This is a genomic window from Streptomyces sp. NPDC056948 (assembly GCF_042674225.1).
Taxonomy (GTDB): domain Bacteria; phylum Actinomycetota; class Actinomycetes; order Streptomycetales; family Streptomycetaceae; genus Streptomyces; species Streptomyces purpurascens.
This window is the reverse complement of record NZ_JBHUQX010000014.1, coordinates 1-45,846: the sequence shown is the minus strand read 5'-3', so window position 1 is coordinate 45,846 and position 45,846 is coordinate 1. Positions and strand designations below refer to the sequence as shown.

The window sequence follows — 45,846 nt, the reverse complement described above, 5'->3', positions numbered from 1 at the left end:
ACCCCGGTGCGCGCCGGGTCACCGACATCTGGGATTCCTTTCTATGCGCACCAAGACCTTCGCCGCGGCCGCTCTGCTCGCCGCCGCCTCTCTGACCCTGACCGCCTGCGGCAGCGGCGGCGACAGCGACAAGCCCGTCGCCGTGGTGTCGGAGGAGGCCGGCACCGAGAAGGCCGCCACCGTCCTCGACAAGCCGTTCGAGAAGCCGGACCTGGTCCTCACCGACACGCAGGGCAAGAAGTACGACCTCCGCAAGGAGACCGAGGGCAAGCCCACGCTGGTCTACTTCGGCTACACCCACTGCCCCGACGTGTGCCCGTCGACCATGAGCAACATCGCCGTGGCCAAGAAGCAGTTGCCCAAGGCCGAGCAGGACGATCTGCGCGTGGTGTTCGTCACCACCGACCCGGACCGCGACAACCCGGCCGAGCTCGGCAAGTGGCTCAAGGGCATCGACCCCCGGTTCATCGGCCTCACCGGCGACTTCGCGACCATTCAGGCCGGCGCCCGCACCCTCGGCATCTCCATCGACGCGCCGAGGAAGGACAAGAACGGCAAGGTCATCTCCGAGCACGGCACCCAGGTCATCGCGTTCTCGCCGAAGACCGACGGCGGCTATGTGCTCTACGGCGAGGACGCCACCGTCGACGACTACACCAAGGACCTCCCCGAGATCGTCAAGGGAGCGAACCCGTGAGGCGTCGACTCGGCCCGGCGGCCGTCGTCCTGGCCGGGGCGCTGGCCCTGGCGGGCTGCGGCGGCTCGGACTCCGGCAGTGGCTCCGCGGACGGGAAGGCGGAACTCTCCGTCGGCGCCGCGTACATGCCGCAGCCGGTCTCCGACGAGATGGCGGCCGGCTTCTTCACCGTCACCAACAAGGGCGGTGCCCCCGACGAGCTGACCTCGGTCACGAGCGATGTCGCCGGTCAGGTCACCGTGCACGAGACCGCCGGCGGAGCCATGCAGGAGGTCAAGGGCCTGAAGGTCCCCGCCCACGGTGAACTGGTGCTGAAGAGCGGCGGCGACCACCTGATGTTCGAGCAGTTGAAGCGCAAGCCGACGGAAGGCCAGACGGTCTCCGTCGAGCTGCGCTTCGCCCACTCCGGACCCGTCAAGGTCGAGATGCCCGTGAAGTCGGCGACATACAACCCGAAGACCGGACACTGAGGGAGGGACCCCTGTGACGCAGACCATCGCCCCCCGCGTCCGGACCCTGGTGCTGCTGCTCCTGGGCGCGGCCTGCGCACTCCTCGCCGGAGCGGGTCCGGCCTCCGCGCACGCCGCGGTGACCGGCAGCGATCCCGGGCAGGGGGCGGTGGTCCAAGAGGCCCCGGCCCGGATCTCGCTCACCTTCTCCGAGCAGGTCGCGCTGTCCGACGACTCGCTGCGCGTGCTCGACCCCGACGGCAAGCGCGTCGACACGGCCGAGCCGTCCAACGTGAGCGGGACGACGTATGCCGTGCCGCTGAAGCCGGGCCTGCCCGACGGCACGTACACGGTGGCCTACCAGGTCGTCTCCGCGGACAGCCATCCCGTCGCCGGCGCCTACACCTTCTCCATCGGGGCCCCCTCCAAGACATCCGCGACGGTCTCCCAGCAGGCGACCGACGACGGGGTCGTCGGGTGGCTGTACGGCTTCGGGCGGTATATGTCGTACGCCGGGTTCATCGTGATGGCCGGCGGCGCCGCCTTCGTCCTCGCCTGCTGGCGACGCGGCTCCGGGGTACGGCCGGTGCAGCGGTTCGTCGTCTCCGGGTGGCTCGCGCTCACCGGCGCGACCCTCGCCCTGCTCCTTCTGCGCGGCGCCTACACCGGCTCCGGGAAGGTCTCCGACATCTTCGACCTGTCCCTGCTCGGACAGGTGCTCGAGACCAAGACCGGCGCGGCCCTGGTGTCCCGGCTGCTGCTGCTCGCCGCGGCGGCACTGTTCATCTCCGTGCTGTTCGGGGCGTACGACAAGCGTGAGGACGCCCAGGAAAAGCGTGACCTGACCTTCGGTCTCGCCGTCGGCGGCGTCGTCGTGGCGGCCGGGCTCGCCGCGAGCTGGGCGATGTCGGAGCACGCCTCGGTCGGGCTCCAGGCGGGCATCTCCATGCCGGTCGACGTCGTCCACCTGCTGGCGGTCGCCGCGTGGCTCGGAGGACTGGGCGCGCTCCTGGTCGCCCTGTACCGGGCACCCGCCGACGCGCCCGTCGACGCGACGGCCGTACACCGCTTCTCCCGTCTCGCCTTCGGCAGCGTGCTCGCGCTGATCGCGACCGGGACGTACCAGTCCTGGCGCCAGCTCGGCTCCTGGTCGGCCTTCACCGACACCCGGTACGGGCAGCTCCTCCTGGCCAAGATCGCCCTCGTGGTCGTCCTGGTCGGCGTCGCGTGGATCTCACGGCGCTGGACGGGGCGGCTGGTGGAGGCCGTGCCGGCATCGGCGGAGCGGGAAATGGCGCGAGTCGGTGCGGGGGCCGAGGCCTCCGGCGACACGGAAGCCGACGCCTCCGCCGATGCCCGGACCAGCACGGACACCGACAACGACACCGACGCCGACACCGACACCGACACCGACGCGCAGCCTGATTCCGAGCCCGCCGACGCCGAGCGCGCCGCGCAGCTCGCCCGGCAGCGGGCCGCTCGGGACACCGCCCGGCAGAAGCAGCTGCGGGACGCCGATCCGAACCGCTTCGGACTGCGCCGCTCCGTGCTGGCCGAGGCCGGCATCGCGGTCGTCCTGCTCGCCGTCACCACCGTGCTGACGCAGACCGAGCCGGGCCGTACGGAGCAGGAGGCCAAGGCGGCCGCCTCGTCCTCCGCATCCGCCTCCGCCGACGCCGGAGCATCCGGGGCGCTGACCCTGAACATGCCGTTCGACACCGGCGGCGAGGACGGCAAGGGCATCGTCACGATCGACCTCGACCCCGCGCGCGTGGGCGACAACGAGATGCACGTCTACGTGGAGCGGCCCAACGGCCGGGCCTTCGACATCCCCGAGGTGAAGGTCGACTTCACCCTGAAAGCCAAGGACATCGGGCCCCTGCCCGTCGTCCCCGACCACATCGCTACCGGACACTGGTCGGCGAACGGAGTGCAGATCCCCATGGCGGGCGACTGGCAGGTCGACGTGACCGTGCGGACCTCCGACATCGACGAGGTGACCGTTTCCAAGAACGCGCAGATCGGCTGAACGACCATGGTTGACCAGTCCATTCCGGAGGCCCGTACTCCCGGCACCGCCCCGGGGGAGACCGACGCGCCCTCCCCCGGGGAGGGCATCTCACGGCGCCGGATGCTCGGCACCGCCGGTGCCACCGGGCTCGTGCTCGGTACGGCGGGCGCGGCCGGGGGCTATGCCGCCGCGCCCTCCGAGGCCGCCACGCCGCTCACCTCTCTCGGCACCGACCGGGCGATGTTTCACGGGAAACATCAGCCCGGCATCACCGACGCCCTCCAGGCCCGCGGCCACGTCGTCGCCTTCGACCTGGCGGCGGGCGCCGGCCGCAAGGAGGCCGCCGCCCTGCTGCGCCGCTGGTCGGAGACGGCCCGGCGGCTGATGGCGGGCGAGCCGAGCGGGCACGACGACACTGACGTGGCCCGGGACGCGGGGCCCTCGTCACTGACGATCACCTTCGGCTTCGGCCACAGCTGCTTCGCCAGGACGGGCCTGGAGAAGCAGCGCCCGGCCTCCCTCGACCCACTGCCCGAGTTCTCCTCCGACCACCTCGACAAGAACCGCAGCAACGGCGACCTCTGGGTGCAGATCGGATCCAACGACTCCCTGGTCGCCTTCCACGCCCTGCGCGCCATCCAGAAGGACACCGGCTCGGCGGCCCGGGTCCGCTGGCAGATGAACGGCTTCAACCGCTCGCCGGGCGCCACCGCCCACCCCATGACGGCCCGCAACCTGATGGGCCAGATCGACGGCACCCGCAATCCGAAGCCGGCCGAGTCCGACTTCGGCCAGCGGATCTTCGTGCCGGAGAAGGGCGAACCGGCCTGGATGGCGAACGGCTCCTACGCCGTCGTACGCCGTATCCGCATGCTCCTCGACGACTGGGAGAAGCTCTCCGGCAAGGCGCAGGAGGACGTGATCGGGCGCCGCAAGTCCGACGGGGCGGCACTGTCCGGGGGCACCGAGACGACCGCGATGGACCTGGAGAAGACGGACGCCAAGGGCAACCTGGTCGTCCCGATCAACGCCCACGCCCGGATCACCCGGCCCGACCAGAACGGCGGCGCGGCGATGCTCCGACGGCCGTTCTCCTTCCACGACGGCATCGACACCGACGGGGTGCCCGACGCCGGGCTGCTCTTCATCTGCTGGCAGGCCGATCCGCTGCGCGGCTTCGTGCCCGTCCAGCGCAAGCTCGACCGCGGCGACGCCCTGTCGCAGTTCATCCGGCACGAGTCGAGCGGGCTGTTCGCGGTGCCGGGCGGGGCCGCGGAGGGCGAGTACGTGGGGCAGAAGTTGCTGGAGGGGTGAGAGTTCGTCTCTGCGTGGGCTTGTGGGGGATGTCGATTCCGCGGGCCCATTAGGGTGAGGTCATGCCAGCGAGCTATGCGTATCTCGGCCCTGAGGGCACCTTCACCGAAGTCGCCCTGCGCACGCTTCCCGAGGCCGCCACCCGGGAACTCACCCCGTACGTTTCCGTCCAGTCCGCGCTCGACGCGGTACGAACCGGCGAGGCCGAGGCCGCGTTCGTGCCGATCGAGAACTCCGTCGAGGGCGGCATCACCACCACCCTCGACGAGCTGGTCGCCGGCGCCCCGCTGATGATCTACCGCGAGGTGCTGCTGTCGATCACCTTCGCGCTGCTCGTCCGCCCGGGCACCGAGCTGTCGGACATCAAGACGGTCTCCGCCCACCCGGCCGCCCAGCCGCAGGTGCGCAACTGGCTGAAGAAGAACCTGCCGGACGCGCACTGGGAGTCGGCCGCCTCGAACGCGGACGCCGCCCGGCTGGTCCAGGAGGGCCAGTACGACGCCGCCTTCGCCGGAGAGTTCGCCGCCGCCCGCTACGGCCTCGAGGCCCTGGAGACCGGGATCCACGACGCGGAGAACGCCCAGACGCGGTTCGTGCTGGTCGGCCGGCCCGCCCGGCCCGCGGCACCGACCGGCGCGGACAAGACGTCGGTCGTGCTGTGGCAGCGCGACGACCACCCCGGTGGTCTGCGCGACCTGCTGGGAGAGTTCGCCACGCGTGGCATCAACCTGATGCTGCTCCAGTCCCGGCCCACGGGTGCGGGCATCGGCAACTACTGCTTCTGCATCGATGCCGAGGGCCATATCTCCGACCGCCGGATGGCCGACGCCCTGAAAGGCCTGAAGCGGATCTGCCTCCAGGTGCGCTACCTCGGCTCCTATCCGCGCGCTGACATCCGGCCCGGGGATGTCCAGCCGCCGCGGCTGGGGACGTCGGACGACGAGTTCGTGGAGGCGGCGGACTGGGTGGCGCGGTGCCAGGACGGCCGGTTCTAGGCAGCTTCCAGACCTCTTCCAGACCGGTTCCAGGCTGTCGTACCTGCTGATTGTCGTTATCCACAGAAGTTATCCACAGGTTGGCTTCTCGACCTGGGGACAAGTCGACAACGAAGCGTGAGTCAGTCGACAAATCGCCCTACAGGCCCCTGATGCGTCCATCGACGGGCAGGTCGCCCTTCGTCCACCGTTTTCCTTTGTGTAACTCTTCGGGGTGACCTGATTCCACTCGAAAGTGAGGATAGAGCGGGTTTGCACCGGGAATTCTCAGGGGTGAGAGGGCCTTCCGGAGTGATCAATTCCGAAGTCCACAGATCTTCCACACAGCCTGTGGATAACTCTTCGACGGGTGTGGACCCCTGTGGACAACCGGAGCCCAAGTCCCGTCTCTCGCAAGGGATTCGAGTCAATGCGGCGCCGCAGGGATGCCTCGTTCCGGGGAGAGACGGGCTGTTTATTGACACTCCGCGCAATTCCCCCATAACGGTACGTAATGTGCAGCCGGAATAGTGAGTCGTGGGAGGTCATCGCGCACCGGTAGCCTTGGGCGCGTGATTGACCTTCGCCTGCTCCGTGAGGACCCCGACCGTGTGCGCGCGTCCCAGCGCGCCCGTGGAGAGGACGTCGCGCTCGTCGACGCCCTCCTGTCTGCCGACGAGCGGCGCAGGTCGTCCGGCGTCCGCTTCGACGAGCTGCGCGCCGAGCAGAAGGCGCTCGGCAAGCTCATCCCCAAGGCGGCCGGAGACGAGAAGGCCGAGCTGCTGAAGAAGGCGGGCCAGCTCTCCGCCGACGTCAAGGCGGCCGACGCGGACCGCGACGCGGCCGACACCGAGACCCAGGAGCTGCTCCAGAGGCTCGGCAACCTCGTCCACCCGGACGTGCCGGTGGGCGGCGAGGAGGACTTCGTCACGCTGGAGACGCACGGCACGATCCGCGACTTCGGCGCCGAGGGCTTCGAGCCCAAGGACCACCTGGAGCTCGGCCAGATCCTCGGCGCGATCGACGTCGAGCGCGGCGCCAAGGTCTCCGGCTCGCGCTTCTACTTCCTGACGGGCGTGGGCGCGCTCCTGGAGCTCGCCCTGGTGAACGCGGCGATGGCCCAGGCCACCGCGGCCGGCTTCACCCCGATGCTCACCCCGGCCCTGGTCCGCCCCCAGTCCATGGCGGGCACGGGCTTCCTCGGCCAGGCCGCCCAGGACGTCTACCACCTCGCCGACGACGACCTCTACCTGGTCGGCACGTCCGAGGTGGCGCTGGCCGCGTACCACATGGACGAGATCCTCGACGCCGACCGCCTCCCCCTGCGTTACGCGGGCTTCTCGCCCTGCTTCCGCCGCGAGGCCGGTTCGCACGGCAAGGACACCCGGGGCATCTTCCGCGTGCACCAGTTCGACAAGGTCGAGATGTTCTCCTACGTCGCTCCGGAGGACTCGCAGGCCGAGCACCAGCGGCTGCTGGAGTGGGAGAAGCAGTGGCTGACCTCCCTGGAGCTGCCGTACCGCGTCATCGACGTGGCCAGCGCCGACCTCGGCTCCTCGGCCGCCCGCAAGTTCGACTGCGAGGCGTGGATCCCGACCCAGGGCAAGTACCGCGAGCTGACCTCGACCTCGGACTGCACCGAGTTCCAGTCCCGTCGGCTGTCGATCCGCGTCCGTGACGGCAAGCAGGTCAAGCCGCTGGCCACGCTCAACGGCACCCTGTGCGCCGTACCGCGCACGATCGTGGCGATCCTGGAGAACCACCAGCAGGCCGACGGCTCGGTGCGCGTGCCCGAGGTGCTGCGTCCGTACCTGGGCGGCCGGGAGGTCCTGGAGCCGGTGTCCAAGTGACCACCGGTTTCCCGTACAAGCTGATCGCCACCGACCTCGACGGGACGCTGCTGCGCTCCGACGAGTCGGTATCTGAGCGCACCCGTGACGCGCTCGCCGCGGCCACCGCGGCGGGTGCCGCGCACATCGTCGTCACCGGCCGCGCGACCCCGTGGACCCGGCACATCCTCGACGACCTCGGCTACGAGGGGCTGGCCGTCTGCGGCCAGGGCGCGCAGGTGTACGACGCCGGCGCCCGCCGTCTGCTGACGTCGGTGACGCTGGACCGGCAGCTCGCCGGGGTGGCGCTGGCCAAGATCGAGGCGGAGGTCGGCCCGCTGTACCTGGCCGCGAGCCGCGACGGTCTGGACGGAGAGGTCCTGGTGGGCCCCGGCTATGCGGTCCAGGGCACCCTCCCCGCGACCCCCTTCACGGACGCGTCGGACCTGTGGACCGCGCCCCTGAACAAGATGTACATCCAGCACCCGACGCTGTCGGACGACGAGCTGTGCGAGGTGGCCACGCGTGCCGCCGGCGGTTTCGTCACCGTCGTCATGGCGGGCAAGGGCATCGTCGAACTCCTGCCCCTGGGCCTGTCCAAGGCGACCGGCCTGTCCCTGGCGGCCCGTCGGCTCAAGGTGAAGGCGGCCGACACGATCGCCTTCGGCGACATGCCCAACGACATACCGATGTTCGCCTGGTCCTCCTACGGTGTCGCCATGGCGGACGCCCACGAGGAGCTGAAGGCGGTGGCCGACGAGGTGACGTCCTCGAACGAGGAGGACGGCATCGCGGTGGTGCTGGAGCGGTTGCTGGGCTGAACCTTCGGGTTCTGTGCGTTCGGGTGTTGCGCGCGGCGGAGGATGCACGGATCGAACGTGCGCGGGCTTTTGAAAGCCCGACCACGACTCGCTTCTGATCAAACTCAGAGCAAACCGGTGCCTTACCACTCGGCCAATCCTCCGGGTGGGCGGCCCACGCGATATGCGATTCGCGTGCTCGAAGCGGCCGCCCCGGGCAGCTCCCCGTATGGGGCGAGCTCTACGGAGTCAGGTAGCGACTACTCCGGAGCCCGCCGCGGGCTGCCCTGAAGGGAGCTGGACGTACTGCCGTGCATGGACATCGTCCCGCTCCTCTCCCAGAACTCGGCGCCGGACTTCGTCGCCCGGCGGGGTGAACACAACCACTCTGCCCGCCGGGCGAATTGGACGCCACTGATTAAATCGCCCGGCGTCAGCGCCTGCGCCACCTGCGCCGCCGGACCTTGCTGAAGAACCAGCCCGCGGGTGGCTCGTCGGAGCGCCAGGGCTGCGGCTCCGGCTTCTCACGGCGCCAGCGCTCGGCGAGCATCCGGGCCCGGGCGGACGGCTCGGAGGTCTCGGCGGAGCGTATGAAGTCGTCATCCAGAACGAGGTCGTCCCAAGCATCGTCTCCGGACCCGGACCCGGACCCTGACCTGGCCCCGGGCTCGGACCCGGCCTGACCGCCGTCCTCGTACTGCGCCCTCTCGCCCGCCATCCCCGTCTCCTCCCGGCCGTCCAACTCCCGTGTGGTTCAACTGCATCCCGTTTGCCCAGTGTGCCCTGACAGGGGTGAAGCCCCCGTCAAGGCACGGGCCCGTCACTCCTCGCCGGCGAGCGTCAGCGTGCGCAGCTTCTGACCGGCGTACCAGGTGGCCAGGACCGTGACGGCCACCAGCAGCACCGTCGCCGTGGTCAGGCCGACGTCCGAGGTCACCAGGTCACCGCCGGACACCTTCTGAGCCACGGCCAGCGACCACTGCTGGACGCTGAGCGTGCGGGCGCCCGGCACCAGGGAGCCGAACAGGGCCTCCCAGACCAGCGCGTAGACGAGACCGAACACCACCGCGTGCCGGGAGACGGTGCCGAGCAGCAGGAACAGGGCCGCGTACGCGATGGACGCGACCAGCGCCGCCACCGTGTAGGCCACGGCGATCTGCTGGCCGTTGCCGTTCAGGATGAAACCGGCGATGAGCGTCGGCACCGCGGAGAACACCATCGTCACGGCGACGGCGACGATCAGTTTGGTGAAGATGATGGTCGGCCGTTTGATCGGCTTGGACAGCAGGTACACCACCGAGCCGTCGTCGATCTCCGGCCCGATCGCGCCGGTTCCGGCGATGACGCCGATGAGCGGCACCATCGTGGCGAGGGCGAGCCCGCCCAGCAGGTCCGAGGCGGTCTGGTCGTCCGCCCCGGTGAGACCGCGCACCGCCACGGCGATGACGATCAACAGCAGGGGCAGGGCACCGAGGATGAGGGCGCGGCGCCGGCCGAGCAGGGCCCGGTAGGTGAGCCGGGCGACTGTGGGGTCATACATCAGGGCCTCCTACGCCGCGACCAGGTACGAGAAGACGGACTCGAGGGACTCGTCGGACGGCGAGACCGTGAGCAGGCGGATGCCGTGCTCGCGTGCCACACGCGGCAGCAGGGCCGTGAAGCGGCCGAAGTCGACGGCCTGGATGCGCAGCGCGCCCTCGGCGTGGTCGACCTCGATCCCGGACGTCGACGGGTCGGCGATCAGCGCGGCCGCGAGGGCGCGGTCGTCGCTGGAACGCACCAGGTAGCGGTGCGGCCGGTCGGTCATCAGGCGCCGGATCTTGCGGAAGTCACCGCTGGCGGCGTGCCGGCCGGCGACGACGACCTCGATGTGCCAGGCGAGTTGCTCGACCTCTTCGAGGATGTGGGACGAGAACAGCACCGTGCGGCCCTCGTCGCCCATGCGGCGCAGCAGGTCCATGAGCTGCATGCGCTGGCGCGGGTCCATGCCGTTGAAGGGTTCGTCCAGCAGGAGCAGGGACGGGTCGTGGACCAGGGCGGAGGCCATCTTCACGCGCTGGCGCATGCCCTTGGAGTACGTCTGGATCTTGCGGTCCTGCGCGTACTCCATCTCGACCGTGGCCAGCGCCCTCTGGGCCGCCTTGGCGCCCAGGCCGTGCAGCTCGGCGTTGGCCAGGACGAACTCCTGTCCGGTGAGGAAGTCGTACATCGCCTCGCGCTCGGGGACGACGCCGATGTGCTTGTAGATCTGCTCGTTGCGCCACACGGCCTGGCCGTCGAGGGTGACCGTGCCGGTGGAGGGGGCCAGGAAGCCGCCCATCATGTTGATGAGGGTGGACTTTCCGGCGCCGTTGGGGCCGAGGAGGCCCGTGACGCCGGGGCCGATGGTCATGGTGATGTCGTTGACGGCGACCACGTTGCCGAACCAGCGGGAGACATGGTCGATGGAGAGCGTGGTCACAGTCCCACCTTCTTGTAGCGGCGCATCATGAGGCCGTAGCTCGCCGCGATCAGGCCCAGGGCGACGAGGACGAAGACGACGCCCTCGGCATTGCTCGGGCCCACCCCGCCGGGGAAGGCGGAGGTCGCGCCCAGGAACGCGGACTGCACACCGTCGACGAGCGTGATCGGCGAGAACAGCCCGATCAACGGCACGGCGTCGCTGCTGCCCTGGACATCGGCGATGGCCTGCAGAGTGGAGACCGCGCCGTAGGTGATGGTCAGCACGGCGATCACGGCCGCGATGCCGAAGCCGCGGCGCGGGGTGAAGGACGCGATGACCAGGCCGATACCGGCGAACAGCAGTGAGAGCAGTGCCACGGAGACGAGTCCCTGTGCGAATCCCTTGGTCTGGTCGGCGAAGTCGAGCTCGGCCAGCAGCGCGCCCACGTAGAGCACGAGCAGGGGAGCGGCCGTGAGGACGAACAGGGCCGAGGCCAGCGCCGCGAACTTGGCGCGGACGTAGTCGGCGGTCTCGATGGGCCGCGAGAAGTACAGCGGCACGGTCTTGAAGCGCAGGTCGCGCGAGACGGACTGGGGTGCCTGCGAGGCGACGTACAGGCTGATGACCGCCTGCATGACGATCGCGTAGCGCGTGTAGTCCACGGGCAGGGCGTTGGCCTTGGTGGCGACCGCGACGGCGACCATGATGGCCGCGGGCACGCACATCACCACGAACAGCAGCATCGGCAGCACCTTGGACTTCACCGAGCGGCCGAGGCCGTAGGAGCCGCGCAGGGACTGCGAGTACAGGGAGCGGCGGGCGTAGGCCCGGCCCAGGCGGGGGCCGTCGTAGCTGCGGTAGCCGATGTTGTGGATGCGGGTCTGGTCACCCGGTGCCGGGGCGGATGTCCCCGTGGAGTACTCAACCGCCATGGCCGACCGCCTCCTTCCGCTGCTCGTGCTCGTCGCTGCTCGTGAAGACCTCGGAGATGTGGTGCCGTCGCTGCTCCATGCGCACCAGGCCGAGTCCGAGGTCGGCGATCACGTCCCGGACCAGGTCGTACGTCTCCTCGCCCTGGGCCGTGAGCAGCAGGACGTGGCCGGCGCCCGGCAGGCCGCTGCCGTCCTCGACGCTCACCCCGCGCGCGTGCAGCGCGTCGCGCACCGCGCGGGTGCCGTCCGGGTGCTCGTCGGTGTCGGTGACCTCGATCGCGAGGGTCGTCGTGGTCTGGGTGAAGTCCGTGGTGGAGCTGGAGCGCAGGAGCTTGCCGCCGTCGATGACGACGACGTGGTCGCAGGTGCGCTCCAGTTCGCCCAGCAGGTGCGAGGTGACCAGGACCGAGATGCCGAAGTCGGTGTGGATCCGGCGGATCAGGCCGAGCATCTCGTCGCGGCCGACCGGGTCGAGGCCGTTGGTCGGCTCGTCCAGGAAGACCAGCTGCGGGTCGTGCACCAGGGCCTGGGCGAGCTTGACGCGCTGTTTCATGCCGGTCGAGTAGCCACCGATGGGGCGGTAGCGCTCCTCGTACAGCCCGACGTGGCGCAGCGTGTCGGCCGTGCGCTCGCGCGCCGCGGTGGGCGGCAGGCCGGACATGCGCGCCATGTGGACGACGAACTCGGTGGCCGAGACGTCCGGCGGCAGGCAGTCGTGCTCGGGCATGTAGCCGACCCGCTCCCGGATGTCGGCGCCTTTGGTGGCGACATCGAGGCCGAGCACGTCGGCGCGGCCCTCGGTGGCGGGGGACAGGCCCAGCAGGATCTTGATCAGTGTGGACTTGCCGGCTCCGTTGGCTCCGACGAGTCCGGTCACACCGGGCCCGACGTCCACGGAGAGCCGGTCAAGCGCGGTCACCCTCGGGAACCGCTTGCTCAGGCTTTCGGTCGCGATCACAGTCACCCCTCGAAGGTAGGGCCCGTGAGCGTGGCGGGCGTCACTCCGTGGAGCTGTATTCGGGTCAGCCCTGAGTATTACGGGCCCCTAGGGGAGCTGGTTCTCGAGAGTTACCACGCCGGGTGGTGGGCCGGAGCAGCGCCCTATTGACGAACTCTCTAACAACTGCCAGATTCGCCGGATGACGTTGCTCACGGGCGCGCGGGAGCGCTGGGTACGGACCGGCGAAGTCGAGCTGTGCGTGGCCGAGATGGGCGATCCTCGTCGCCCGACGGTCGTCCTCGTGCACGGCTACCCCGACAGCAAGGAAGTGTGGTCCGAGGTCGCCGCGCGGCTCGCCGGGCGGTTCCATGTGGTGGCGTACGACGTCCGCGGCCACGGCCGGTCGACGGCGCCGCGGCCGCTGCGGGGCGGGTTCACGCTGGAGAAGCTGACGGACGACTTCCTGGCCGTCGCGGACGCGGTCAGTCCGGACCGGCCCGTGCACCTGGTCGGGCACGACTGGGGCTCGGTGCAGGCCTGGGAGTTCACCACCGTCCGGCGCACCGAGGGCCGTATCGCCTCCTTCACCTCGATGTCCGGGCCGTCCCTGGACCACTTCGGCCACTGGATCAACCGGCGCGTGAAGCGGCCCACCCCGCGCCGCGTCGGCCAGCTCCTCGGGCAGGGCGCGAAGTCCTGGTACGTGTACCTGCTGCACACGCCCGTGCTGCCCGAGCTGGCCTGGCGCGGACCGCTCGGCAAGCGCTGGCCCAAGGTCCTGGAGCGGGTCGAGAAGGTGCCGCGCGACGGCTACCCGACCTCGTCCCTGCCGTCGGACGCGGCGCACGGTGCCTGGCTGTACCGGGACAACGTGCGGCCCCGGCTGCGCAGGCCGCGCCCGGACGCGCACGCCCACGCGCCCGTGCAGCTCATCACGCCCCTGGAGGACCGGTTCCTGTCGGAGCGGCTCCATGACGAGCTGGAGCAGTGGGTTCCGCGGCTGACCCGCAGGACGCTCCCGGCGGGGCACTGGATCCCGCGCACCCGTCCGGATCACCTCGCTTCGTGGATCGGGGATTTCGTGACGTCCGTCGAGGACGGCCGGTCCCCGGCGGCGGCGAGCGGGAAGCACGCCGAGCGGTTCTCCGGGCAGCTCGTGCTCATCACCGGGGCGGGCAGCGGCATCGGGCGGGCGACGGCGCTGGCGTTCGCGGAGGCGGGCGCGCGCGTGGTGGCCGTCGACCGGGACGCGGAGGCCGCGGCCCGCACCGCCGAGTCGTCCCGTCTCATGGGCGCCTCGGCGGCCTGGGCGGAGACGGCCGACGTCTCCGACGAGCAGGCCATGGAGAAGCTCGCCGAGAAGGTCACCCTCGAGTACGGCGTGGTGGACGTCCTGGTCAACAACGCCGGGATCGGACTGTCCGGGTCCTTCTTCGACACCACGCCGGAGGACTGGAAGAAGGTCCTCGACGTCAACCTGTGGGGCGTGATCCACGGCTGCCGACTCTTCGGCCGGCGGATGGCCGAGCGCGGGCAGGGCGGCCACATCGTCAACGTGGCCTCCGCGGCGGCGTACCTGCCGTCCCGGGCCCTGCCCGCCTACAGCACCTCCAAGGCGGCCGTGCTGATGCTCAGCGAGTGCCTGCGGGCCGAGCTCGCCGGGCAGGGGATCGGCGTGACGGCGGTCTGTCCGGGCATCGTCAACACGGCCATCACGTCGACGGCGCACTTCGCCGGGGTCGACGCGCAGGAGGAGGCGGGACTCCAGCGGCGCGCCGCCCGTCTGTACGGGCTGCGGAACTACCCGCCGGAGAAGGTGGCCGCCGCGATCCTGCGGGCGGTGGTGCGTGACGAGGCGGTGGTTCCGGTCACGCCCGAGGCACGGGGTGCGCGGGTGCTGTCGCGGTGGGCGCCGGGGGTGTTGCGGGGGATCGCGCGGGTGAAGCCGCCGATGTGAAAGGCTGCGCGGCGGGCCCAAGGCCCCTGTTTTGAGGGCCTGTTGTCCACAGAACCGTCAATTCCCCTGTGGATAACCATACTTGGCTGTGGATCAAACCTCGGAAGCAATACTCGATCGCGTGATTCCCGTCTCTCCCGCACCCTGGTGGGATGGACGAAAGACGCACCGTCAAGGTGTCGAAGTATCTCTCGAAGCATCTGCGCCACCAGCCGGAGCGGATCGGGCTGGCGCTGGACGAGGGCGGCTGGGTGGAGATCGACACGCTGATCACCGCGGCCGCCGCGCACGGATTCCGGTTCACCCGCGAAGAACTGGACCATGTCGTCACCACCAACGACAAGCGCCGTTTCGCTGTCGAGGGCACCCGGATCCGCGCCAGTCAGGGCCACAGTGTGGAGGTCGAGCTCGGGCTGCCGGCGGCGACCCCGCCCGCGCACCTCTACCACGGCACCGTCGCCCGCCATCTGGACGCGATCCGTGTCGAGGGGCTCAGGCCGATGAACCGGCATGACGTGCATCTCTCACCCGACCGCGAGACGGCGACCCGCGTAGGTGCCCGCCGTGGCCGGCCGATCGTACTGACGGTGGACACGGCCGCCATGCACCGCGACGGCCATGTCTTCCGCGTGAGCGCGAACGGTGTGTGGCTGACCGAGGCCGTACCGCCGCGGTATCTCGGCTTTCCCGCACCTCACTGACCTGCTGTGCACGACCGGCCGCCGGCGGTGTGTTTCACGTGAAACACGGGCGACCCGCAGGGCTCCTTTAGGCTCGTTGCCATGAGTCTGCATCTGAGTACCGTGATCCTCCCGTACCGCCGCTGGAACGAAGGCGGCCGTACGGCCTGGACGCGGGCCGAGCAGCTCGGCTTCCGCACCGCGTACACCTACGACCATTTGTCCTGGCGCAGCTTCCGGGACGGCCCGTGGTTCGGTGCCGTGCCGACCCTCACCGCCGCCGCGGCCATCACCGACCGGCTTCGGCTCGGCACGCTGGTGACCTCGCCGAACTTCCGGCACCCGGTGACCCTCGCCAAGGAGCTGATCTCCCTGGACGACATCTCCGGCGGGCGGGTCACGCTGGGCATCGGCGCGGGCGGCTCCGGCTTCGACGCCACCGCACTCGGCCAGGACCCATGGACCCCGCGCGAGCGCGCCGACCGGTTCGCCGAGTTCGTACCGCTGCTCGACCGGCTGCTCACCGAGGACACGGTGTCGTACGAGGGCGACTTCTACTCGGCTCACGAGGCCCGGAACATCCCCGGCTGTGTGCAGCGCCCCAGGCTGCCCTTCGCGGTCGCCGCGACCGGTCCGCGCGGGATGCGGCTCGCCGCTCGGTACGGCCAGGCCTGGGTGACCACCGGCGACCCCAAGCTGTACGAGAACGGCACCCCTGAACAGTCGATCCAGGCCCTGCGCGGGCAGGCCGAGAAGCTGGCCGACACCTGCGCCGAGGTCGGCCGGGACATGACGGGCCTCGACCGGGTCCTGCTCAGCGGGTTCACGCCGGACCGCACCGGCCCGCTCCAGTCGCTGGACGCCTTCGTCGACTTCGCCGGCCGGCACGCGGAGCTGGGCTTCACGGAGCTCGTGATCCACTGGCCCATCCCGGACTCGCCCTTCGCGGCGGACGAGAAGGTCTTCGAGCAGATCGCCATGGAGGCGCCGGCGCAGCTCCGCTGAGGCCCTCTGAGGGCGGATTTCTCGGGAAAGCCCAGGTGAGAGCGGCATCCACTCACCTGTGCGGAGCCCCGCACGCCCGTGCGGGCATCTGCGGGACAATGACCCGGTGACCTCAGCGACCCGACAGCCCGATACCGCGGCCGAGACCCTCCCGCCGCGGCTGATCGCCACCGACCTCGACGGCACCCTGCTGCGCGACGACAAGTCGGTGTCCCCCCGCACGGTGGCCGCGCTCGCCGCCGCCGAGGAGGCGGGCATCGAGGTCTTCTTCGTCACCGGCCGCCCGGCCCGCTGGATGGACGTCGTCAGCGACCACGTGCACGGCCACGGACTGGCGATCTGCGGCAACGGCGCCGCCGTGGTCGACCTGCACGGCGGCCCCGGCACCCACAAGTTCGTGAAGGTACGGGAGCTGGAGCGGGAGAACGCGCTGGACGCCGTACGGCTGCTGCGCGACGCGGCACCGGGCACGGTGTACGCGGTGGAGCAGACCTACGGCTTCTACCAGGAACCGGCGTACCCGAAGCTGCACATGGAGATCCCCGACTGCCTCGGCCCGGCGGAGGAACTGCTGGGCCCGGACCACCGGGCGGCCGCGGAGCCGGTGCTGAAGATCCTGGCCTACCACCCGGAGATCGACCCCGACGCCTTCCTGACCCTGGCCCGGCTCGCGATCGGCGACCGCGCCAATGTGACCCGCTCCAGCCCCAGCTCCCTGCTCGAGATCAGCGGTCCCGGGGTGTCCAAGGCCAGCACGCTCGCCCTGTGCTGCGCCGAGCGCGGCATCTCGCACGAGGAGGTCGTCGCCTTCGGTGACATGCCGAACGACGTCGAGATGCTGACCTGGGCCGGCCGGTCGTACGCGATGGGCAACGCCCACCCGGACGTGATCGCCGCGGCCTCGGGACGGACGGTCGCGAACAACGAGGACGGGGTCGCGGTCGTGATCGAGCAGTTGGTGGCCGAGCGGGTGTAGGTGTCGCCCGCTCCTTCAAGGTGTCGCCCACTTTCTCAGAAGCGGGCGAGCCGCTCCGTCAGAGCGACACCCCGCGCGCCTCCAGCCATGACACCGGGTTCACCGCCGAGCCCATCTCCGGCGTCACTCGGGTCTCGAAGTGCAGGTGCGGTCCGGTGGAGTTGCCCGTGGTGCCCGACTGGCCGATCCACTGGCCGGGACTGACGTGCTCCCCCTGGTCGACCGCGACGGAAGCGAGATGGGCGTACTGCGTGTAGTAGCCGCCCGCGTGCTTGAGCACGATCTCGATGCCGAAGGGGCCGCCGCAGGACACCCTCACCACCCGGCCCGTCCCCACGGACCGCACCGGTGTGCCGATCGGCACCGCGAAGTCCTGCCCGGTGTGCCGGCTCGACCACCGCGCCCCGCCGCTGCCGTAGGACGCGGACAGCTCGTACGTCTCCACGGGCGCGACCCACGCACTCGTGAACCCCGTCTCCGGCTGGTCGAGCCGGACGGCCCCACGGCACGCCCCGGCGGCGACCGAGGCGTCCGCCTGCCCCTGGAGCTGCGAACGGGCCTCTTCGAGCTTCTGCTCGATGCCCGCCTTCAGGCCGGCCAGTTGGACGTTCCGCTTCTCCAGCACCTGCCACTCGGCCGCGGCCTTGGCCTCGTCCGCGGTGAGCCGCGCCTCGGCCCGGCGGCTCTTGGAGATCGCGTTGTTCACGGCGAGATTCGTCTGCGAGAAGGCGTGCTGACCTCGCATCAGATCGTCGGGACTGTCGGCGAGGATCATCTGCGCGGCCACCGGCAGACCACCACTGCCCCGGTACTGCGCGCGGGCGATCCGGCCCAGGTCCTCGTTCAGGCCCGCGATGTGCCGCCGCTGAGTGTCCAGGAGAGCCTCCGCCCGCAGCGCCTTGGCCCGTTGCTCATCGGCCACCTTGCGACCGGCCTCGTACTGCTGCGTCGCCACCGCGGCGTCCTCGTACAACCGCGCCACCTCGGCGCTGATGCCCGTGTCCCCGCCGCTCCCGGGCTCCTTGTCCGCCGCCGTCGGCCGGGCCGCGAGGGCCGCCAACGCGCACAGCAGGACCGGAACCAGCAGGCGATAGCGGCGATATGAGCGCATGTCAGCGATCCTCGCCCAGCCCTGCGGGCCCGGTCCTGTTCACGTCGTACGGCTGGGGGACCGGCTGCTCCGAATGGATCAGTGCGGACCCGACCCGGTGGGGTGCTTCAGGCCGCTACCGCGCTCCCGCCAGCTCCTCCGACGCCGCCTCCCGCTCCGCCATCTCCCGCAACGGCCCGTCCACCGCCACCAGCTCCGGATACGACCCGCGCTGCACCACCCGTCCCTGATCCAGCACGAGCACCTCGTCGACCGCCTCCAGACCCGCCAGCCGGTGGGTGATGAGCAGGGTCGTACGGCCCTCGGTGGCGGCCAGCAGATCGGCGGTGAGCGCGTCGGCGGTCGGCAGGTCGAGGTGCTCGGCGGGCTCGTCGAGCACCAGGACGGGGAAGTCGGCGAGCAGCGCGCGGGCCAGCGCCAGCCGCTGCCGCTGCCCTCCGGACAGCCTCGCCCCGTGCTCGCCGACGAGCGTGTCGAGCCCGTCGGGCAGGCCGCCGGCCCAGTCCAGCAGCCGGGCCCGGCCGAGCGCGGCACGCAGCTCGTCCTCGGTGGCGTCCTTCTTGGCGAGCAGCAGGTTCTCGCGCAGCGAGCTGTCGAAGAGGTGCGCGTCCTGCGCGCACAGCCCGACGAGCTTCCGTACGTCGTCACTGTGCAGCGCGTACGCGTCCACGCCCGCCAGCGTGTAGGCACCCGCCCGCGCGTCCAGGAACCGCAGCAGCAGCTGCGCCAGCGTCGTCTTGCCGGAGCCGGACGGTCCGACCACGGCGACCCGGCGGCCCTCCTCGAGGGTCAGGTCGAGCCCGGCGAGCGCGTCCCGGTCCTGCCCCTCGTACCGCGCGGTCAGCCCCTTGACGGCGACCGGGAACGGCGACGCGGGCGCCTGCCGGGGCCGCTCCGGCTCCCCCACGGGCTCCGGGGCGTCCAGCACCTCGTACACCCGCTCGGCGCTCCGGCGCACCCGCTGCCGGTACTGCACGGCGAGCGGCAGCCCGAGCACGGCCTCGAAGGCGGCCAGCGGGGTGAGGACGACAACGGCCATGGTCACGCCGTCCAGCCGCCCGGCCGCGACCGCCTGAGCGCCGACCAGGGCGGCGGCCGTGACGGTCAGGCCGGAGATCAGAGCGGTGAGCCCGTCGCCGAGCGCCGTGGCGGTGGCGGCGCGCGAGGCGATCCGGGTGAGCGTCCCGTCGGCCTCGCGTGCCCGGGCGGTCCGCGCGGGCAGGGCACCGGCGACGGTCAGCTCCGCGGTGCCGGTGAGCAGATCGGCCACCCGCGTCGCCAGTACGCCGCGAGCGGGGGCCAGCCGGTGCTCGGCCCGCCGCGCCACGGCACCGGTGATCAGCGGCACACCCACGCCCGCCGCCAGCAGCCCGGCCGCGAGCACGGCTCCGGCCTCGGGCAGCAGCCACGCCGTGAAGCCCACGGACGCGGCCGACACGACGACGGCCGCCCCTGCCGGCAGCAGCCACCGCAGCCAGTAGTCCTGCAGCGCGTCCACGTCCGCGACGAGGCGGGAGAGCAGATCACCCCGGCGGGCCCGGCGCAGCCCGGCAGGCGCCAGCCGCTCCAGCCTGCGGAACACCGCGACCCTGGTGTCCGCCAGCATCCGCAGCACGGCGTCGTGCGAGACCAGCCGCTCGGCGTACCGGAACACGGCCCGCCCGATCCCGAAGGCCCGCGTCGCCGTCACGGCCATCATCAGATAGAGCACGGGCGGCTGCTGCGAGGCCCGCGAGATCAGCCACCCGGAGGTGGCCATGAGCCCCACGGCACTCCCGAGCGCGAGACTGCCGAGCAGCAGCGCGAGTCCCAGCCGCCCACGCCGGGCGCCGGACATGGCGCGAACGCGTGTGAGGACACCGCCCGAAGGGGATTCCCCATCGGGCTCGGTCGGATCGACCGGGGCGGCCAGCTCGCCCTCGACGGAACCCGGCTTGTGGGCCGAGGCCGGCGCGACCGGCGCAGCGGTCGTCTCGGGCTCGACCAGGCGCACCACCCGGTCCGCCACCCCCAGCAACGCCGGCCGGTGCACGACCAGCAGCACCGTCCGCCCGGCCGCCAGCCGCCGTACCGCGGCCACGACCTCGGCCTCGGTGGCCCCGTCCAGGGCGGCCGTCGGCTCGTCGAGCAGCAGCACGGGCCGGTCCGCGAGAAACGCCCGGGCCAGCGCGAGCCGCTGCCGCTGCCCGGCGGACAGCCCTGCCCCGTCCTCGCCGAGCTCGGTCTCCGCGCCCTCCGGCAGGGCGTCCACGAACTCCAGTGCCCCGGCGTCCCGCAGCGCCCGCCGTACGGCATCGTCATCCGCGTCGGGCCGTGCAAGCCGTACGTTCTCGGCGATCGTCCCGGCATACAGATGCGGCCGCTGCGGCACCCACGCGATCCGGGAGCGCCACTGCTCCAGGTCGGCATCGGCCAGGTCGACTCTCCCGGCCCGCACACGCCCCTCGGCCGGCCGCACGAAGCCCAGCAGCACACTGAGCAGCGTCGACTTTCCGGCCCCGCTCGGCCCGACGAGCGCGACCGTCTCCCCGGGCTCGACCGTGAAGGACACGTCCGCCACGGCGTCCGCCGAGCGCCCCGGGTAGCGGACCGTCACGCCCTCGAACGCCAGCGCACCCGCGGGCACGGCCTCGACCCCGGACGCCGGCACTGGCGTCTCCAGGACCTCGAAGATCTCCTCGGCCGCGGCGAGGCCCTCCGCCGCCGCGTGGTACTGCGCCCCGACCTGCCGCAACGGCAGATACGCCTCCGGGGCCAGGATCAGGATGACCAGGCCGATGTACAGGTCCATCTCGCCGTGCACCAGCCGCATGCCGATCGTCACGGCAACCAGCGCCACGGAGATCGTCGCGAGCAGCTCCAGCGCGAAGGAGGAGATGAAGGCGATCCGCAGCGTCCGCATGGTCGCCAGCCGGTACTCGCCGGTGATCCGCCGGATCGACTCGGCCTGCGCCTTGGCACGGCCGAAGACCTTCAGCGTCGGCAGCCCGGCGACGACGTCCAGGAAGTGCCCGGACAGCCGGGACAGCAGCCGCCACTGACGGTCCATCCGGGACTGGGTGGCCCAGCCGATCAGGACCATGAAGACCGGGATGAGCGGCAGCGTGCCCACGATGATGGCCGCGGAGACCCAGTCCTCGGTGACGATCCGCGCCAGCACCGCCACCGGCACGACCACCGCGAGACCCAACTGCGGCAGATACCGCGAGAAGTAGTCGTCGAGGGCGTCGACTCCCCGGGTGGCCAGGGCGACCAGCGAACCGGTCCGCTGCCCGCTCAGCCACCCGGGCCCCAACCGCACGGAACGCTCCAGCAGCCGCCCCCGCAGCTCGGACTTCACCGCAGCGCTCGCCCGGTGGGCGGCCAGCTCCGTCAGCCAGCCGACCAGCGCCCGGCCGGCCGCGACGGCGGCCAACCGCAGCAGGGGAGTGCCGAGTTCTGCCACAGCCATGCGGTGCTGGAAGGCGCCGACCACCACCTCGGCGATGAGCATCGCCTGCGCGATGACCAACCCCGCCCCGACGGCACCCAGGGCGACGACCGCCACCAGGAAGACCCGGGTGGCACGGGCGTACCGGAGCAGACGCGGATCGATTGGTTTCACGTGAAACACACCTCAGTGCGCGGTCTCGGCGATGTGCTGCGTACCGATCCGCTTGCGGAACACCCAGTACGTCCAGCCCTGGTAGAGCAGGACGATCGGGGTGGCGATCCCGGCACACCAGGTCATGATCTTCAGCGTGTACGGGCTGGACGAGGCGTTGGTGACCGTCAGGCTCCAGTCCGGGTTCAGCGTCGACGGCATGACGTTCGGGAACAGCGTCAGGAAGAGCATCGCGACCGTGGCCACGATGGTGAGCCCCGACAGGGCGAACGCCCAGCCCTCACGCCCGGCCCGTGCCGCGACCAGCGCCACGAGGAGAGACGCGACGGCCACGACCACCGCGACGAGCGACGCCCCGTCACCGCGGTCTGCCTGCGTCCACAGCAGGAAGGCGAGGGCCAGCAGGGCGGTGACCAGCCCGACGCGCAGCGCCAGCTTCCGTGCCCGCTCCCGGATCTCCCCGACGGTCTTGAGGCCGACGAACACCGTCCCGTGGAAGGTGAACAGCGCCAGCGTGACCAGACCGCCGAGCAGCGCGTACGGGTTGAGCAGATCCAGGACGCCTCCGGCGTAGTTGAAGTCCTGGTCGATCTTCACGCCCCGCACGATGTTGCCGAAGGCCACACCCCACAGGAACGCGGGGAGCAGCGAGGTCCAGAAGATCGCCGTCTCCCAGTTGCGCTGCCAGTTCTCCTCGGGCCGCTTGACGCGGTACTCGAAAGCCACACCCCGGACGATCAGGCAGACCAGGATGAGCAGCAGGGGCAGGTAGAAGCCGGAGAAGAGCGTCGCGTACCACTCGGGGAAGGCGGCGAAGGTGGCACCGCCCGCCGAGAGCAGCCAGACCTCGTTGCCGTCCCAGACGGGTCCGATGGTGTTGATCAGCACCCGCTTCTCGGGCCGGTTGCGGGCGAGCAGCTTCGTGAGCACTCCGACCCCGAAGTCGAAGCCCTCCAGGAAGAAGTAGCCGGTCCACAGGACGGCGATCAGGACGAACCAGACGTCGTGCAGTTCCATGACTGTGCAGCTCCCTCGGCCTAGTACGAGAAGGCCATCGGCTTGTCGGCGTCACGGGAGTCGCCGCCGATCTTCGTGGGCGGGTTGAGGTCGGCCTCGGTGAGCTCGGGCGGGCCCGCCTTCACGTACTTGACCAGCAGCTTGACCTCGATGACGGCGAGGATCGCGTACAGCGTGGTGAAGACGACCATCGAGGTGATGACCTCGGCCTGGGAGACACCGGGGGAGACCGCGTCACGCGTCTGGAACAGGCCGTAGACGACCCACGGCTGGCGGCCCATCTCGGTGAAGATCCAGCCCCAGGAGCTGGCGATCAGCGGGAAGCCCAGGGTGAGGATCGCCATGCGCCAGTACCACTTGGTGAGGGTCGGGCCGAGCGCCTTCTTCGGCAGGAGCACGAGATGCGGCACCTCGTCCTCGCCCACCCTCAAGTGCTGTGGCAGCAGGAACTTCTTCCGGGTCAGCCACAGTCCGGCCAGGCCGATGGCGAACGACGTCATACCGAAGCCGATCATCCAGCGGAAGCCCCAGTAGGCGACCGGGATGTTGGGCCGGTAGTCGCCGGGGCCGTACTTCTCCTGCTCGGCCTTGTTGACGTCGTTGATGCCGGGGACGTACGAGGTGAAGTCGTCCTTGGCGAGGAAGGACAGCAGGCCGGGGATCTCGATGGCGACCTTGTTGTGCCCCTTGTCGACGTCACCGACGGCGAAGATCGAGAAGGGCGCGGGCTTCTCGCCGTCCCAGAGTGCCTCGGCCGCCGCCATCTTCATCGGCTGCTGCTCGTACATGATCTTGCCGAGGACATCGCCGCTGATCGCGGTGAGCATGCCGCCGATGACGACGGTGACCAGGCCCAGCCGCAGCGAGGTCTTCATCACGGGGACGTGCCTCTTGCGGACCAGGTGGAAGGCGGCGATGCCAACCATGAAGGCGCCGCCGGTCAGGAAGGCCGCGGTGAGCGTGTGGAAGACCTGGGCGAGCGTGGTGTTCTGGGTCAGCACCAGCCAGAAGTCGGTGAGCTCGGCGCGCCCCTTCGCCTCGTTGATCCGGTAACCGACCGGGTGCTGCATCCAGGAGTTGGCCGCGAGGATGAAGTACGCCGACAGGATCGTGCCGATCGAGACCATCCAGATGCAGGCGAGGTGGATCTTCTTGGGCAGCTTGTCCCAGCCGAAGATCCACAGGCCGATGAAGGTGGACTCGAAGAAGAAGGCGATCAGCGCCTCGAAGGCGAGTGGCGCACCGAAGACGTCACCGACGAAGCGTGAGTAGTCGGACCAGTTCATGCCGAACTGGAACTCCTGCACGATGCCGGTGACCACGCCCATCGCGATGTTGATCAGGAAGAGCTTGCCCCAGAACTTCGTCGCCCGGAGGTACTTCTCCTTCTCCGTCCGCACCCAGGCGGTCTGCAGTCCGGCCGTGAGGGCGGCCAGCGAGATCGTCAGGGGGACGAACAGAAAGTGGTAGACGGTGGTGATGCCGAACTGCCATCGCGCCAGGGTCTCCGGCGCCAAAGCCAGGTCCACGTCGCCGCTCCTTACACTACGCTTGTGAAAGCGTTCACATTCACAAGCCATTATGCAGCACGGACTTTCGAGCCCCAAAGGGGGCCCCTGTCCCGGTCAACCTCAGGGCCAACCCCTAGGCGTTAACTTCAACATATTGTTGAATCTGTGGCATGCAGACACCACTACAGATACGGATCTCCTGGCCCGCGGGGCACCTCACCGCGACCCTTGACGACACCCCGACCACCCAGGCCCTCGCCCAGGCACTGCCCCTTGTCTCCACCGCCCGCACCTGGGGCGCGGAGGTCTACTTCGACACAGGAGTGTCTGTTTCACGTGAAACAGACGCCCGACAGGTCATGGAGCCGGGCACAGTCGCCTTCTGGACCGACGGCGACGCCCTCGCCCTCCCCTACGGGCCCACGCCGATCTCACAGGGCGAGGAGTGCCGCCTCGCCAGCCCGTGCAATGTCCTGGGCCGCATCGACGGCGACCCCGGCCTGCTCGCGACCGTGCGGGGCGGCGACCCCGTCCGCGTTGAACTCGTGGACGCCTGACCTGGCCTGACCTGACCTAGGGCCTGGCTCGCGGAGCACTACAGCTCCTTGCGAAACCCTTCCGTCACCTTCAGGAAGATGTCGTTCGCCTCGGTTTCCCCGACCGTGACCCGCACACCCTCACCCGGGAACGGCCGGACCACCACGCCCGCCTGCTCACACGCCTGCGCGAACGCGACCGTGCGCTCCCCCAGCCGCAGCCACACGAAGTTGGCCTGGGTCTCGGGCACCGTCCAGCCCTGGGCGCGCAGCCCGTCGACCACGCGCGTGCGCTCACACACCAGCGAGCCGACCCGACCGAACAGTTCGTCCTCGGCACGCATCGAGGCGATCGCCGCCTCCTGCGCGAGCTGGCTCACGCCGAACGGCACCGCCGTCTTGCGCAGCGCCAACGCCACCGGCTCGTGCGCGATGGCGAACCCGACGCGCAGTCCGGCCAGGCCGTACGCCTTGGAGAAGGTCCGCAGGACGCAGACATTGGGCCGGTCGCGGTAGAGCTCGACACCGTCCGGCACCTCGGGGTCGCGGATGAACTCGCGGTAGGCCTCGTCGAGCACCACCAGTACGTCTCCCGGCACCCGGTCGAGGAAGCGCTCCAGCTCCGCCCGCCGCACGACCGTGCCGGTCGGGTTGTTGGGGTTGCAGACGAAGATCAGCCGGGTCCGGTCGGTGATCGCGTCGGCCATCGCGTCGAGATCGTGCACATCACCGGAGGTCAGCGGCACCTGGACCGACCGGGCGCCGCTGATCTGCGTGATGATCGGGTACGCCTCGAAGGACCGCCAGGCGTAGATCACCTCGTCACCGGGGCCGGAGGTGGCCTGGATGAGCTGCTGGGCGACTCCGACCGACCCGGTGCCGGTGGCCAGGTGGGAGAGGGGCACGCCGAACCGCTCGGACAGCTCGTTCATCAGCCCCGTACAGGCCATGTCCGGGTAGCGGTTGAAGTTGCCGGCCGCCGCTGTCACGGTCTCCATCACGCCCGGCAGCGGCGGGTACGGGTTCTCGTTGGAGGACAGCTTGTAGGCCACCGGCCCGCCTGCCGCGGCGGGCTTGCCCGGCTTGTAGGTGGGGATTCCCTCCAGCTCGCCGCGCAGCTTGGGGCTCGTCTCGCTCACCGCAGTCCTCCTCGCGAAGACCGGCGGCCCATGACCGCCGCCGACATCCAATACTCCTCACCTTATGAGGATTCAGCGCCGCTGCGTACACCCACGGCCAAGCGGTGAACGCCGGCTTCCCACGTCCCTCCGGCATCAGGGGCATCGCCGCACGAAGGCGTATGAATCCGGGGGCGCGCCGCACATATATCTACGCGCCGGTGGTGCACGCCGTGGCGCGCATCCCCCGTGCAGGTGAGTTGAGACCTCTTCGCAACCTCACCCACTTGGCAGGCTCGTGCGGGCCGACAAGTCACGTACTGGCATGGGAGCGCTTAACTCCCTTGGTTTCCAAAGTAATTGAGGTTAAATGATCATGCAGAAACGTGCCTGTCAACGTGTGCATATGCGTCCGCACTACCCCACCTCATGAGCCCTACTATCGGCTCGCCATGACAGCAGCAGGGAAGCACCAGGTGAGCCGCGCGGAAACCTCACGTCGAGGCAGTCGGCCGAGTCGGGCGGGTATCAGAGACGTGGCCGCCGCCGCCGGAGTCTCCATCACGACCGTCTCCGACGCCCTCAACGGCAAGGGCCGGCTTCCGGACGCCACCCGGCGCCATGTCCGCGAGGTGGCCGACCGGCTGGGCTACCGGCCCTCGGCCGCCGCCCGGACACTCCGTACCGGCAAGTCGGGACTCATCGGCCTGACCGTGACGACGTACGGGGATGAACCTTTCACCTTCACCGAATTCGCGTACTTCGCCGAGATGGCGCGGGCCGCCACCTCCGCCGCGCTCGCCCGCGGCTACGCCCTCGTCATCCTGCCCGCGACCTCCCGCCACGATGTGTGGTCGAACGTCGCCCTGGACGGCACAGTCGTCATCGATCCCTCCGACCAGGACCCGGTCGTCAGCGAACTCGTCCGGCAGGGTCTGCCGGTCGTCTCCGACGGCCGCCCGGCCGGCTCCCTGCCGGTCACGGCCTGGGTCGACAACGACCACGAGGCCGCCGTCCTCGGCATCCTCGACCACCTGGCCGACGCCGGCGCCCGCCGCATCGGCCTGCTGACCGGCACGACGACGGACACGTACACCCACCTGTCGACCACCGCGTACCTGCGCTGGTGCGAGCGCGTCGGCCAGGATCCGGTGTACGAGGCCTATCCGGCGCACGATCCGTGCGCGGGCGCCGTCGCCGCCGACCGGCTCCTCGCCCGCCCCGACCGGCCGGACGCGGTCTACGGGCTGTTCGACCCGAACGGCACCGACCTGCTCGCCGCCGCCCGCCGCTACGGCCTGCGCGTACCGGACGACCTGCTGCTGGTCTGCTGCAGCGAGTCCACCGTGTACGCCAACACCGAGCCCCCCATCACCACGCTCTCCCTGAAGCCGCGCCGCATCGGCACGGCGGTGGTGCAGCTCCTCATCGACGCCATCGAGGGAGTGGAATCCGACCGCCCGGTGGAGCAGGTGATACCGACGGAGCTGATCGTGCGCACGTCGTCCCAGCGACGCCCGCCGCGCACGACGGTCAGCCCGCCGCGATCCCCCGAGGGGGCGTAGGTCCGGTACCCGGGAACCCCCGGGTCCGGTACCTCGGAACCGGGTCAGGGGAAAGTCTCGTCGCTGGGGAGAAACAGGGCCGGTCCCCCGGAGAGAAGGGATCGTTCTCGCGAAGAGAAGGAGAGCGAGGACGGTCACACGGTGGTCAAAGCCCGGCCCAATCGGGGCGAAAGCCGCGGTGAACTGGACTCTTGCTCTGATTCACCACCCCTGGGTCATCACATGGCGCGATCCGCATTCCTATGATGGGCCCACGACACCGGCGGGCCGCTACGACCAGGCAGTCCGATGCGGTGCAGATGCGGCTTGATGGTGGAGGGGTCGATGACTCAGGGGGCCGGTCAGGGACCCGAGGTGGAGCGCACGGCTACGTTGCGCGACTTCCGGGTGCCCGCGTACGTCCACGAGACCGGTCCGTACGTCCAGAGCGCGAGCCCCGGCGAGGTCGCTCCGCCGCCCGAGGAGACGTATCCCGAGGGATACACGCCGACCCAGCGCGACCTTCCCGTGGTCAACCGGGGTGACACTGTCCAGGTGACCGTCGACCCCGAAACCGCCGCGGCCCCGCCCCCGAACACCGGACAGGGCCCGCTGTACGTCGTGGGCGACGTGCACGGCTATCTCGACCAGCTGGTGGCCGCTCTGCAGGAGAAGGGCCTCCTCGACGCCGACGGCAACTGGTGCGCGGGCACCGCCCGGCTGTGGTTCCTCGGCGACTTCACCGACCGCGGACCGGACGGCATCGGCGTCATCGACCTGGTGATGCGGCTCTCCGCCGAGGCCGCGGCGGCCGGCGGCTACTGCAAGGCGCTCATGGGCAACCACGAGCTGCTGCTGCTCGGCGCCAAGCGGTTCGGCGACACCCCCGTCAACTCCGGCGCGGGCACCGCCACCTTCCAGGCGGCCTGGCTGCTCAACGGCGGACAGAAGACCGACATGGACCGCCTCCAGGACCACCACCTGCAGTGGATGGCCCGTCTCGACGCCGTCGAGGAGGTCGACGGCCATCTGCTCGTCCACTCCGACACCACCGCCTACCTCGACTACGGCCGCTCGATCGAAGAGGTCAACGACACCGTCCGCGAGACGATCACGCGCAATGACGCGGACGAGGTCTGGGACCTGTTCCGCAAGTTCACCAAGCGGTTCTCCTTCCGGGACGAGGGCGGCGCGGACGCCGTGCGCTCCCTGCTCGATACGTACGGGGGCACCCGCATCGTTCACGGGCACAGCCCGATTCCGTATCTGCTCGGCGAGGTCGGCTCCGAGGAGGACGAGGACAGCAGCGACCCGGTGATCGAGGGACCGCACGTCTATGCCGACGGACTCGCCATCGCGATGGACGGCGGCGTGACCATGGCCGGAAAGCTGCTGGTCCAGCAACTGCCGTTGGGTACGTGAACGTTCACCGGGCAGGCGTTTCCCGTCACAGGACCGGACGGGTGAAGGGCCAATTTCGGTAAACCCCCTGTCACCGCCTACCTCCACGGCTCTACCATCGGCTTATCCGTAGCAGGCTCCCCTCCGTTTCTGCCCGACGGCTCGTCAGCATGCCGAGCCCCAAGCCCTACGGAGCATCGGGGGATGCACATGAACAGCGTTCCGCAGCACCTGCTGAGCGAGGACCGCCAGGAATACGAGCGGATCCTCGATGAGGTGCTGCGCTCCGCACCACACCGTCCGGAACTGACCGCTGTCGGACAGCGGCTGAACTCGGAACAACTGCGCACCATGGCGCTGAACGCCACCGCACTCATCACGGCGGCCGCGTCGACCGAATACCAGCACTACGTCAAGGTCCGTGAGGAACTGCGCCAGCCGGCGTCGTCCAACCCCCCGGCCGTGCGCGAGTCCGGCTCTTCCGAGCCGGGCACGGGCCCGGCGGGGCTGGCCGCCGCCATGGGAGAGGTCGCCGAGACCGCCGGCGCGGGCGCCGTCGCCATCGTCGCCGTCCTCGCACCCGTCCTGGCCGGAACCGCAGCCGCGATCTTCCTGCTCGTCGGCTACATCCTGCAGATGCTCGACCCCGAGCAGGCGTTCGCCCGGACCATGCTCACCACGGGCTGGGTGTTCGGCGCCGTGACCGCGGTAGCGATCCTCGTCGCCGCGGTGGGACTGCTGCTCACCGCCCTGCGCAACAAGCCGACGGCCGAAGGCGGTCCGTACGGCGAACTGCAAGGGGAGGTGGCCCTGGCCAGGGATGCCTGGCACGAGGCCCTGCTGGAGCGGGGCATCCTGCCTTTCCTTCGAGAGGCACTCGTCAGCCCGGACGCGGCCGCCGCGCTGCACCACACCTCCTCGTCCACGCCGATCAGCCGCATCCCGCACCTCGGCTACGACCGCCCGGGTTTCACCAGCCCGGACGAAGGCCACCGCGGCTCGCGGCCGAGCTACAGCAGCCCGGACTACACCAGCCCGGACTACGGAGGACCGGAACACCAGCCGGAATAGCCGGGCCCGCCAGGGACCAGGGGCCAGGGACCATGTGTCCCCAGCCCTCGGCCCCCGCGGCCTGTGCGCGGCCGGATCAGTCAGCGATCGGCAGGTACACCCGGTTCCCGCTCGCCGCGAACTCCTTCGACTTCTGGGCCATGCCCTCCTCGATCTCGGTCCGTGTGCCGCCGTGTTCACGGCGGATGTCCTGCGAGATCTTCATGCTGCAGAACTTGGGACCGCACATCGAGCAGAAGTGAGCCGTCTTGGCGGGCTCCGCCGGCAGGGTCTCGTCGTGGAACTCCCGTGCCGTGTCCGGGTCGAGGGCCAGGTTGAACTGGTCCTCCCACCGGAACTCGAAGCGGGCGTCGGACAGCGCGTCGTCCCATTCCTGGGCACCGGGGTGTCCCTTGGCGATGTCGGCCGCATGGGCGGCGATCTTGTAGGTGATGACGCCGGTCTTGACGTCGTCACGGTTCGGCAGGCCCAAGTGCTCCTTGGGCGTGACGTAACACAGCATGGCCGTGCCCCACCAGGCGATCATCGCGGCACCGATGCCGGAGGTGATGTGGTCGTACGCCGGCGCGACGTCCGTGGTCAGCGGGCCGAGCGTATAGAACGGAGCTTCATCGCAGATCTCCTGCTGAAGGTCGATGTTCTCCTTGATCTTGTGCATCGGGACATGGCCCGGGCCTTCGATCATGGTCTGTACGTTGAAACGCTTCGCGATCCGGTTGAGTTCCCCGAGCGTGCGCAGTTCCGCGAACTGTGCCTCGTCGTTGGCGTCCGCGATCGAGCCGGGCCGCAGGCCGTCGCCGAGCGAGTACGTGACGTCGTACGCGGCGAGGATCTCGCAGAGTTCCTCGAAGTTCTCGTACAGGAAGGACTCCTGGTGGTGCGCGAGGCACCAGGCGGCCATGATCGAGCCGCCGCGGGAGACGATGCCCGTCTTGCGGTTGGCCGTCAGCGGCACATAGGCCAGGCGCACGCCCGCGTGGACCGTCATGTAGTCCACGCCCTGCTCGGCCTGTTCGATGACCGTGTCCTTGTAGACCTCCCAGGTCAGATCCTCGGCCCGGCCGTCGACCTTCTCCAGGGCCTGGTAGAGCGGCACGGTGCCGATGGGGACGGGGGAGTTGCGCAGCACCCACTCACGTGTGGTGTGGATGTTGCGGCCGGTGGAGAGGTCCATGACCGTGTCGGCGCCCCAGCGGGTCGCCCAGGTCATCTTCTCGACCTCCTCCTCGATGGAGGACGTCACCGCCGAGTTGCCGATGTTGGCGTTGACCTTCACCAGGAACCTCTTGCCGATGATCATCGGCTCGATCTCCGGGTGGTTGACGTTGGCCGGCAGCACGGCCCGGCCCGCGGCGATCTCGTCGCGGACCACCTCGGGCGAGACGTTCTCCCGGATGGCCACGTACTCCATCTCGGGCGTGATCTCGCCGCGGCGGGCGTACGCGAGCTGCGTGACCGCCTTCCCGTCCCGGCTGCGACGCGGCTGGCGCGGGCGGCCGGGGAAGACGGCGTCGAGGTTGCGGAGGCCGCCACGGGGCGAGGTGTGCTTGATGCCGTCGTCCTCGGGACGGACGGGGCGGCCCGCGTACTCCTCGGTGTCGCCGCGGGAGATGATCCAGTTCTCGCGCAGCGGCGGCAGGCCCCTGCGGACGTCGGTGTCGACGAGTGGATCGGTGTACGGGCCCGACGTGTCGTACAGCGTGACCGCCTGCCCATTGGTGAGATGCACCTGACGAACCGGCACGCGCAGGTCGGGGCGGGTGCCCTCGACGTACGCCTTGTGCCAGCCGATGGACTTCCCGGCCTCCTCGGACTGTGCGTCCTGAACGGAGGCAGGCGTGCGTGCGTCCTTGTCGGTCATGAGACCTACTCCCTACGCCGGCATTACCCGGTAACAGGTTCGGCGGTCGACGCAGCGGTTTCCGTCTGCCGACGTTCCGTGTGAAACATCACTCGACTTCGGTGATGTTTCATGTGAAACATCGCTGGGACGGAGGTCAGCGCCCTCTCAGCCCGGTGCTCCGAGCTCCCGCGTGTACAAAAGGTGCCCCCACGCTAGCGGCAATTCTGGCGCGGTGAACAGAGGGCCCCCCTCGTTCTTGCGATGATCGGTCGGTGACCACGACGCAGCGTCCCCCTTACCCACCGCCCGAGCCGCCTCGCGGATCCGGCGCCGGAAACGGCAACGGCCGGGGAGACGGCCACGATTTCGTCCCCGGGGCCGGGTATGGGCCGGGGGCAGGTTTCGGGCCCGGGGCCGGGGCTGGGGCCGGTGGTGAGCATGGTTCCGGCTCTGCCGGGGGATACGGGCCGGGCAACAGCCAGGGTGGCGGCTCGGCCGGTGGGCATGGAGTCGGTCCCGGCGACGGGCAGGGTCCGGGTTCCGGAGACGGACATGGGCATGGGCACGGTTCCGGGACCGGCGGAGGTGACGGCCACGGACAGGGCCCCGGTTCCGCGCCAGGTGGCGGACACGGGCACTCGCACAGTCACAGCCACGGTCCGGCCACGCCCGTCTCCATGCATCTGCGCAAGATCATCGCGGCGATCCTGATCCCGTTCGGCGCGGCCGTCCTGGTCGGTCTCGTCGTGCTGTGGCCGGGCGGCGCCCCGTCGCACGAGCGCACCGGCGTCGGCTTCGACCGGCAGACCGAACAGGCCTCGGTCACCAAGGTCGTGGAGATCAGCTGCAAGGAGGCCGGCGCCTCGGGGGTCCCGCCGACCGGCGACACCTCCACCGCCGAGGGCTCCTCCGCCGCGCAGCAGGAGAAGGGCACCTGCAAGCGGGCGACGATCCGGGTCGACAGCGGCAAGGACAAGGGCCGCACCTTCACCGAGATCATCCAGCCCGACCAGTCCCGTCAGCTGCACGAGGGCCAGAAGGTCGTGGTCGCCTACGAGCCCTCCGCGCCGAAGGACCTGCAGTACTCGGTCACCGACATCAACCGCCGGCTGCCCATGGGCCTGCTGGCCGGCATCTTCGCGCTCGCCGTCGTGGTCGTCGGGCGGCTGCGGGGGGTCATGGCCCTCATCGCACTGGCCATCAGCTTCATGGTGCTGAACTTCTTCATCCTGCCCGCGATCCTGCAGGGCTCGAACCCGCTGGTCGTGGCGGTGGTGGGCGCGAGCGCCATCATGCTCATCGCCCTGTACATGTGTCACGGACTGTCCGCACGGACCTCCGTGGCGGTGCTGGGCACCCTCATCTCCCTGTTGCTGATCGGCATCCTCGGCTCGGTGTTCATCGACTGGGCCGCGCTCACCGGCAACACCGACGACAACACCGGTCTGATCCACGGCCTCTATCCGACGATCGACATGAGCGGTCTGCTGCTCGCCGGCGTCATCATCGGTTCGCTCGGTGTGCTCGACGACGTGACGGTCACACAGACCTCGGCGGTCTGGGAGCTGCACGAGGCCAATCCGTCGATGGGCTGGCGCGGGCTCTACCGCGCGGGCATCCGGATCGGCCGCGACCACATCGCCTCGGTCGTCAACACGCTCGTCCTCGCCTACGCGGGTGCCGCCCTGCCTCTGCTGCTGCTGTTCTCCATCGCGCAGAGCGGTGTGGGGACGGTCGCCAACAGCGAGCTGGTCGCGGAGGAGATCGTGCGCACTCTGGTCGGTTCGATCGGCCTGGTCGCCTCGGTGCCGGTCACCACCGTTCTGGCCGCGCTCGTGGTCTCGGCCGACCGGCCCGGAGAGGAGCGCGCCGTGGAAGCCTCGGCGGTCCCGGCACGCGGGGGAAGGGGCCGGCGCCGCAAGCGCTGACGTCTCTGAGCCAGACGTCCCAGCGCCACAACGCCGAAGCGTTCCCGCACGGCTCGGCGGCATCCGGTGAAGCGTTACTCCACCATGCCGCCCGACGGGTGTCTCACCCGGCTCCCTGTTCCGCCAGGATGCGGTCCAGCGCCTCGTCGAGGTGGGCGTCGAAGTCGGCGAGCGAGCCCTCCTGGCCCAGCGGCACCAGCTTGTCGGTGCGGTCGAGGAAGGCGACGAGCGGTGCCGTGGAGGACCGGAACAACGCCTGGTCGCTGCCCACCTGAAGCCGGATCAGCACCTCGCCCAGCGTGTCCGGTTCGACGGGAGTGACCCGCACATCGCCCTCGCCGCACGGCCTGCCGACGCCGTCGATCAGCAACTCCCGGCCGAAAGCCCACGTCACCGGGGCGTCACCGGGCAGGTGGAACGTCAGCCGGACGGCATAGGGATCACTGGTCTCATAGCGCAGCTCCACCGGAATGCGGAAGGAGAGCTCCTCGGACACGAGAAAGCTCATCATGACCTCTGCTTGTACGGACTCGCGCATCGCTAACCCCGTCATTCGCCGTGACTGGCCGGGAACGAACCTCTGACACTTGGTGGAATCTTGCTGAACGTACACAGCAGATCACAAGGAGTGAGTTTTCACATACTGATAGAGAGCGCCAGCGACCCGAGTCGCCGCCCGATCTCGCTCTGCAACTGCCGGGCCGCGGGCAGCAGCCGGTCCTCCTGGTGAGCGGGCAGGGAGATGGCCATCGTCGCGGCCGTGGTGCCGAGAGTGAGCGGGATCGCCGCGCAGACCGCACCCAGGGCGTACTCCTGACGCTCGGTCACCGGTTCCATCCGCCGCATCCGCTCCAGACGCCGTAGCAGGCTGTGGTTGTCCCGCACCGTGTACGGAGTGAGGGGCTGCACCGGGTAACGGTCGAGGTGGTCGCGACGGGCCTCCCCGTCGAGCTGGGACAGCAGGCACTGCCCGATGGCGTGCGCGTGCCCGGTCTCCCGGAAGTCGGCCCACTCCTCGACCGCCGGCGTGCCCGGGGTCTCGGAGACGCACATGACCTCGATCTCGCCCTCGCGGTACGCCGCGTAGTAGACGGGGACGCCGAGCAGGTCTCGCCACTGCCCGAGCGTGTCGACCACCGTGCTGCGACGTTTCTGCCGCGCCCCGCTGCTGCTCAGCCGCTCGGCGGCCTCACCGAGGAAGAACAGGCCCTTGTCCCGGCGCAGATAGCCCTCGTGCACGAGGGTGCGCAGCAGGTGGTACGTCGTGGGCAGCGCCAGCCCGGTCTCGCGGGCCAGTTGCTTGGCGGGGGCGCCGTAGACGTGCCCGGCGACGGTTTCCAGCAGGCGCATGGCGCGCTGCACGGATCCGATGAGGGTCGCCGGAGGCGGGGGTGCGGCGGGAGGGGGTGGTGTGGTGGGAGGCGGTGATTCGGAGGGTGCCGCCGAGCGCGGTTGCGCGGGGACGCTGCGCAGGTGGGCCGGTGCGGTGTCAGCCGGGGCCAAGGGTCACTCCCGAAACGCGAGGGGCCGACCCGTGCGGAGGAACACGGGTGGGGGTGTATGCCGCTCGCGGGGATGTCCCCGCGTCGAGCCGGACTCTATTCGTCTGCCACCGCACGCAGACGGTCCGGCCGGGAAACTTCCCCCGCCCGAGGGAACGGGTGATTCCAAGCGTTTCCCGCTACCCCCACCGGTTTCCCACCGGTCTCACCAGTCGCTGCGCGACGAGGAGCTCGACGTGAACTTCCGTACGACGTAGATCAGTCCGCCGACCAGCGCCACGAAGACCAGCACCTTGAAGAGCAGTCCGATGACGAAGCCGACCACACTGGCGATCAGCCCGCCGAACACGACCAGGGCGATGACCGGCACCGCGATCCACTTCACCCACCACGGCAGTCCCGTGAAGATCTCTCGCATCGCCCTCGTCCTTACCTCTCCACCCGTTCGAGTGCCGGGTCCTGTCGGTCTCCTGATGTTCTGCACTCGATGCTAGGTCCAGGAGGGGGTCGGGCGGGGGCCTCGCACCCCTTGTCCTCCCCTGACCGAACCCCTAGGGAACCCCGAGGCGGTCCGTCAGCTCTCGGGCGGAGAGAACACCACCAGCACCCTGAGGTCCTCGGTGATGTGGTGGAACTTGTGGGCGACGCCCGCCGGCACGTAGACCACGCTGCCGCGTGCCACCTGGGTCGTCTCCAGGCCGACGGTGATCGCGGCACGGCCGCTCACAACGAAGTAGACCTCGTCCTGATTGTGCGGCTTCTGTGGATCCTGCTCGCCCGCGTCGAGGGCGTACAGACCGACCGACATGTTCTGCGCCCGCAGAAACTGCAGGTAGGCGCCCTCGTTGGCGGCGCGCTCCGCCTCCAGTTCGTCCAGCCGGAATGCCTTCATCGCCTAGTCCGCCCCTGCCTCTAGTGCCCGTGCCCGATCAGGTCTGCCACGATCAGACACATGAAGAATTTCGTAGTCAAGACGATCGCCAACGCCGGTGCCCTGGCGGTCGCCGTATGGCTGCTCGACAAGATCACCCTGACCGGTGACAGCACGGGCAAGAAGATCGGCACCCTGATAATCGTCGCGCTGATCTTCGGCCTGGTGAACTTCCTGGTCAAGCCGCTCGTCAAGCTCCTCAGCCTCCCGCTGCTGATATTGACGCTCGGCCTGTTCACCCTGATCGTCAACGCGCTGATGCTGCTGCTCACCTCGTGGCTGGCCGACCAGTTCGACCTGAGCTTCCAGGTGGACGGCTTCTGGACGGCAGTCCTGGGCGGCCTGATCATCTCTGTCGTCTCCTGGGCGCTGAACGTCGTTCTGCCCGACGGGGACTGAGCACGTATGACGTATCGAGTCTGCTTCGTCTGCACGGGCAACATCTGCCGTTCCCCGATGGCCGAGGTCGTCTTCCGGGCCCGCGTGGCGGAGGCCGGACTCGACGGCCTGGTCGAGGTCGACAGCGCCGGCACGGGCGGCTGGCACGAGGGCGACGGCGCCGACCCGCGCACGGTGGCCGTCCTCGAGGAGAACGGCTACACCACCGGCCACACGGCCCGGCAGTTCCAGCCGTCGTGGTTCTCCCGCCTCGACCTGGTCGTCGCCCTCGACTCCGGCCACCTCGGCGCCCTACGCCGCCTCGCGCCCACGGAGGAGGACGCGCGGAAGGTGCGGCTGCTCCGTTCGTACGACCCCGCCGCCGGCGGCGACCTCGACGTGCCGGACCCCTACTACGGGGGCGCGGACGGTTTCGAGGAGTGCCTTGAGATGGTGGAGTCGGCGAGCACCGGTCTGCTCGCGGCAGTGCGTGAGGACGTGGAAGGACGAGTGGCATGAGTGAATCCGCGACGGGTGACCAGGGCGGATCGACGGGCGGGACGGCCCGGGCGTCTAGCGACGCGGCCCTGGTCGCCGCCGACGCCGGTGACGGCACGCGGGCGGTCCGGGCCGGGCTGCCCGAGGCGGTCAAGTACGAGCCCACCCTGCCCGGACCGGTGTTCGCCGCCCACTTCCATCTGCCGGGCGACCCGACCGGCCCGTACACCTACGGCCGTGACGAGAACCCGACCTGGACACTGCTGGAGCGCGCCGTCGGCGAGCTGGAGGCGCCCGGCCGGGACGATGTCGAGACGCTCGTCTTCGCGTCGGGCATGGCCGCGACCTCGGCGGTGCTCTTCTCCCAGCTACGCGCCGGCGATGTGTGTGTCCTGCCCGACGACGGCTATCAGGCGCTGCCCCTGGTACGCGCCCAGCTGGAGACATACGGCATCGAGGTGCGTACCGCGCCGACCCGGGGCGACGCCCAGCTCGACGTCCTGGACGGCGCGAAGCTGCTGTGGATCGAGACGCCGTCGAACCCCGGGCTCGACGTCTGCGACATCAGGCGGCTCGCCGAGGCGGCACACGCGCGTGGTGCCCTGGTGGCCGTCGACAACACCCTCGCGACACCGCTCGGCCAGCGCCCCCTGGAGCTCGGTGCCGACTTCGCGGTGGCCAGCGGCACCAAGCAGCTCACGGGGCACGGCGACATCCTCCTGGGCTACGTCGTCGGCCGTGACGCCGAGGCCATGGCCGCCGTACGCCGCTGGCGCAAGATCGTCGGAGCGATTCCCGGGCCCATGGAGGCCTGGCTCGCACACCGTTCGATCGCGACGCTGCAACTGCGGGTCGACCGGCAGAGCACGACCGCCCTGGCGGTCGCCGAAGCGCTGCGCGAGCGTCCTGAGGTGACCGGACTGCGCTATCCCGGACTCCCCGACGACCCCGCGCACAAGATCGCGGCTCAGCAGATGCGGCGCTACGGGTGCGTGGTGTCGTTCACTCTGCCCACGCGTGCGCAGGCCGACCGTTTCCTCGACGCGCTGCGGCTCGTGGACGACGCGACGAGCTTCGGCGGAGTACGGTCCACGGCCGAACGACGCGGACGCTGGGGCGGCGACGCGGTCCCGGAGGGCTTCATCCGCCTGTCGGTCGGCGCCGAGGACCCGGAGGACCTGGTGGCGGACATACTGGGCGCACTGGACACGTCGGTGGCCTGACCATCCCCCCACGGACGGTCCGAGCCTCCCCCCTCGTGGCTCGGACCGTCCTCCGGTTCCGCGCGCAAGAACCGCGCGACCAAGGCTAGTTGACTCTCTGTCAGTGTCCAATCACAGTAGCGACAGAGACCTATCGACTTATTTATAGTTGAGCGCGGCCGTAGGGCCGGGAGCGGGGCCGAAGAGGGGAGAGCGTGCGGTGGATCTGGCCTTGCTGCGGACCTTCGTGACCGTGCACCGGGCCGGCTCCTTCACCCGCGCCGCCGCCCTGCTCGGCCTCTCCCAGCCCGCCGTCACCTCGCAGATACGGACGCTGGAGCGGCAACTGGGCCGCCCCCTGTTCCTGCGGCAGGCCCGCGGCGTGACCCCGACGAGCATCGGCGACGAACTGGCCCACAAGGCCGCACCGCATCTCGACGCCCTGGTGGAGATAACGGAGACAGGCCTCGACGACGACTCCTCCTTACGGACGCTGCACCTCGCCGGACCTCCGGAGTTCACCGCCGAACGAGCCCTGCCCGCGCTCACGGAGCTGATCGGCGAGGACGGTCAGGGCTTCGCCCTGCGCGCATCCTTCGGGAATGCCGAGGAAACGCTGGAAGGGCTTTCCGCCGGGCATCACGATCTGGCCATCAGCACGGCCCAGCCACGGGGCGCCCTGCTCACGGCGACTGCGCTCTGCGACGAGGAGCACGTCCTGGTCGCCGCCCCGCGCTGGGCCGAACAGATCGGCGCCGGGCAGCCGGACCGCAAGTCGGAACCGTCCCTGGAGCAGGTGCCCGTGGTGGAGGTGCACGAGTCCCTGCCCTTCGTCTCCCGCTACTGGGCCTCCGTCTTCGACTCGCGCCCCGCCGCCCCGGGCACGGTCATCGTTCCCGACCTGCGCGCGGTCCTGGCGTGTGCGGTCGCGGGGGCGGGCCTGGCGGTGCTCCCGCGCTATCTGTGTGCGGCCGCGCTGGAGCGGGGTGACGTCGTCGCCCTGCACGAGCCGACGGTGCCGCCGCTGCGGACGTACTTCCTGGTGGTCCGTACCGGGACGCTCGCGATGCCCCATATAGCGCGTGCCCATGAGTGGTTGCAGCGCGCCTCGAGCGACTGGTGCTGAGGCGCCCGGGACAGTGCCTCACTCTGAGGGCTCGGCCGGTGACGTTTCGCGATGTTTCACGTGGAACCAGCCGGGCCACATTTCACTCATGACCGTCCGACCTGTGGTCAAGCGCACCGCCCGTGCCGTTCTGCTGGACGGTGACGACCTGATCCTGATCAAGCGCACCAAGCCGGGCATGGATCCCTACTGGCTCACTCCCGGCGGCGGGGTCGAGCCCGATGACTCGACCGTCGTCGACGCCTTGCACCGAGAGGTGTACGAGGAGCTCGGCGCCAAGATCACCGATGTGGTGCCCTGCTTCGTGGACACCATGGAGCACATCGGGGAGGACGGCGGCGCGACCGGCGTGAAGGTGCAGCACTTCTTCGTCTGCCACCTGGAGTCCATGGACCCGTCCCTCCGCCACGGCCCGGAGGTGGACGAACCCGTCGGCGAGTACGAGATCGTGCGCGTGCCCTTCACCCGTGTCGGGATCGCCTCCGTCCACCTGGTGCCGCTGTCGCTGCGGCACTACCTGGACGGCAACATCGAGGGCGTACGTGCCATGCACGCCCCCGACCTGGGCTGACACCGGCAGTGGATCAGGACCCGGCCGCGACCAGCTCCTCCACGGAGTCGTGCCGTATGCGGTCCGACGGGATGCCGACGTCCCGCAGCGCGTCCACACCGCTGCGGATCATCCCGGGCGGGCCCGAGAGATAGGCCTCGAACTCGTCCCACGGCCCGTAGGCGCGTATCGCGTCCGGCAGCTGCTGGTTCGCCTGCTGGTCGATGATCGCGCGAACCGCGAGCCAGGGGTGGGTCTGCTGGAGGCGGAGCATGGTGTCGATGTCGTACAGGTCGTGGTCGGTGCGGGCTCCGTAGAAGACCTCGACCGACCGGCGGTCCCCGTGCTCGGCGACGTCTTCGACCAGTGCCTTGATGGGCGCTATGCCGGTCCCGCCGCCCACGCAGAGCAGGCCGCTCTCGGTGGTGTGGTCGACGGTCATGGAGCCCGCGGGCGGGCCGAGCCGGATGATGTCGCCGGGGCGGGCACGGTGCACCAGGGCGTTGGAGACCCAGCCGGCCGGGACCGCCTTCACGTGGAACGACAGCAGGCCGTCGGAGCGGGGCGCCGAGGCGAAGGAGTAGTGCCGCCAGATCCGGGGCCACCAGGGCGTCTCCACGCTCGTGTACTGCCCGGCGAGGAAGGGGTACGGCTGGTCGGGGCGGACGGTGATGACCGCGACGTCCGGAGTTCTGAGGTCGTGCGTGACAACCTCGGCGTACCACCAGGCCGGGGCACGCAGTTCGTCCTTGGCCGCCGCGTCGATCATGACCTGCGAGATGGTGGTGTACGCCCGGACCCAGGCCGCCTCCATCTCCTCGTTCCAGACCTCGGCGGCGTACTTGCTCAGCGCCCCGAGGAGGCATTCGCCGACGGCCGGGTAGTGCTCGGGCCGCGTGCCGTACTTGCGGTGGCCCCGGCCGAGGTTCTGCAGGTAGTCGACGAGGACGTCGGTGTTGTCGATGTGCTCGGCGGCTGTGAGCAGCGCCTTGAGCAGACGGTCCCGCTGGGTGTCCATCGCGGCCGGGAACAGCGGCCGCAGGTCCGGGTAGCGGACGAAGAGCAGGGCGTAGAAGTACGACGTGACCTTCTCGGACACGGGTGCGACCTCGGCCATGGCGCGGCGGATGAGGATGGCGTCCGGGGACGCTTCCCTGGCCGGGGCGGAGGCGGTTCGGCCCGGGGCCGACATGGCGGCGTACCGCTGGGCGGGGACCCGCGACTCGTCGGGCCCGAGTGCGGAGGGAGCGGTGGAGGCGAAGGGCGCCGGTGTGAGCGCCGTGGGCACGGGACCTGCTGACGACGCCGCGGCGACGCTTGCGGCCGCGGGAGAGGAGGCGTGCTGGGCGGCCAGGGGGGCGGGCGTGGGTATCGCTTCCGGGGGCTCACGCCCCTGTTCCGGCCCACCGGTGCTCTCGCTGCCGGTCGTCGAAGCGGGCGGCACCGCCGTACCGTCGGCCGGAGTCTCCGGAGCGGCCGTCGGCCTGCCCACGGGGCGTATCGCGGCCGGGCGACGCCCCTCTGGCGTGCCGGCTTCGCTGTCCGGTGTCGTCGTCGGCTTCTTGCGGGGCGTGAACCAGCCGCCCCCGCCGCCGGAAGTGCCGTTGTCGGCCGACGTGGTGGTCGGAGCGTCCATGGTGTGCCTCGCCTCGAGCATCTTTCGGTCGGTCTGCGCACTTCCCTAGTCGGAAGGTGCCTGCTTTCCCCCGTGGACGGACTGCGTTCCCATCCATGTCGTGGCCAATGCGGCCACATTCAACCCGTATTTCGGCTCCGTACGGACAAGTAGGCAAGAGTGTGACATTGCCCGCAGTGTTCTCACCCGAGCTTCCCACTCGTCTGGACGACTCAGTCGCTTAACCGAAAACGCGGGTCTTCGATCTCTCCGTCCCATTAGGCTGCATTGCCCTGCACTCGGCCCGCACGGAACGGGTCACCCGCCCCGAATGCGAACCGGAGTCGACCCTACCGGCCACCGCCGTGCACACAAGTCCCCCCTTCCCTCGTCACGAATGAGGGCGCCGCGCGAATCATCACTAGCGCCAACTACTGGACATCGCGCCTGTGTTTCACGTGAAACGTCCGGCGTCTGACCGCTCTCTGTGCGGACGGCTACAACTGGCCAAAAGCTCGTATGGGTCCGGGGAAAGAGGTGGACGTCAGGGGCCCCTGTCGGACAGCCTGACCTGCGTGCCGACTCCTTCCCTTGCCTCTTTGCCCATTCGTCGTCTGACGCTCCGCGATCTCGCCGCCTGCGCCGACTTGTCTCAGGACCGGGGGTGGCCACGGGAGGAGCACAAGTGGGGCTTCCTCCTCACAGCCGGGAAGGGCTATGGCATCGATGACCCCGACGGCGGCCTCGTGAGCGCCTGCGTCGTCACCGAGTACGGACCGCACGAGCACCCCGCGCTCGCGGCGATCGGCATGGTCCTGGTCGCCGAACGGCATGCGCGACAGGGCGTGGGACGCCGGCTGATGCGCCATGTCGTCTCAGCGATGGGCCCCACGCCCCTCACCCTGCACGCGACGCCGAACGGCCGCCCCCTCTACGAGGAACTCGGCTTCAAGGTCACCGGGCGGGCGGAGATGGTGTCCGGGCACTTCACCGCCGGCGGACCGGATCCCAGGGTCGCCACCCGGGCGGCGACCGCCGAGGACCTCGCCGCCATCCTCCGGCTCGACGAGCAGGCGTTCGGGACCGATCGCACGCACATCGTCACGCGACTGCCCGCCTTCGCCGATCAGTTGCGCGTGGCCGAGGAGGACGGGCGGATCATCGGGTACGCGGCCGCCTGGCCCAACATGGACACCCACGTCGTGGGCCCGCTCATCGCCCGCGACACAGCGGTCGCCCAGGCGCTCATCGCCTCCCTCGCGGCCCACACCGACCGCCCTCTGCGCACCGATATCGACGTGCGGCACGAAGAGCTCCTCGCGTGGGCGAAGGAGCGGGGCCTGGCGTCCATCGCCTTCAACTCGGTGATGTCGTACGGGATCACCGAGCTGCCCGGAGACTGGACCCGCCGGTTCGCGCCGGTCACGGTCGCGGCGGGCTGAAGGGCCCCCGCCCCGGATACGACGACGCCGGCTCCCCGGGGGATCGGGGAACCGGCGTGTCGCGTCACTGAGCCAGGTCAGGCGAGGGCCTCCACGGCGGTCGTGGCGAAGCCGTGGTCCTGCTCCGGGGCTCCGCCGCCGACGCCGATCGCGCCGATCAGGCGACCGTCGCGGTGCACCGGCACGCCGCCCGCGATGAACAGCAGCGGCCGGTCGAGCGCGGTCGGCAGCGTGTGGAAGGGGCCTCCGGGCTGCACGGCGTCGACGAGGTCGGCGGTGGGCGCGTTCAACTGGAGGGCCGTGTAGGCCTTGCGGGTGCTGGTCTCGCCGGAGATCAGCACGGCACGGTCGTCGCGCCGGAAGGCGAGCAGATGGCCGCCCGCGTCCAGGACGGTGACGCTGACGGTCACGCCTGCGGCCTCGGCGGCCCGACGGGCGGCGGTGACGAGGGCGTCGGCGTCCTGGGTGGTCAGCGGGGCGACGGCTGTGGTGGTGCTCATGAGGGGGTTCTCCTAGGGAACTTGCTGGTTGGTTCTGGCCTGGGTCGGGTCCGACCCGGTCGCTCAGTGGTGGACGGCGGTCCGCTGCTCGGCCGGCTCGGCTCCCGTGACGACGGTGCTGGGGGCACCGGCACGGCGCTCCAGAGCGGCCGAGAGGAAGGCCAGGAGCAGGGCGCCGGCGGCCAGGGCGGCACCGACCCAGTTGGGGGCGGTGTAGCCGAAGCCCGCCGCGATCACGAGGCCGCCGAGCCACGCGGAGAGGGCGTTGCCGAGGTTGAAGGCGCCGATGTTCACGGCGGAGGCCAGGGTCGGCGCGCCGTGCGCCTGGTCGAGGACCCGCTTCTGGAGCGGCGGGACGGTGGCGAAGCCCAGGGCGCCGATCAGCGCGATCGTGACGGCCGACAGCAGCTTGTCGTGCGCGGTGAGGGTGAACAGCGCCAGGACGACGGCCAGGGCGCCCAGGGAGACGTACAGCAGGGGCATCAGGGCGCGGTCGGCGAGCTTGCCGCCGACGAGGTTGCCGCCGACCATGCCGAGGCCGAAGAGGACCAGCAGCCAGGTGACGGAGCCGTCGGCGAAGCCGGCGACGTGGGTCATCATCGGCGCGATGTAGGTGATGGCCGCGAAGACACCGCCGAAGCCGAGGACGGTCATCGCCATCGCGAGCAGCACCTGCACGTTCTTGAAGGCGGCCAGCTCGTGCTTCAGGTGCACGCCCTCCGGCTTGGGCATGTCGGGGACGAGCCGGGCGATGCCGGCCAGGCCGATGACGCCGAGGGCGGCGACGACGGCGAAGGTCACGCGCCAGCCGACGGACTGTCCGACGAGCGTGCCCAGCGGGACGCCGACGACGTTGGCGACGGTCAGTCCGGTGAACATCATCGAAATGGCTCCGGCCTTCTTGTCCGGGGCCACCAGTTCGGCCGCGACGACCGAGCCGATACCGAAGAAGGCGCCATGGGCCAGCGAGGCGACGATGCGGCCGATCAGCATGACGGCGAAGGCAGGAGCGAGAGCCGAGAGCAGGTTGCCGACGATGAACAGGCCCATCAGCATCATCAGCATCCGCTTGCGGGAGACCTTGGTACCGAGAACGGTCATCAGCGGGGCGCCGAACATGACACCGAGCGCGTAGCCGGTCACCAGGTACCCGGCGGTGGGGATGGAGACCCCGTAGTCGCCCGCGACCTGGGGCAGCAAGCCCATGATCACGAATTCTGTCGTTCCGATCCCGAAGGCCCCGATCGCGAGGGCCAGAAGCGCGAGAGGCATGGAGGGGTTACCTTCCCAGAAGATTGCAGGAGCGCTTTGCGTGCGCCCACAATAATTGCACACGCGGGCTATGAGCAAGCGCCGTCAATTGCGATGCTGCTCTATCCTGGGTGTCAGCCGCTCCGGGACGGAGGAAACGCCAATGACAGCGACGGACCCCGCGCTCACCGCGCTCGCCCAGGGCTGGTGCGCCCTTTCCCTGCTGCACGGGAGGATCGAGGGCCACATCGAGCGCGCCCTGCAGGCCAAGCACGACCTCAGCGCGCGGGAGTACTCCCTGCTGGACGTGCTCAGCCGACAGCACGACGGGGACGGAGGCCATCTGCAGATGAAGCAGGTCGCCGACGCGGTCGTGCTCAGCCAGAGCGCCACCACCCGTCTGGTCACCCGCCTTGAGGACCGCGGGCTCCTGGAGCGCTATCTGTGCCCCACCGACCGCCGGGGCATCTACACGAACGTCACCGAGGCGGGCCTCGAGTTGCTGAAAGCGGCGCGGCCGACCAATGACGCCGCCCTGCGCGAGGCTCTGGACGAGGCGGCGAAGAACCCCGAGCTGGCCCCGCTGGTCCGGGTGGTCGAGACGCTGAAGGCCCCGGTGCCCGCATAGGACGCTTCTGCGCCGGCCGTCTCTGCGTAGGGTGCGTCCATGGGAGATCTTGAGATACGTGCCGCCGTCGCCGACGACGTCCCGGCGATCGTCGGAATGCTCGCGGACGACCCCTTGGGCGCACAGCGCGAGTCACCGGACGACCTCGCCCCCTACCTGACCGCGCTGGAGCGGCTCAGCGCCGACCCGAACCAGCGTCTGGTCGTGGCGGCCCGGGAGGGCCGGGTCGTCGGCACGCTCCAGCTCACGATCATTCCCGGACTGTCCCGACGCGGTGCGACCAGGTCGGTCATCGAAGGCGTACGCATCCACGCCGATGAGCGCGGCAGCGGCCTGGGAACACAGCTCATCGAGTGGGCGATCGGCGAGTCCCGGGACTTGGGCTGCCAGTTGGTCCAGCTCACTTCCGACTCATCGCGCACCGACGCCCACCGCTTCTACGAGCGGCTCGGCTTCACGGCCTCCCACACGGGCTTCAAGCTCCAACTGTGACCGGCATGCGAGGGGCGCTCTGTTTCACGTGAAACAGAGC

42 protein-coding genes, 1 tRNA gene and 1 riboswitch are annotated in these 45,846 nt (G+C 70.1%); of the genes, 24 read left to right on the top strand and 19 right to left on the bottom strand.

What is annotated here, in order from left to right; genetic code table 11:
• The first annotated feature begins 43 nt into the window (after positions 1-43).
• The 7 genes from ACFTZL_RS03575 to ACFTZL_RS03545 all read left to right on the top strand — a co-directional run bounded on the left by ACFTZL_RS03575 (position 44) and on the right by ACFTZL_RS03545 (position 8,095).
• Complete coding sequence (locus tag ACFTZL_RS03575; RefSeq protein ID WP_382577742.1) at positions 44-697, top strand: SCO family protein; 654 nt, start codon at positions 44-46, stop codon at positions 695-697.
• The gene (locus ACFTZL_RS03570; RefSeq protein WP_382577739.1) at positions 694-1,167 is read left to right on the top strand and encodes a copper chaperone PCu(A)C; all 474 of its coding nucleotides are present in this window, start codon (positions 694-696) and stop codon (positions 1,165-1,167) included. Before ACFTZL_RS03575 ends, ACFTZL_RS03570 begins: the two co-directional genes overlap by 4 nt.
• Positions 1,168-1,180: 13 nt before the next feature.
• On the top strand, positions 1,181-3,175 hold the full coding sequence (locus tag ACFTZL_RS03565; RefSeq protein ID WP_382577737.1) for a copper resistance protein CopC: 1,995 nt from the start codon (positions 1,181-1,183) through the stop codon (positions 3,173-3,175).
• Positions 3,176-3,181: 6 nt separating this feature from the next.
• Positions 3,182-4,471, top strand: a complete 1,290-nt coding sequence (gene efeB, locus ACFTZL_RS03560; protein WP_382577734.1) for an iron uptake transporter deferrochelatase/peroxidase subunit — start codon at positions 3,182-3,184, stop codon at positions 4,469-4,471.
• 62 nt (positions 4,472-4,533) lie between these two features.
• Positions 4,534-5,466 (top strand): prephenate dehydratase, encoded by a 933-nt coding sequence (gene pheA / locus ACFTZL_RS03555; RefSeq protein WP_382577731.1) that lies wholly within the window; start codon positions 4,534-4,536, stop codon positions 5,464-5,466.
• Between the two features lie 551 nt (positions 5,467-6,017).
• On the top strand, positions 6,018-7,295 hold the full coding sequence (serS, locus tag ACFTZL_RS03550) for a serine--tRNA ligase (RefSeq protein WP_382577729.1): 1,278 nt from the start codon (positions 6,018-6,020) through the stop codon (positions 7,293-7,295).
• Positions 7,292-8,095, top strand: a complete 804-nt coding sequence (locus ACFTZL_RS03545) for an HAD family hydrolase (protein ID WP_382577726.1) — start codon at positions 7,292-7,294, stop codon at positions 8,093-8,095. The genes serS and ACFTZL_RS03545 overlap by 4 nt, the downstream gene beginning before the upstream one ends.
• A 36-nt stretch (positions 8,096-8,131) precedes the next feature.
• Here ACFTZL_RS03545 and ACFTZL_RS03540 read toward each other — a convergent pair.
• The 6 genes from ACFTZL_RS03540 to ACFTZL_RS03515 form a co-directional block, all read right to left on the bottom strand.
• Positions 8,132-8,238 (bottom strand) — tRNA-OTHER (locus ACFTZL_RS03540).
• A gap of 269 nt (positions 8,239-8,507) precedes the next feature.
• Complete coding sequence (locus tag ACFTZL_RS03535) at positions 8,508-8,792, bottom strand: hypothetical protein (protein WP_382577724.1); 285 nt, start codon at positions 8,790-8,792, stop codon at positions 8,508-8,510.
• Between the two features lie 102 nt (positions 8,793-8,894).
• Positions 8,895-9,614, bottom strand: coding sequence for an ABC transporter permease subunit (locus ACFTZL_RS03530; protein WP_382577722.1), 720 nt, complete (start codon positions 9,612-9,614; stop codon positions 8,895-8,897).
• Between the two features lie 9 nt (positions 9,615-9,623).
• Positions 9,624-10,535, bottom strand: a complete 912-nt coding sequence (locus ACFTZL_RS03525; protein ID WP_382577719.1) for an ABC transporter ATP-binding protein — start codon at positions 10,533-10,535, stop codon at positions 9,624-9,626.
• The gene (locus tag ACFTZL_RS03520; protein ID WP_382577716.1) at positions 10,532-11,449 is read right to left on the bottom strand and encodes an ABC transporter permease; all 918 of its coding nucleotides are present in this window, start codon (positions 11,447-11,449) and stop codon (positions 10,532-10,534) included. The genes ACFTZL_RS03525 and ACFTZL_RS03520 overlap by 4 nt, the downstream gene beginning before the upstream one ends.
• Positions 11,439-12,407, bottom strand: a complete 969-nt coding sequence (locus ACFTZL_RS03515; protein WP_359891548.1) for an ABC transporter ATP-binding protein — start codon at positions 12,405-12,407, stop codon at positions 11,439-11,441. The genes ACFTZL_RS03520 and ACFTZL_RS03515 overlap by 11 nt, the downstream gene beginning before the upstream one ends.
• Positions 12,408-12,588: 181 nt before the next feature.
• Here ACFTZL_RS03515 and ACFTZL_RS03510 point away from each other — a divergent pair, with 181 nt between their 5' ends.
• From ACFTZL_RS03510 to ACFTZL_RS03495, 4 genes are all read left to right on the top strand, one after another.
• Positions 12,589-14,346 carry an SDR family oxidoreductase gene (locus ACFTZL_RS03510; RefSeq protein ID WP_382577713.1) on the top strand — a complete coding sequence of 586 codons (1,758 nt, stop codon included), beginning with the start codon at positions 12,589-12,591 and terminating at the stop codon, positions 14,344-14,346.
• A gap of 152 nt (positions 14,347-14,498) precedes the next feature.
• Complete coding sequence (locus ACFTZL_RS03505; protein WP_382577711.1) at positions 14,499-15,047, top strand: RNA 2'-phosphotransferase; 549 nt, start codon at positions 14,499-14,501, stop codon at positions 15,045-15,047.
• Positions 15,048-15,128: 81 nt separating this feature from the next.
• On the top strand, positions 15,129-16,031 hold the full coding sequence (locus ACFTZL_RS03500; protein WP_382577709.1) for an LLM class flavin-dependent oxidoreductase: 903 nt from the start codon (positions 15,129-15,131) through the stop codon (positions 16,029-16,031).
• A gap of 88 nt (positions 16,032-16,119) precedes the next feature.
• Positions 16,120-17,007, top strand: a complete 888-nt coding sequence (locus ACFTZL_RS03495; protein WP_382577745.1) for a Cof-type HAD-IIB family hydrolase — start codon at positions 16,120-16,122, stop codon at positions 17,005-17,007.
• A 58-nt stretch (positions 17,008-17,065) separates the two neighbouring features.
• Here the strand turns inward: ACFTZL_RS03495 and ACFTZL_RS03490 are convergent, their stop codons facing one another.
• The 4 genes from ACFTZL_RS03490 to ACFTZL_RS03475 all read right to left on the bottom strand — a co-directional run bounded on the left by ACFTZL_RS03490 (position 17,066) and on the right by ACFTZL_RS03475 (position 24,268).
• The gene (locus tag ACFTZL_RS03490; protein WP_382577706.1) at positions 17,066-18,118 is read right to left on the bottom strand and encodes a peptidoglycan DD-metalloendopeptidase family protein; all 1,053 of its coding nucleotides are present in this window, start codon (positions 18,116-18,118) and stop codon (positions 17,066-17,068) included.
• A gap of 115 nt (positions 18,119-18,233) precedes the next feature.
• Entirely contained in the window at positions 18,234-21,722 is a 3,489-nt protein-coding gene (gene cydD / locus ACFTZL_RS03485; RefSeq protein ID WP_382577703.1) for a thiol reductant ABC exporter subunit CydD, read from the bottom strand.
• A gap of 12 nt (positions 21,723-21,734) precedes the next feature.
• Entirely contained in the window at positions 21,735-22,739 is a 1,005-nt protein-coding gene (gene cydB, locus ACFTZL_RS03480) for a cytochrome d ubiquinol oxidase subunit II (protein WP_382577700.1), read from the bottom strand.
• Between the two features lie 20 nt (positions 22,740-22,759).
• On the bottom strand, positions 22,760-24,268 hold the full coding sequence (locus tag ACFTZL_RS03475; RefSeq protein WP_382577698.1) for a cytochrome ubiquinol oxidase subunit I: 1,509 nt from the start codon (positions 24,266-24,268) through the stop codon (positions 22,760-22,762).
• 152 nt (positions 24,269-24,420) lie between these two features.
• Here ACFTZL_RS03475 and ACFTZL_RS03470 point away from each other — a divergent pair, with 152 nt between their 5' ends.
• Positions 24,421-24,807 carry a cyclophilin-like fold protein gene (locus ACFTZL_RS03470; RefSeq protein WP_382577695.1) on the top strand — a complete coding sequence of 129 codons (387 nt, stop codon included), beginning with the start codon at positions 24,421-24,423 and terminating at the stop codon, positions 24,805-24,807.
• A 38-nt stretch (positions 24,808-24,845) separates the two neighbouring features.
• Here ACFTZL_RS03470 and hisC read toward each other — a convergent pair whose 3' ends face one another.
• Positions 24,846-25,925: a histidinol-phosphate transaminase gene (gene hisC, locus ACFTZL_RS03465; RefSeq protein ID WP_382577692.1), complete on the bottom strand. Its 1,080-nt coding sequence runs from the start codon at positions 25,923-25,925 to the stop codon at positions 24,846-24,848.
• Between the two features lie 431 nt (positions 25,926-26,356).
• On the opposite strand from hisC, the gene ACFTZL_RS03460 reads away from it, so the two are divergent.
• The 3 genes from ACFTZL_RS03460 (at position 26,357) to ACFTZL_RS03450 (ending at position 29,920) form a co-directional block, all read left to right on the top strand.
• On the top strand, positions 26,357-27,469 hold the full coding sequence (locus tag ACFTZL_RS03460) for a LacI family DNA-binding transcriptional regulator (protein WP_215120353.1): 1,113 nt from the start codon (positions 26,357-26,359) through the stop codon (positions 27,467-27,469).
• A 309-nt stretch (positions 27,470-27,778) separates the two neighbouring features.
• Entirely contained in the window at positions 27,779-28,870 is a 1,092-nt protein-coding gene (locus tag ACFTZL_RS03455) for a metallophosphoesterase family protein (protein ID WP_382577689.1), read from the top strand.
• A gap of 183 nt (positions 28,871-29,053) precedes the next feature.
• Positions 29,054-29,920 carry a hypothetical protein gene (locus ACFTZL_RS03450; protein WP_382577686.1) on the top strand — a complete coding sequence of 289 codons (867 nt, stop codon included), beginning with the start codon at positions 29,054-29,056 and terminating at the stop codon, positions 29,918-29,920.
• A 76-nt stretch (positions 29,921-29,996) separates the two neighbouring features.
• Here ACFTZL_RS03450 and thiC read toward each other — a convergent pair whose 3' ends face one another.
• Positions 29,997-31,781 (bottom strand): phosphomethylpyrimidine synthase ThiC, encoded by a 1,785-nt coding sequence (thiC, locus tag ACFTZL_RS03445; protein ID WP_382577683.1) that lies wholly within the window; start codon positions 31,779-31,781, stop codon positions 29,997-29,999.
• Positions 31,774-31,963: riboswitch (TPP riboswitch) on the bottom strand. Its footprint overlaps the gene before it by 8 nt.
• Positions 31,964-32,035: 72 nt before the next feature.
• Here thiC and ACFTZL_RS03440 point away from each other — a divergent pair.
• Positions 32,036-33,691: a YibE/F family protein gene (locus ACFTZL_RS03440; RefSeq protein WP_382577681.1), complete on the top strand. Its 1,656-nt coding sequence runs from the start codon at positions 32,036-32,038 to the stop codon at positions 33,689-33,691.
• 103 nt (positions 33,692-33,794) lie between these two features.
• On the opposite strand, the gene ACFTZL_RS03435 is transcribed toward ACFTZL_RS03440, so the two are convergent.
• The 4 genes from ACFTZL_RS03435 to ACFTZL_RS03420 all read right to left on the bottom strand — a co-directional run bounded on the left by ACFTZL_RS03435 (position 33,795) and on the right by ACFTZL_RS03420 (position 36,085).
• Positions 33,795-34,229 (bottom strand): SsgA family sporulation/cell division regulator, encoded by a 435-nt coding sequence (locus ACFTZL_RS03435; RefSeq protein ID WP_184593809.1) that lies wholly within the window; start codon positions 34,227-34,229, stop codon positions 33,795-33,797.
• A 98-nt stretch (positions 34,230-34,327) separates the two neighbouring features.
• Complete coding sequence (locus ACFTZL_RS03430; RefSeq protein ID WP_382577678.1) at positions 34,328-35,053, bottom strand: IclR family transcriptional regulator; 726 nt, start codon at positions 35,051-35,053, stop codon at positions 34,328-34,330.
• 345 nt (positions 35,054-35,398) lie between these two features.
• Positions 35,399-35,611 carry a DUF5326 family protein gene (locus ACFTZL_RS03425; RefSeq protein ID WP_020271174.1) on the bottom strand — a complete coding sequence of 71 codons (213 nt, stop codon included), beginning with the start codon at positions 35,609-35,611 and terminating at the stop codon, positions 35,399-35,401.
• 156 nt (positions 35,612-35,767) lie between these two features.
• Entirely contained in the window at positions 35,768-36,085 is a 318-nt protein-coding gene (locus ACFTZL_RS03420; RefSeq protein ID WP_184593813.1) for a cupin domain-containing protein, read from the bottom strand.
• Positions 36,086-36,145: 60 nt separating this feature from the next.
• On the opposite strand from ACFTZL_RS03420, the gene ACFTZL_RS03415 reads away from it, so the two are divergent.
• The 5 genes from ACFTZL_RS03415 to ACFTZL_RS03395 all read left to right on the top strand — a co-directional run bounded on the left by ACFTZL_RS03415 (position 36,146) and on the right by ACFTZL_RS03395 (position 39,899).
• Entirely contained in the window at positions 36,146-36,523 is a 378-nt protein-coding gene (locus ACFTZL_RS03415; protein ID WP_193479123.1) for a phage holin family protein, read from the top strand.
• A 6-nt stretch (positions 36,524-36,529) separates the two neighbouring features.
• Positions 36,530-37,021, top strand: coding sequence for a low molecular weight protein-tyrosine-phosphatase (locus ACFTZL_RS03410; RefSeq protein WP_382577675.1), 492 nt, complete (start codon positions 36,530-36,532; stop codon positions 37,019-37,021).
• Complete coding sequence (locus ACFTZL_RS03405) at positions 37,018-38,223, top strand: cystathionine gamma-lyase (RefSeq protein WP_382577672.1); 1,206 nt, start codon at positions 37,018-37,020, stop codon at positions 38,221-38,223. Before ACFTZL_RS03410 ends, ACFTZL_RS03405 begins: the two co-directional genes overlap by 4 nt.
• Positions 38,224-38,422: 199 nt before the next feature.
• Complete coding sequence (locus ACFTZL_RS03400) at positions 38,423-39,328, top strand: LysR family transcriptional regulator (protein ID WP_382577670.1); 906 nt, start codon at positions 38,423-38,425, stop codon at positions 39,326-39,328.
• Between the two features lie 88 nt (positions 39,329-39,416).
• Positions 39,417-39,899, top strand: a complete 483-nt coding sequence (locus ACFTZL_RS03395) for an NUDIX domain-containing protein (protein WP_382577667.1) — start codon at positions 39,417-39,419, stop codon at positions 39,897-39,899.
• 13 nt (positions 39,900-39,912) lie between these two features.
• Here ACFTZL_RS03395 and ACFTZL_RS03390 read toward each other — a convergent pair whose 3' ends face one another.
• Positions 39,913-41,514, bottom strand: a complete 1,602-nt coding sequence (locus ACFTZL_RS03390) for a globin domain-containing protein (protein ID WP_382577664.1) — start codon at positions 41,512-41,514, stop codon at positions 39,913-39,915.
• Positions 41,515-42,068: 554 nt separating this feature from the next.
• Here ACFTZL_RS03390 and ACFTZL_RS03385 point away from each other — a divergent pair.
• The gene (locus tag ACFTZL_RS03385) at positions 42,069-42,935 is read left to right on the top strand and encodes a GNAT family N-acetyltransferase (RefSeq protein ID WP_382577661.1); all 867 of its coding nucleotides are present in this window, start codon (positions 42,069-42,071) and stop codon (positions 42,933-42,935) included.
• Between the two features lie 77 nt (positions 42,936-43,012).
• Here ACFTZL_RS03385 and ACFTZL_RS03380 read toward each other — a convergent pair whose 3' ends face one another.
• A complete protein-coding gene (locus tag ACFTZL_RS03380; protein WP_382577659.1) occupies positions 43,013-43,435 on the bottom strand; it encodes a heme-binding protein in 423 nt (140 codons plus the stop codon).
• Between the two features lie 63 nt (positions 43,436-43,498).
• Positions 43,499-44,707 carry an MFS transporter gene (locus ACFTZL_RS03375; protein WP_382577657.1) on the bottom strand — a complete coding sequence of 403 codons (1,209 nt, stop codon included), beginning with the start codon at positions 44,705-44,707 and terminating at the stop codon, positions 43,499-43,501.
• 142 nt (positions 44,708-44,849) lie between these two features.
• Here ACFTZL_RS03375 and ACFTZL_RS03370 point away from each other — a divergent pair, with 142 nt between their 5' ends.
• Both ACFTZL_RS03370 and ACFTZL_RS03365 read left to right on the top strand, forming a co-directional pair.
• Positions 44,850-45,314 (top strand): MarR family winged helix-turn-helix transcriptional regulator, encoded by a 465-nt coding sequence (locus tag ACFTZL_RS03370; protein ID WP_382577654.1) that lies wholly within the window; start codon positions 44,850-44,852, stop codon positions 45,312-45,314.
• A 39-nt stretch (positions 45,315-45,353) separates the two neighbouring features.
• Positions 45,354-45,806, top strand: a complete 453-nt coding sequence (locus tag ACFTZL_RS03365; protein WP_382577651.1) for a GNAT family N-acetyltransferase — start codon at positions 45,354-45,356, stop codon at positions 45,804-45,806.
• Positions 45,807-45,846 lie beyond the last annotated feature (40 nt).

What these genes read in the sequence shown, in the direction of transcription:
- ACFTZL_RS03575 (WP_382577742.1), top strand. Translation starts at nt 44, where the DNA reads ATGCGCACCAAGACCTTCGCCGCGGCCGCTCTGCTCGCCGCCGCCTCT.
- efeB (WP_382577734.1), top strand. Translation starts at nt 3,182, where the DNA reads ATGGTTGACCAGTCCATTCCGGAGGCCCGTACTCCCGGCACCGCCCCG.
- pheA (WP_382577731.1), top strand. Translation starts at nt 4,534, where the DNA reads ATGCCAGCGAGCTATGCGTATCTCGGCCCTGAGGGCACCTTCACCGAA.
- ACFTZL_RS03535 (WP_382577724.1), bottom strand. Translation starts at nt 8,792, where the DNA reads ATGGCGGGCGAGAGGGCGCAGTACGAGGACGGCGGTCAGGCCGGGTCC.
- ACFTZL_RS03530 (WP_382577722.1), bottom strand. Translation starts at nt 9,614, where the DNA reads ATGTATGACCCCACAGTCGCCCGGCTCACCTACCGGGCCCTGCTCGGC.
- ACFTZL_RS03520 (WP_382577716.1), bottom strand. Translation starts at nt 11,449, where the DNA reads ATGGCGGTTGAGTACTCCACGGGGACATCCGCCCCGGCACCGGGTGAC.
- ACFTZL_RS03510 (WP_382577713.1), top strand. Translation starts at nt 12,589, where the DNA reads ATGACGTTGCTCACGGGCGCGCGGGAGCGCTGGGTACGGACCGGCGAA.
- ACFTZL_RS03505 (WP_382577711.1), top strand. Translation starts at nt 14,499, where the DNA reads ATGGACGAAAGACGCACCGTCAAGGTGTCGAAGTATCTCTCGAAGCAT.
- ACFTZL_RS03500 (WP_382577709.1), top strand. Translation starts at nt 15,129, where the DNA reads ATGAGTCTGCATCTGAGTACCGTGATCCTCCCGTACCGCCGCTGGAAC.
- ACFTZL_RS03490 (WP_382577706.1), bottom strand. Translation starts at nt 18,118, where the DNA reads ATGCGCTCATATCGCCGCTATCGCCTGCTGGTTCCGGTCCTGCTGTGC.
- cydB (WP_382577700.1), bottom strand. Translation starts at nt 22,739, where the DNA reads ATGGAACTGCACGACGTCTGGTTCGTCCTGATCGCCGTCCTGTGGACC.
- ACFTZL_RS03470 (WP_382577695.1), top strand. Translation starts at nt 24,421, where the DNA reads ATGCAGACACCACTACAGATACGGATCTCCTGGCCCGCGGGGCACCTC.
- ACFTZL_RS03460 (WP_215120353.1), top strand. Translation starts at nt 26,357, where the DNA reads ATGACAGCAGCAGGGAAGCACCAGGTGAGCCGCGCGGAAACCTCACGT.
- ACFTZL_RS03455 (WP_382577689.1), top strand. Translation starts at nt 27,779, where the DNA reads ATGGTGGAGGGGTCGATGACTCAGGGGGCCGGTCAGGGACCCGAGGTG.
- ACFTZL_RS03450 (WP_382577686.1), top strand. Translation starts at nt 29,054, where the DNA reads ATGCACATGAACAGCGTTCCGCAGCACCTGCTGAGCGAGGACCGCCAG.
- thiC (WP_382577683.1), bottom strand. Translation starts at nt 31,781, where the DNA reads ATGACCGACAAGGACGCACGCACGCCTGCCTCCGTTCAGGACGCACAG.
- ACFTZL_RS03435 (WP_184593809.1), bottom strand. Translation starts at nt 34,229, where the DNA reads ATGCGCGAGTCCGTACAAGCAGAGGTCATGATGAGCTTTCTCGTGTCC.
- ACFTZL_RS03425 (WP_020271174.1), bottom strand. Translation starts at nt 35,611, where the DNA reads ATGCGAGAGATCTTCACGGGACTGCCGTGGTGGGTGAAGTGGATCGCG.
- ACFTZL_RS03420 (WP_184593813.1), bottom strand. Translation starts at nt 36,085, where the DNA reads ATGAAGGCATTCCGGCTGGACGAACTGGAGGCGGAGCGCGCCGCCAAC.
- ACFTZL_RS03415 (WP_193479123.1), top strand. Translation starts at nt 36,146, where the DNA reads ATGAAGAATTTCGTAGTCAAGACGATCGCCAACGCCGGTGCCCTGGCG.
- ACFTZL_RS03410 (WP_382577675.1), top strand. Translation starts at nt 36,530, where the DNA reads ATGACGTATCGAGTCTGCTTCGTCTGCACGGGCAACATCTGCCGTTCC.
- ACFTZL_RS03405 (WP_382577672.1), top strand. Translation starts at nt 37,018, where the DNA reads ATGAGTGAATCCGCGACGGGTGACCAGGGCGGATCGACGGGCGGGACG.
- ACFTZL_RS03395 (WP_382577667.1), top strand. Translation starts at nt 39,417, where the DNA reads ATGACCGTCCGACCTGTGGTCAAGCGCACCGCCCGTGCCGTTCTGCTG.
- ACFTZL_RS03390 (WP_382577664.1), bottom strand. Translation starts at nt 41,514, where the DNA reads ATGGACGCTCCGACCACCACGTCGGCCGACAACGGCACTTCCGGCGGC.
- ACFTZL_RS03380 (WP_382577659.1), bottom strand. Translation starts at nt 43,435, where the DNA reads ATGAGCACCACCACAGCCGTCGCCCCGCTGACCACCCAGGACGCCGAC.
- ACFTZL_RS03375 (WP_382577657.1), bottom strand. Translation starts at nt 44,707, where the DNA reads ATGCCTCTCGCGCTTCTGGCCCTCGCGATCGGGGCCTTCGGGATCGGA.
- ACFTZL_RS03370 (WP_382577654.1), top strand. Translation starts at nt 44,850, where the DNA reads ATGACAGCGACGGACCCCGCGCTCACCGCGCTCGCCCAGGGCTGGTGC.
- ACFTZL_RS03365 (WP_382577651.1), top strand. Translation starts at nt 45,354, where the DNA reads ATGGGAGATCTTGAGATACGTGCCGCCGTCGCCGACGACGTCCCGGCG.